Annotated in this window: 52 protein-coding genes and 3 rRNA genes (2 of these 55 only partly in view); 49 read left to right on the forward strand and 6 right to left on the reverse strand. The window is 41.0% G+C overall.

All coding sequences use genetic code 11. The features are described 5' to 3' along the window. The 13 genes from AWM74_RS05435 to AWM74_RS05495 all read left to right on the forward strand — a co-directional run. A protein-coding gene (locus AWM74_RS05435) for a YSIRK-type signal peptide-containing protein (protein WP_060774345.1) crosses the window boundary here: on the forward strand, positions 1-528 show its end. 3,588 nt of this gene lie to the left of the window's left edge; 528 of the gene's 4,116 nt are visible here — the last part of the coding sequence; its start codon lies off the left edge, out of view; its stop codon occupies positions 526-528. 416 nt (positions 529-944) lie between these two features. Next, entirely contained in the window at positions 945-1,652 is a 708-nt protein-coding gene (gene pyrF / locus AWM74_RS05440; RefSeq protein ID WP_026465860.1) for an orotidine-5'-phosphate decarboxylase, read from the forward strand. A 12-nt stretch (positions 1,653-1,664) separates the two neighbouring features. After that, positions 1,665-2,306: an orotate phosphoribosyltransferase gene (gene pyrE, locus AWM74_RS05445; RefSeq protein ID WP_026465859.1), complete on the forward strand. Its 642-nt coding sequence runs from the start codon at positions 1,665-1,667 to the stop codon at positions 2,304-2,306. A 130-nt stretch (positions 2,307-2,436) separates the two neighbouring features. Further along, complete coding sequence (locus AWM74_RS05450) at positions 2,437-3,747, forward strand: MFS transporter (RefSeq protein WP_026465858.1); 1,311 nt, start codon at positions 2,437-2,439, stop codon at positions 3,745-3,747. A 164-nt stretch (positions 3,748-3,911) separates the two neighbouring features. Next, positions 3,912-4,286 (forward strand): YbaN family protein, encoded by a 375-nt coding sequence (locus AWM74_RS05455; RefSeq protein WP_051218214.1) that lies wholly within the window; start codon positions 3,912-3,914, stop codon positions 4,284-4,286. A gap of 19 nt (positions 4,287-4,305) precedes the next feature. Next, positions 4,306-5,250 (forward strand): FAD:protein FMN transferase, encoded by a 945-nt coding sequence (locus tag AWM74_RS05460; protein WP_026465856.1) that lies wholly within the window; start codon positions 4,306-4,308, stop codon positions 5,248-5,250. Between the two features lie 36 nt (positions 5,251-5,286). Beyond that, the gene (locus AWM74_RS05465; RefSeq protein WP_016897842.1) at positions 5,287-5,892 is read left to right on the forward strand and encodes an NADPH-dependent FMN reductase; all 606 of its coding nucleotides are present in this window, start codon (positions 5,287-5,289) and stop codon (positions 5,890-5,892) included. Between the two features lie 19 nt (positions 5,893-5,911). Beyond that, positions 5,912-7,192, forward strand: coding sequence for an NAD(P)H-dependent oxidoreductase (locus AWM74_RS05470; protein ID WP_026465855.1), 1,281 nt, complete (start codon positions 5,912-5,914; stop codon positions 7,190-7,192). A gap of 248 nt (positions 7,193-7,440) precedes the next feature. Further along, positions 7,441-8,295: a class II fructose-1,6-bisphosphate aldolase gene (gene fba / locus AWM74_RS05475; protein ID WP_016897840.1), complete on the forward strand. Its 855-nt coding sequence runs from the start codon at positions 7,441-7,443 to the stop codon at positions 8,293-8,295. A 444-nt stretch (positions 8,296-8,739) separates the two neighbouring features. Further along, positions 8,740-10,020: a UDP-N-acetylglucosamine 1-carboxyvinyltransferase gene (locus AWM74_RS05480; protein ID WP_026465854.1), complete on the forward strand. Its 1,281-nt coding sequence runs from the start codon at positions 8,740-8,742 to the stop codon at positions 10,018-10,020. A gap of 216 nt (positions 10,021-10,236) precedes the next feature. After that, positions 10,237-11,526, forward strand: coding sequence for a transcription termination factor Rho (gene rho, locus AWM74_RS05485; RefSeq protein WP_026465853.1), 1,290 nt, complete (start codon positions 10,237-10,239; stop codon positions 11,524-11,526). Between the two features lie 476 nt (positions 11,527-12,002). Further along, complete coding sequence (locus tag AWM74_RS05490) at positions 12,003-12,266, forward strand: type B 50S ribosomal protein L31 (protein WP_026465852.1); 264 nt, start codon at positions 12,003-12,005, stop codon at positions 12,264-12,266. 220 nt (positions 12,267-12,486) lie between these two features. Then, positions 12,487-12,870 carry a RidA family protein gene (locus AWM74_RS05495; RefSeq protein ID WP_026465851.1) on the forward strand — a complete coding sequence of 128 codons (384 nt, stop codon included), beginning with the start codon at positions 12,487-12,489 and terminating at the stop codon, positions 12,868-12,870. Between the two features lie 184 nt (positions 12,871-13,054). On the opposite strand, the gene AWM74_RS05500 is transcribed toward AWM74_RS05495, so the two are convergent. Beyond that, the gene (locus tag AWM74_RS05500; protein ID WP_026465850.1) at positions 13,055-13,519 is read right to left on the reverse strand and encodes a GNAT family N-acetyltransferase; all 465 of its coding nucleotides are present in this window, start codon (positions 13,517-13,519) and stop codon (positions 13,055-13,057) included. Between the two features lie 277 nt (positions 13,520-13,796). Here AWM74_RS05500 and cysK point away from each other — a divergent pair, with 277 nt between their 5' ends. The 3 genes from cysK (at position 13,797) to AWM74_RS05515 (ending at position 16,527) form a co-directional block, all read left to right on the forward strand. After that, positions 13,797-14,717 carry a cysteine synthase A gene (gene cysK, locus AWM74_RS05505; protein ID WP_016897834.1) on the forward strand — a complete coding sequence of 307 codons (921 nt, stop codon included), beginning with the start codon at positions 13,797-13,799 and terminating at the stop codon, positions 14,715-14,717. Continuing rightward, on the forward strand, positions 14,707-15,270 hold the full coding sequence (gene epsC / locus AWM74_RS05510) for a serine O-acetyltransferase EpsC (RefSeq protein WP_034258123.1): 564 nt from the start codon (positions 14,707-14,709) through the stop codon (positions 15,268-15,270). The genes cysK and epsC overlap by 11 nt, the downstream gene beginning before the upstream one ends. Positions 15,271-15,822: 552 nt before the next feature. Beyond that, positions 15,823-16,527, forward strand: a complete 705-nt coding sequence (locus AWM74_RS05515) for a class A sortase (RefSeq protein WP_026465848.1) — start codon at positions 15,823-15,825, stop codon at positions 16,525-16,527. A 69-nt stretch (positions 16,528-16,596) separates the two neighbouring features. On the opposite strand, the gene AWM74_RS05520 is transcribed toward AWM74_RS05515, so the two are convergent. Next, positions 16,597-17,301 (reverse strand): SMI1/KNR4 family protein, encoded by a 705-nt coding sequence (locus AWM74_RS05520; RefSeq protein WP_026465847.1) that lies wholly within the window; start codon positions 17,299-17,301, stop codon positions 16,597-16,599. A 187-nt stretch (positions 17,302-17,488) separates the two neighbouring features. Between AWM74_RS05520 and AWM74_RS05525 the strand changes: the two genes are divergently transcribed. The 12 genes from AWM74_RS05525 to AWM74_RS05580 all read left to right on the forward strand — a co-directional run bounded on the left by AWM74_RS05525 (position 17,489) and on the right by AWM74_RS05580 (position 29,239). Then, positions 17,489-18,205: a hypothetical protein gene (locus tag AWM74_RS05525; RefSeq protein WP_236702861.1), complete on the forward strand. Its 717-nt coding sequence runs from the start codon at positions 17,489-17,491 to the stop codon at positions 18,203-18,205. A 46-nt stretch (positions 18,206-18,251) separates the two neighbouring features. Next, positions 18,252-19,304, forward strand: coding sequence for a D-alanine--D-alanine ligase (locus AWM74_RS05530; protein WP_026465845.1), 1,053 nt, complete (start codon positions 18,252-18,254; stop codon positions 19,302-19,304). A 126-nt stretch (positions 19,305-19,430) separates the two neighbouring features. Beyond that, on the forward strand, positions 19,431-20,834 hold the full coding sequence (locus AWM74_RS05535; RefSeq protein WP_026465844.1) for a UDP-N-acetylmuramoyl-tripeptide--D-alanyl-D-alanine ligase: 1,404 nt from the start codon (positions 19,431-19,433) through the stop codon (positions 20,832-20,834). A 257-nt stretch (positions 20,835-21,091) separates the two neighbouring features. Further along, positions 21,092-22,684 carry a degradosome RNA helicase CshA gene (gene cshA / locus AWM74_RS05540; protein WP_081665645.1) on the forward strand — a complete coding sequence of 531 codons (1,593 nt, stop codon included), beginning with the start codon at positions 21,092-21,094 and terminating at the stop codon, positions 22,682-22,684. 267 nt (positions 22,685-22,951) lie between these two features. Next, on the forward strand, positions 22,952-23,308 hold the full coding sequence (gene acpS, locus AWM74_RS05545) for a holo-ACP synthase (RefSeq protein WP_026465843.1): 357 nt from the start codon (positions 22,952-22,954) through the stop codon (positions 23,306-23,308). Positions 23,309-23,611: 303 nt separating this feature from the next. After that, positions 23,612-24,832 carry an ABC transporter ATP-binding protein gene (locus tag AWM74_RS05550; RefSeq protein WP_026465842.1) on the forward strand — a complete coding sequence of 407 codons (1,221 nt, stop codon included), beginning with the start codon at positions 23,612-23,614 and terminating at the stop codon, positions 24,830-24,832. Beyond that, positions 24,832-25,482, forward strand: a complete 651-nt coding sequence (locus AWM74_RS05555) for an ABC transporter permease (RefSeq protein ID WP_026465841.1) — start codon at positions 24,832-24,834, stop codon at positions 25,480-25,482. The genes AWM74_RS05550 and AWM74_RS05555 overlap by 1 nt, the downstream gene beginning before the upstream one ends. After that, positions 25,466-26,449 (forward strand): osmoprotectant ABC transporter substrate-binding protein, encoded by a 984-nt coding sequence (locus AWM74_RS05560; RefSeq protein WP_026465840.1) that lies wholly within the window; start codon positions 25,466-25,468, stop codon positions 26,447-26,449. Before AWM74_RS05555 ends, AWM74_RS05560 begins: the two co-directional genes overlap by 17 nt. Then, a complete protein-coding gene (locus AWM74_RS05565; RefSeq protein ID WP_026465839.1) occupies positions 26,449-27,114 on the forward strand; it encodes an ABC transporter permease in 666 nt (221 codons plus the stop codon). The genes AWM74_RS05560 and AWM74_RS05565 overlap by 1 nt, the downstream gene beginning before the upstream one ends. 27 nt (positions 27,115-27,141) lie before the next feature. Further along, positions 27,142-27,849, forward strand: a complete 708-nt coding sequence (locus tag AWM74_RS05570) for a DUF2179 domain-containing protein (protein WP_026465838.1) — start codon at positions 27,142-27,144, stop codon at positions 27,847-27,849. Between the two features lie 205 nt (positions 27,850-28,054). Continuing rightward, entirely contained in the window at positions 28,055-28,549 is a 495-nt protein-coding gene (locus AWM74_RS05575; RefSeq protein ID WP_016897820.1) for a QueT transporter family protein, read from the forward strand. A gap of 84 nt (positions 28,550-28,633) precedes the next feature. After that, a complete protein-coding gene (locus AWM74_RS05580) occupies positions 28,634-29,239 on the forward strand; it encodes an MBL fold metallo-hydrolase (RefSeq protein WP_026465837.1) in 606 nt (201 codons plus the stop codon). A 98-nt stretch (positions 29,240-29,337) separates the two neighbouring features. Here AWM74_RS05580 and cbpA read toward each other — a convergent pair whose 3' ends face one another. Continuing rightward, positions 29,338-29,985, reverse strand: a complete 648-nt coding sequence (gene cbpA, locus AWM74_RS05585) for a cyclic di-AMP binding protein CbpA (RefSeq protein WP_026465836.1) — start codon at positions 29,983-29,985, stop codon at positions 29,338-29,340. Positions 29,986-30,234: 249 nt separating this feature from the next. Between cbpA and AWM74_RS05590 the strand changes: the two genes are divergently transcribed. The 6 genes from AWM74_RS05590 to rrf all read left to right on the forward strand — a co-directional run bounded on the left by AWM74_RS05590 (position 30,235) and on the right by rrf (position 39,915). Next, entirely contained in the window at positions 30,235-32,052 is a 1,818-nt protein-coding gene (locus AWM74_RS05590) for a glycoside hydrolase family 3 protein (RefSeq protein WP_051218212.1), read from the forward strand. A gap of 290 nt (positions 32,053-32,342) precedes the next feature. After that, the gene (locus tag AWM74_RS05595; RefSeq protein ID WP_026465835.1) at positions 32,343-33,689 is read left to right on the forward strand and encodes a hemolysin family protein; all 1,347 of its coding nucleotides are present in this window, start codon (positions 32,343-32,345) and stop codon (positions 33,687-33,689) included. A 51-nt stretch (positions 33,690-33,740) separates the two neighbouring features. Next, on the forward strand, positions 33,741-34,484 hold the full coding sequence (locus tag AWM74_RS05600) for an O-methyltransferase (protein ID WP_026465834.1): 744 nt from the start codon (positions 33,741-33,743) through the stop codon (positions 34,482-34,484). Positions 34,485-35,031: 547 nt separating this feature from the next. After that, a 16S ribosomal RNA gene (locus tag AWM74_RS05605) occupies positions 35,032-36,581 on the forward strand. 235 nt (positions 36,582-36,816) lie between these two features. Continuing rightward, a 23S ribosomal RNA gene (locus AWM74_RS05610) occupies positions 36,817-39,720 on the forward strand. Between the two features lie 79 nt (positions 39,721-39,799). Further along, positions 39,800-39,915 (forward strand): 5S ribosomal RNA (gene rrf, locus AWM74_RS05615). Together the 16S, 23S and 5S rRNA genes form the textbook arrangement of a ribosomal RNA operon. Positions 39,916-39,979: 64 nt before the next feature. On the opposite strand, the gene AWM74_RS05620 is transcribed toward rrf, so the two are convergent. After that, positions 39,980-40,804 (reverse strand): metallophosphoesterase, encoded by an 825-nt coding sequence (locus AWM74_RS05620; RefSeq protein ID WP_026465833.1) that lies wholly within the window; start codon positions 40,802-40,804, stop codon positions 39,980-39,982. A 125-nt stretch (positions 40,805-40,929) separates the two neighbouring features. On the opposite strand from AWM74_RS05620, the gene AWM74_RS05625 reads away from it, so the two are divergent. Together AWM74_RS05625 and AWM74_RS05630 are read left to right on the forward strand one after the other, a co-directional pair. Then, a complete protein-coding gene (locus AWM74_RS05625) occupies positions 40,930-41,310 on the forward strand; it encodes a DUF6568 family protein (protein WP_026465832.1) in 381 nt (126 codons plus the stop codon). 130 nt (positions 41,311-41,440) lie between these two features. Then, positions 41,441-42,100, forward strand: coding sequence for a hypothetical protein (locus AWM74_RS05630; protein ID WP_026465831.1), 660 nt, complete (start codon positions 41,441-41,443; stop codon positions 42,098-42,100). An 83-nt stretch (positions 42,101-42,183) separates the two neighbouring features. Here the strand turns inward: AWM74_RS05630 and AWM74_RS05635 are convergent, their stop codons facing one another. After that, a complete protein-coding gene (locus tag AWM74_RS05635; RefSeq protein WP_026465830.1) occupies positions 42,184-43,647 on the reverse strand; it encodes a phosphate--AMP phosphotransferase in 1,464 nt (487 codons plus the stop codon). Positions 43,648-43,843: 196 nt separating this feature from the next. Here AWM74_RS05635 and AWM74_RS05640 point away from each other — a divergent pair, with 196 nt between their 5' ends. From AWM74_RS05640 to AWM74_RS09350, 9 genes are all read left to right on the forward strand, one after another. After that, positions 43,844-44,467 carry a carbonic anhydrase gene (locus AWM74_RS05640; protein ID WP_016896519.1) on the forward strand — a complete coding sequence of 208 codons (624 nt, stop codon included), beginning with the start codon at positions 43,844-43,846 and terminating at the stop codon, positions 44,465-44,467. Positions 44,468-44,542: 75 nt separating this feature from the next. Beyond that, entirely contained in the window at positions 44,543-45,121 is a 579-nt protein-coding gene (locus AWM74_RS05645) for a ribonuclease domain-containing protein (protein ID WP_060774346.1), read from the forward strand. A gap of 18 nt (positions 45,122-45,139) precedes the next feature. Further along, positions 45,140-45,409: a barstar family protein gene (locus AWM74_RS05650; protein WP_026465828.1), complete on the forward strand. Its 270-nt coding sequence runs from the start codon at positions 45,140-45,142 to the stop codon at positions 45,407-45,409. Between the two features lie 55 nt (positions 45,410-45,464). After that, positions 45,465-46,277 carry a hypothetical protein gene (locus tag AWM74_RS05655; RefSeq protein ID WP_026465827.1) on the forward strand — a complete coding sequence of 271 codons (813 nt, stop codon included), beginning with the start codon at positions 45,465-45,467 and terminating at the stop codon, positions 46,275-46,277. A gap of 306 nt (positions 46,278-46,583) precedes the next feature. Then, positions 46,584-47,333 carry a YwaF family protein gene (locus tag AWM74_RS05660; RefSeq protein WP_026465826.1) on the forward strand — a complete coding sequence of 250 codons (750 nt, stop codon included), beginning with the start codon at positions 46,584-46,586 and terminating at the stop codon, positions 47,331-47,333. A gap of 226 nt (positions 47,334-47,559) precedes the next feature. Next, the gene (locus AWM74_RS09410; RefSeq protein WP_148639033.1) at positions 47,560-47,754 is read left to right on the forward strand and encodes an alpha/beta hydrolase family protein; all 195 of its coding nucleotides are present in this window, start codon (positions 47,560-47,562) and stop codon (positions 47,752-47,754) included. Beyond that, on the forward strand, positions 47,729-48,196 hold the full coding sequence (locus AWM74_RS05665) for an alpha/beta hydrolase fold domain-containing protein (RefSeq protein ID WP_051218210.1): 468 nt from the start codon (positions 47,729-47,731) through the stop codon (positions 48,194-48,196). Before AWM74_RS09410 ends, AWM74_RS05665 begins: the two co-directional genes overlap by 26 nt. Before the next feature lie 206 nt (positions 48,197-48,402). Then, on the forward strand, positions 48,403-50,115 hold the full coding sequence (locus tag AWM74_RS05670; RefSeq protein WP_060774347.1) for a DUF975 family protein: 1,713 nt from the start codon (positions 48,403-48,405) through the stop codon (positions 50,113-50,115). 64 nt (positions 50,116-50,179) lie between these two features. After that, complete coding sequence (locus tag AWM74_RS09350) at positions 50,180-50,308, forward strand: YvrJ family protein (protein ID WP_003143129.1); 129 nt, start codon at positions 50,180-50,182, stop codon at positions 50,306-50,308. A 52-nt stretch (positions 50,309-50,360) separates the two neighbouring features. Here the strand turns inward: AWM74_RS09350 and uvrC are convergent, their stop codons facing one another. Then, positions 50,361-52,256: an excinuclease ABC subunit UvrC gene (gene uvrC / locus AWM74_RS05675; protein ID WP_026465824.1), complete on the reverse strand. Its 1,896-nt coding sequence runs from the start codon at positions 52,254-52,256 to the stop codon at positions 50,361-50,363. A 581-nt stretch (positions 52,257-52,837) separates the two neighbouring features. Between uvrC and AWM74_RS05680 the strand changes: the two genes are divergently transcribed. From AWM74_RS05680 to AWM74_RS05695, 4 genes are all read left to right on the forward strand, one after another. After that, the gene (locus AWM74_RS05680) at positions 52,838-54,202 is read left to right on the forward strand and encodes a metallophosphoesterase (protein WP_026465823.1); all 1,365 of its coding nucleotides are present in this window, start codon (positions 52,838-52,840) and stop codon (positions 54,200-54,202) included. Positions 54,203-54,303: 101 nt separating this feature from the next. Next, positions 54,304-55,665: a DEAD/DEAH box helicase gene (locus AWM74_RS05685; RefSeq protein WP_026465822.1), complete on the forward strand. Its 1,362-nt coding sequence runs from the start codon at positions 54,304-54,306 to the stop codon at positions 55,663-55,665. Between the two features lie 102 nt (positions 55,666-55,767). After that, on the forward strand, positions 55,768-57,147 hold the full coding sequence (gene glmU / locus AWM74_RS05690; RefSeq protein WP_016896532.1) for a bifunctional UDP-N-acetylglucosamine diphosphorylase/glucosamine-1-phosphate N-acetyltransferase GlmU: 1,380 nt from the start codon (positions 55,768-55,770) through the stop codon (positions 57,145-57,147). Positions 57,148-57,272: 125 nt separating this feature from the next. Next, positions 57,273-57,671: the 5' end (the start) of a ribose-phosphate diphosphokinase gene (locus tag AWM74_RS05695; protein WP_026465821.1), read on the forward strand. 597 nt of this gene lie beyond the right edge of the window; the window shows 399 of its 996 coding nt (coding positions 1-399); its start codon is at positions 57,273-57,275; the stop codon falls past the right edge of the window.

The following is a 57,671-nucleotide window of genomic DNA, read 5'->3' on the forward strand; positions in this document are numbered from 1 at the left end:
CCAGAGGTTGAAGAACCAGAGACTCCAGTAGAACCTGAACTACCAGAAGTAGAGGAACCAGAGACGCCGGTAGAACCAGAAGTTCCAGAAGTAGAAGAACCAGAAACACCGACTAATCCAGAAGTACCAGTTGTGGAAGAGCCAGAGACTCCAGCAGAACCAGAGACTCCGGTTGCGGAAGATCCAGAGACAGTCGTAGAATCAGAAGTTCCTACTAATGACGTAAAAGCACCTGTAGCGACATCTGAAGACGGTGTAGTGGTAGCTGAACCAATTCCTACTCCTGCACAAAGTGTAGCGACTGAAGGAGCGAAAGCTGAATCAGAAGTTGTTGTGGCAGAGACAGGTTCAAAAGTTGTAGAAACAGTTTTATCTGCAGAAGTGAAGGCTGAAGAAACGTCTACCACTGTTGATGAAAATGTTGCGACTTTACCAGCTGCAGGCGCTCAAACGATGAGTGCGTTAGCAACAGGGTTAGGTGTGATTACAACTGCTTTAGGTGCTATACTTGTCCGTAAGAAAAAATAATATTTGATGCTTATTTAAATTAATTAATAAGATAAAAATGCAAATTATCCGTTCTTTTTGTACGTTTCGTATAAAGGAGCGGATTTTTTATCGGTACGATAGTTGATATGACAGTCTTTAATAATAATTGTAAATATTTTATTAAAATATGTGTTGACTCTAACTTTCTAAGTCGGTACAATAGCCAACAGAGTAAAAACAGGGGAAACTGCACTAGCGTAAGGATGCCCTGCACATAAGAGCTGTTCGCTCACAAGAATAACCACTTTATTTTGTCAGTGAACAAATTTTAAAACCAGCATCCGCTAGTATATAATCAGCAACCTTGTTTCGTTGTTGGTTATTTTTTTTGCCCATTTTTAGATAAATGAGAAAAAAATGAAAAGATAACAGAAAAATATGAGAGGAAGTGCCACGTGGATCCGAAGAAACCAATTATTGCCTTAGATTTTCCTAATCAAGAAGAGGTATTTGCGTTCCTTGATCAGTTCCAAGGTCAACAACTAAATGTAAAAGTAGGTATGGAATTGTTTTATGCTGGTGGGACAGCTTTCCTAAAAGAGTTACAAGCAAAAGGCCACGACATTTTCTTAGACTTGAAATTACATGATATTCCAAATACTGTTGAGCGCGCAATGGCCATTTTAGCCAGTACTGGTGTTGCAATGGTCAATGTACATGCGGCAGGTGGGAAAGAGATGATGCAAGCAGCGCTTCGTGGTTTAGAGGCAGGTTCGACAGGTAAACGCCCTATGTTAATTAGTGTCACTCAATTAACGTCAACGTCAACCGAACAAATGAATGAAGAACAAGGTATTCCAGGTGAAGTATTGGATTCAGTATTGCGCTACGCTAAATTAACGAAAGCAGCGGGCCTTGATGGTGTGGTTTGTTCACCACTTGAAGCAGCAGCTATTAAAGAGGCTTGCGGGGAAGACTTCCAAACGATTACACCGGGTATCCGCCTAGCGACTTCTGTGGCAGACGACCAAAAACGAATCATGACGCCAAGCCAAGCAGCCAAAGGTGGTTCTGACTACATCGTGGTGGGACGACCAATTACACAAGCTGAAAATTCAAAAGAAACTTACGACCAAATCACAAATGATTGGTCTGGACAATAAGGAGGGTGCAAGATGACAGTAGAAAAAGCGGATTTAGTAGCACAAAAATTACTAGAGATTAAGGCAGTAAACTTTAGCCCTGAGGCACCATATACTTGGGCAAGCGGACTTAAAGCCCCGATTTATACAGATAACCGACTAATCATGTCATACCCGAGTGTGCGTTCAATAGTGGAAGATGCTTTGGCTGAATTAATCAAAGAAAACTTCCCTGACGTAGATGTGATTGCAGGGACAGCAACTGCTGGTATTCCTCATGCAGCCTTTGTAAGTGAACGCTTAGATTTACCAATGATTTATGTGCGTTCTTCTGCCAAAGATCACGGTAAACAAAATGCTATTGAAGGTGCTTTAGAAGTGGGCGCAAAAGTAGTGATCATTGAAGACTTGATTTCAACTGGTGGTAGCGTGATTACAGCAGCTGACAAGATTCAAGAAGCAGGCGGAGAAGTCATTGCAGCAGTAGCTATTTTTGACTATTTATTAGCAGCTTCAAAAGATGCTTTCGAACAAGCTGGCTATCCTTTAATGACCTTGACAAACTATGTGAAGATTTTGGATTACGCAGCGAAAGATCCTAAATTATCACCACATTATGACAAGTTGATGGAATGGTACAAAGACCCTAAAGCTTGGTCTGAAAAACACGGTTAAGTTGACCTAACCTACTATACAAATAACAGCTTTACCAGATTTATGTCCTTATTTTTTTTTGCCCATTTTTATTTTTATGGTGATTAAATGAGGGAATTACACCAGTTTTACCAAAAAAAGGAGCACAAAAATGGAAAAAACAATCGAAAAAAATACAAGAAGAGATGCACTACAGACGGAAGATCACAAGTTAAACAAATCGCAACGTAATGCCTTGATTGCTGCTATTGTTGCATCGGGAACAGATGATTTGAACGTGATGTTCTTATCATTCTCAATGTCTTCTATCATCAGCCAATTAGGGATTTCAAGTGTAGCGGCGGGTTGGATTGCCACTATTACCAACTTAGGGATGCTAGCTGGAGGTTTACTATTCGGTGTCTTAGCTGACCGTTGGGACAAGATGAAGGTTTTCTACTTAACCATTCTTACTTTCTCTATCGCAACAGCTTTAATTTTCTTCACACCAAATATTACCTACTTATACCTACTACGCTTTATTGCTGGTATCGGTGTAGGTGGCGAGTACGGAGTAGCGATTTCGATTATGGCCGGACTTGTGCCGGCTAAACAGTTAGGGAGAATTTCATCCTTAAATGGGATTGTTGGTCAAATTGGTTCCATCAGTTCGGCGCTTCTAGCAGGTTTTATTGTACCAACACTCGGTTGGAGAGGGTTATTCCTATTCGGTATTCTGCCAATTCTAGTGGTAGTATGGGCGAAATTAACTATTAAAGAAGATGAATTAGGGATTAATACAGATGAAGTTACAGAAGACCTAGTAGATATTAATGAAAGTGATAAACCTTCTATTAGCGAATTGTTTAAGACACCAGGGCAAACCTATCAAACAATCATCTTAATGGTGATGACAACTGTACAAATTGCTGGTTATTTTGGGATGATGAACTGGTTACCAACAATCATGCAAGAACAAGTTGGTGTGACGGTTTCTGGGTCATCTACTTGGATGGTAACGACGATCTTGGGTATGTGCCTAGGAATGCTGACATTTGGGCAAATTTTAGATAGATTAGGACCAAGATTGTCTTATGGTATGTATTTAATTGCATCAGCAGTTTCAGTGTATCTGTTCACTTTTGCCAATTCAGCATTAACCATCTTAATCGGAGGCGCTATTGTAGGTTTCTTCGTAAACGGCATGTTTGCTGGCTATGGTGCAATGATTTCTCGTTTGTATCCATTTAAAGTGAATGCCATCGCCAATAATACTATTTTGAATGTTGGACGTGCAGTGGGTGGTTTTTCATCAGTTATCATTGGTTTTATCTTAGATGCTTCAGGTGTAGGTATGGTAATGCTTTTCTTAGCAAGCCTTTATCTAGTCAGCTTTATCGCTATGATGAGTTTGCCACAACTAAAACAAGCGAACTATGAACAACATCAATTAAATATTCGTCATAAGGCGCTAGATAAGTAATACAATTTGGTTCAAGAATGATAATAAAATAAGACATATTTTAGAGGGTGTAACACAAATGTTGCACCCTCTTTTTAGTATTTGGATATTTCATTGACGGAATAAATATAATTTGGTAATTTGAGGTAGACCTATCATGTGAATGTTTTCTCAAGGAGTGAGTAATGGAAATGAGGACTATTAAAGAAAAGGGTTTTCTAATATTGGGCTTGCTAAGTGTGGTCCTAGGAAGTGTAGGTGTCATATTACCTGTTCTACCGACAACTCCCTTCTTGTTGCTTGCTGGCTGGTTTTTCACGCGAAGTTCACCGCAATTTAAAAACTGGTTAGAATCTACTCGTTTGTATGGACGGTATGTTGGCGAATTTAAGCGACAAGGTGGTATCAGCAAGCGCAAAAAAGTTCATATCCTAATGACAACTTATCTTGTGATGGGTTTATCAATGTTACTTATGCCATTAAGAGGTGTACAAATTTTTGTAGGCGTTTGCGGTTTAGTTTTTGGTTACTTTCTACTATTTAGGGTGGAAGAGGTTTAAGGAGTTGGAGGCTAGTGATTTGGACTTTGAACAACGGCATTCTATAAATTTGATGGGTACGACGATTGACCTAATGGTTGACCATCCAAATAGTAATTCTTTATTACTTGCTGCAGTCCAGCGTTTGTTTCAATTGGAAGCGCGTTTTTCAGCGAATGACCCATCTTCTGAATTAATGGCGGTTAATCAAATGGCAGGATTAAAGGCTATACGCGTTCATCCAGAGCTATTTCATCTCATTCAAATCGGTAAAAAAGAAAGTATTGCATCGGGACGAAAGTTAAATATAGCTATTGGGCCTTTAGTTAACTTGTGGCGGATTGGTTTTGCGGATTATCGTAAACCTAGCCAGCAAGAGATTGATGACCGGCTGACTTTAGTAGACCCGAATGAAATTCATCTGGATGAAAAAGGAAAAACAGTTTACCTTGCTAAGCCAGGGATGTCGATTGATCTAGGTGCGCTTGCAAAAGGGTATGCGGCAGATCAAATTATCGCTTATTTCAAAGATCAAGGCGTAACCAGGGCATCGATTAATCTTGGTGGTAACCTTAGATTCTATGGCCATCGCCCCAATCATACAGAAAGTACACAATGGCGTATAGGTATCCAAGATCCCGACCAAACGCGTGGTTATAACAAGGCCATTGTCGATTTAAGTAACCAATCAGTTGTAACGTCTGGGGATTACGTACGTGTATTCGAAGAGGATGGACATCTTTACCACCATATTTTAGATTCCACAAATGGTAAGCCCTTTCAAGCGGACGTTCGCAGTGTCACTGTGGTGAGTGAATCTTCGTTAGATGGTGAGATTTGGACTACTCGCTTGTTTCCCTTATCTAAGGAAGCAATTATCAATCAAGCAGAACAAATAGACCATATTGAAGTGTTGGTTGTTGACCGACAGGGACAAATCACCTATACATCTGGTTTAGAGGGCAAAGTTGAACTTATTTGTTAGCAGGTTATATTTCTACTATAGAAAGGACAGAAAATCATGAAGCATATTATCGGAATCGTAGGTACAAATTCTAAGAAATCTACTAATAGAAAACTTCTTAAATATATTCAGAAACATTTTGCAGATCAAGCGGAAATTGAATTATTGGAAATCCGTGATTATCCAATATTTACTAAACCAGAAGATAAGACACTTCCAAATATTGTTGAAGAGGACGCGAAAAAAATCGAGCAAGCAGATGCGGTCATTATTAGTGCTGCAGAATATAATCATTCCATTACTTCTTCACTAACTAATGCCTTACATTGGTTAAGCTATTATATTTATCCCTTAGCAGATAAACCAATTATGATTACTGGTGCTTCTAACGGTCGTTTAGGATCTTCTAGAGCACAAATGCACTTGCGCCAAATTCTAGACTCACCAGACATTAGAGCACGTGTGATACCAAATTCAGAATTTTTATTAGGAAATTCTTTACAAGCTTTTGATGATGATGGTGATTTAAGTGACCAAAAATCTGTTGAACAGTTAGAAGCTATTTTTAAAGAATTTATTCAATTTATTGATCATACACAAGAATTTACGCAGCTAAGAACTGATACAAAAGCAGCTGCTGAAAACTACGAGTGGACCAAGTAGAAAGGACTAGGGTGACAAAATGAAAATTGTTGGAATTGTTGGCTCAACTGCTGAAAAATCATATAACCGTTTATTGTTACAATATATTCAAAGAGAATTCACTGATTTATTTGATCTAGAGATTCTTGAAATTGACCAAATACCTTTATTCAACCAAGATAACCCGGAGTTAGCGACGGAGGGGCCTGTTCATACATTGAATAGGAAAATCCGCCAAGCAGATGGTGTGATTATTGCTACAGCGGAGCACAACCATACAACGCCAGGGCCATTGAAGAGTGCATTGGAATGGTTATCCTTCACAATTCATCCATTGAAAAATAAACCTGTAAAAATCATTGGTGCTTCTTATCTAGATCAAGGAACATCACGATCACAATTACACTTACGTCAAATTCTTGAGGCACCAGGAATTGATGCTTTAGTCATGCCAGGGCAAGAGTTCCTATTAGGAAATTGTAAAGAGGCAATCAATGCTAATGGTGATTTAGTTGAACCTAGCACTGTAAGTTTCTTGAAAGGTAGCTTAGAGAAGTTTATGAAATACGTTGAATCTGTTCAACCACTTAAAGATAACCCCGTATTCCCTGAGGAAGATTTAACTGCAACTAAGCATTGTGACACAACCATTGAGGGTGTAGACATGACCGCACCGGATTGGGTTGAGCAAGCTGCAGCAAAAGTGGGCGCTGTCGAAGGTGATACCTATGTGAAACTGGATAGAGGGTTGTTAACAGTAGACCAATTAAACTGGTTCCTAAAGACAATTCCTCTTGAATTGACTTATGCAGATGAGAATAACCAGTATATTTACTATAACCGAGTGAAACCTGGCCAAGACATGTTTGCTTCTCGTTACGAAAAAGATGTAGGTAGCCCACTTGGTGCTGTTCACCCACCACGCGCTGTGAAGAATGTTTCTTGGGTAATTTCTCAATTGCGGTCAGGAAACATGGAAGGTGTTCATGTACACGTACCAATCCATAAAGATAATTATGTTGTCCACAATTATGTAGCTATGCATGATGAAGAGGGTAAGTATCGTGGAATCAACGAGCATGTTTTAGACTTGCAACCTGTAATTGAGTGGTATCTAGAACAAACAGGACAAAAGTTAGTGAAAATTGAGGAAGATACAACTGATGCTTCAACTAGCGCTTCAATGAATGGTGCATGGAGTCACGATGACAAAAACGCTGTGGAAGCTGATGCTAAAAGTGGTGCAAGTGATGCAGAAGTAGCAGATACAACCACTGCAGCTATTGCTACTGATGAAGATTCGAGTGCTAGCCAGTCTTAGTCAGTGTAATAGCCCGGTTTAGGGAAAAATGATTATTTTCAGTCAAAAAAGCCTATAAACGATTAGGATTATTATTGCAAAAATTGTATGAACAGAATAATAAAAACGATGTATGCGTTTGCGAATTGTTATTTTATGGCATAAATTAATATTTATTTTTTTATGAGGCAAAACTCTTGTAAAATGCAATTGATAAGGGTTACAATAAGCACGAGCACATCAAAATTAAAAATCAGGGGGATCTATTTATGCCATTAGAAAACATGGTCGACATGCTGACAAAAGCGAAAGACGGTCAATATGCAGTAGCACAATTAAACATTAACAACTTGGAATGGACTCAAGCTGTTTTAGAAGCAGCCCAAGCAGAAAATTCACCAGTAATTTTAGGTGTTTCTGAGGGTGCTGGTAAATACATGGGTGGCCCAGAAGTTGTTGCCGCTATGGTTAAAGCTTTAATTGAAACAATGGAAATCACTGTTCCTGTTGCATTACATTTAGACCACGGTTCATCTTTTGAAACTGCTAAACGTGCAATCGACGCTGGATACTCTTCAGTAATGATCGATGGTTCTCATCACCCAATTGATGACAACATCGCTATGACTAAACAAGTTGTAGAATACGCACACGAACGTGGCGCTTCTGTTGAAGGTGAAATCGGTACTGTTGGTGGTACTGAAGACGGCGTTACTGCTGGTATCAACTACGCGGATAAAGAAGAATGTAAACGTATCGTTGACGAAGCTGGTATCGACGCATTAGCTGCAGCTTTAGGTTCAGTTCATGGTCCATACTCAGGCGAACCTGTTTTAGGTTTCGATGAAATGAAAGAAATTTCTGAATACACAAACACACCATTAGTATTACACGGTGGTTCAGGTATTCCAGAAGAGCAAGTTAAAAAAGCAATCGAACGCGGTCATGCGAAAATCAACGTAAATACTGAATTACAAATCGTATTTACTGCTGCAGTTCGCGAAAACTTAAACAACGATGACAAAGTATACGACCCACGTAAAGTTTTAGCACCAGGTAAAGCTGCGATCGTTAAAACAGCACGTGAAACATTACGTATGTTTGGTTCATCAAACAAAGCATAATTCATTTTAGCCAGTGAATTTCCGCTTTATATATCCTTTTTCGAGCAATGACCTTTTGGTTGTTGCTCTTTTTTTGTACTTGAAATCCTCAGATTTACATGAAATTGCCCTTTTTGCAAGATGTTTAAACCTTTCGAATGAATAAGGGTTGATTCATGGGTTATAATAAATTAAATGGCTCCCACAACTGATTGTATATATGTCAAATTTTACATAGAAGTTAAAAAAACCATTAAAATTGGTGGGGATGGTAGTTATATCATAGAGAATTAGGTATAATCAATCGTGCATTATCTATCATAAAATCGGAAAAGTATGCAAAAATAGCATGTGTGACGAATATAGGTAATTAATGAACAAACAAGAGCTAAACTATGAAATTAACAGAATGAAAAAATAGCGTAAATAAAACGAAAATGAAAACGATGAGTGAGGGGTTTTATAATGGAAAAATTTATCATCAAGGGTGGTAATCCGTTAAAGGGTGAGATTACAGTTTCTGGAGCGAAGAATAGTGCAGTAGCGCTAATTCCTGCAGCGATTATGGCGGATTCACCGGTGGTAATTGAGGGCGTACCGGAAATTGACGACGTGTTTGCTTTAATTGAAATTTTGAAAGACTTTAATGTAGACGTTGATTTCAATGAGCACGTGTTGCGTATTGACCCAACGAACATGGAAAATATCCCAATGCCTGATGGTAAGATCCAAAGCTTGCGCGCATCTTACTACTTCATGGGTGCCTTATTAGGTAAATACGGTGAGGGTGTTGTTGGTTTACCAGGTGGTTGTAACTTGGGTCCTCGTCCAATGGATTTACACTTAAAAGGTTTTGAAGCTTTAGGTGCTGAAGTAAGCAATGAATTAGGTGCTATGCATTTAACAACTAACGGTAACGGCCTAACAGGTACTGAAATTTACCTAGATGTTGTCAGCGTTGGTGCAACAATCAACATTATGTTGGCAGCTTCTCGCGCTAAAGGGACAACTGTCATTGAAAATGCAGCCCGCGAACCTGAAATCATTGATATTGCAATGCTTTTAAACAAAATGGGTGCTAAGATTAAAGGTGTGGGTACTTCTACTATCCGTATCGAAGGTGTGGACGAGATGCACGGTGCTTCTCACCAACAAATTCCTGACCGTATCGAAGCCGGTACTTATATTGCAGCTGCTGCGGCAGTTGGCCAAGGGGTTACTGTCAACAATGTAATTGCTGAACATATTGAAAGCTTCCTAGCGAAATTACGTGAGATGGGAGTCAAAATGGACATCAGCGATGATGCTATCTACATTCATCCAAATGACGGTCAATTAAAAGCTGTAGATATTAAAACAGCGCCATACCCAGGTTTTGCAACTGACTTACAACAACCTATTACGCCATTATTATTAACAGCGAATGGTAACGGTAAATTAGTGGATACTATTTATCCAAAACGTGTGAAACATGTACCTGAGTTAGTGCGTATGGGTGCAAATATTGAAGAACACAATGACCAGATTACTTACAATGGCCCTAACCGATTAACAGGTGCAACTGTGACGGCTTCAGACTTACGTGCTGGTGCTGGTCTAGTGATTGCTGCGTTAATGGCTGAAGGTGAAACTGAATTATATGGTGCCGGTAATATTTTACGTGGTTATGACCATATCGATGAAAAATTGTCAGCTTTAGGTGCTGATATTCAATTGGTACAATACGATTATTCTACAGTAAACTAATGTTGTCGCTGTAGTGATACATGTTAGGGCTGTGGCAAGGGTGTCGCAGTCCTTTGCATTTTTACCCAAACAACAACCAAGTCCTCTCTTAACACTTCTTAGACCCAAAGAGTTCCTGGCTTCATAATAGCTAACGACATCTTTTTGCACTCAGCTTCTAGGCGGTCGTCCTTTTCCAGAAAGTAACTAAGTATTGATAGAAATGAAGGTTTTTTTATGTCAGATAATGAGCAAGAACACGTGAAGTTGCATAGTTTGCAAGCTATGACTTTGAAGGAGATTTACCAATATGCGAAGGCGTATAAGGTCCCTTATTATAGTCAAATGAATAAGAAAGAGCTGATTATGGCTGTCTTGCGGGCGCAAGAGGTGAGTCAGGGCTTTATGAATGTCGAGGGTGTGCTTGATATTACAGGGTCTGATTTTGGTTTCTTGCGGTCGATTAATTATTCGCCTAGTCAGGAGGATATTTATATTTCGAATTCTCAGATTCGCCGGTTTGGTTTGCGGAATGGGGATTTAGTGTCGGGTACAGCTCGTCCGCCTAAGGCTTCTGAGCGGTATTTGGGTTTGATGCATGTGTATGCGGTGAATGGTAAGGACCCGGATGAGGCGAAGGAACGGGCGCATTTCCCAGCCTTGACACCTGTTTATCCGGATGAGCAATTACGGTTGGAGTCGACACCTGGACGTTTGTCTGCGCGGATGATTGATTTGATTTCGCCTGTTGGTTACGGTCAACGTGGTTTGATTGTGGCACCTCCTAAGGCTGGTAAGACGGTCTTGATGAAGGAAATCGCCAACGGGATTACAGCTAATAATCCGGAGGTTGAGTTGATTATGCTGTTAATTGATGAGCGTCCTGAAGAGGTGACGGATTTAGAGCGGTCGATTGATGGGGAAGTGGTTTCTTCTACTTTCGATCAACGACCTGAAAACCACGTCCGGATTGCGGAATTGGTTTTAGAACGCGCTCGCCGTTTGGTGGAAGATAAACGTGATGTCGTTATCTTGATGGATTCGATTACGCGTTTAGCCCGTGCTTACAACTTGGTTGAGAAGCCGAGTGGCCGGACGCTATCTGGTGGTATCGATCCAGCTGCATTCTATAAGCCAAAGAAATTCTTTGGATCAGCCCGTAATATAGAAGATGGGGGCTCCTTGACTATTTTAGCGACTGCTTTAGTAGATACGGGTTCTCGTATGGATGATATGATTTACGAGGAGTTCAAAGGGACTGGTAACGCTGAGATTCACTTATCTCGTGACTTGGCAGAGTCTCGTGTATTCCCAGCGATTGATATTCGTCGTTCGTCTACACGTAAGGAAGAGTTGTTGCATGATGAAGCAACCTTGAAAGTTTTATGGAAATTGCGCCAGACGATGAAGGGTGATATGTTGGTTTATACCAATGAAATGCTGAAGGAAATGAAGAAAACTGAAACTAATGACCAGTTCATTGACCGACTTGGTACCTTTTTAGATAAGGGGAAAAAAGGTAAATAGGCTGATTTCTAATAATCCTTAGAACTTAAATTCCAAGAAAAAGATATTAGAACTTCAGTCCTTAGACATAAGGCCTTCGGACTTCACTATTCCTATCGTTTCCTAAGAAATAGGATGCGAGACAAGGCGTTCAGGCAGGTAAAGCTATTGTGAAGCAGGACCTGTCTGCCTTGCAGAGCTCAACTTGCGATGGGACCGGTTAAGGTTGGTTATGATATCTGGCTCCAAAAGTCAGAAGTGACTGCGTTTCACAAAATGCTCCAATATTTGATAGATATTGGAGCATTTTGTTTCAACGTTCACCTCTGAACGACTTTTGCCGCACCTCAATAATGACCTTATCACTAGCTGGAATTTTAAGGGAAGTGATAAAATTCTACTTGAAAGTGATAGTGCATTATGATAGACTACTCGTGTTATGTTAAAAATAATCTCTGGGCTGCAGAAGTTCAGGGCGAAAAGGAGAGTATGTACAAATGAAACAAGAAATTCATCCAGATTACCATCCAGTAGTATTTATGGATACAAGTACAGGATACAAATTCTTATCTGGTTCAACAGTTAATTCTGCTGAAACAGTTGAGTGGGAAGATGGCAACACTTACCCATTAATCCGTGTTGAGACTTCATCAGACTCACATCCATTCTACACTGGACGTCAAAAATTCACACAAGCCGATGGACGTGTGGACCGTTTCAACAAAAAATACGGTCTCAAAGACGAAAACGCTGCAGAATAATAAAAAGACTGAATTTATCAGTTTTCAAGGGTATCCATGTTGGATATCCTTTTTTTTTATGTATTTAAATCTAGGGCTTCATATATCTAATGTTTATAATGATGATAACCCTAAAAGGTGGATAGGGAATGCTTTATGTTAATTTAACCATCGACAATTCCCCTAATTTAGTAAATAATAGATATAGAATATTAAAAAACAATTAGAGGAGATGTTATATATGACAAAAAAAGCGATTGCAACTGAAAAGGCACCAGCAGCTCTAGGGCCATATTCTCAAGCCATTAGTGTGAATGGTACTGTTTATGTGTCTGGACAATTACCAATTGATCCAGCAACGGGTGAATTTGCGACTACTGATATTCAAGGCCAAACCCGTCAATCATTAACCAATATTCAAGCTATTTTAGCGGAAGCGGGATTGGATATGTCTAATGTAGTAAAGACAACCGTTTTATTGGATAATATTGATGATTTTGCGGCTATGAATGAAGTCTATGCTGAATTCTTTACAGGTGTAACGCCTGCTCGTGCAGCTTTTGAAGTTGCGGCAGTTCCTAAAGGGGCACTAGTAGAAATTGAAGCAGTTGCTGTAGAAGGTTAATGACTGAAAAATAAAATATAAGATTTGAAAAGAGTAGCTTTCCAAGCGGAAGTATAAAAAAAGAAAATATTGAATAGCTTTTATGCGTGTTGGTGAACGATCTCATCAACGCGTTTTTTTTATTTTGTTAGTATTCTAATAGAAAACGACCTGCCTTTTTGAATAGACGGGTCGTGAATCTTGTTTATAAAATATCTTCGAGTGTTGTTTTAAAGGTTTGCATACCCATTTTTTCATAGAAGGATTTGGCTGACTCGTTGAAGGCCCAAACGTTTAAGGTAATACGGCGGCATCCGGTGTCAGCAGCTAGTTCCTTTGTGGCTTGGTAAAGTTTTTGGCCGACGTGTTTACCTCGGGCATCTTGGTCAATACAGATATCATCGATGTATAAAGATTTTTCAGCCACTAAAATATTGTCTTCTTCTGTTTCTTGGAAAACTCCAAACATATAGCCAAGTACACGGTTGTCTTCTACAGCGACTAGAATTGGTCGTTGTGGGTTTTCAATGATTGTTGCAACTTCATCATAGGTATACTTAGTGCCTTCTTTTAGAATGTCCGGCCGAGCTTGGTGGTGGATTAAGTTGACTTGTTCTAGTAAGTTTAAAATGTCTGTAATATCTTGGTTTTGTGCGAATCGAATGTCCATATATACCTCCAATGTATTTTGTAATTTTATCATACACTTTTTTGAGTTGTATTCAAAAAGAATATGCGTATTTTTGATAGGTAAAAACAATCAAAACCCTTCAATTATTCATCATCAAAAATTGAGCAAAGCAATTGCTTATGTGCAATGAAAAGGGTACTATTCGAGTAGATAGTTGACTTGTCTTTCAGTTAGAAAACTCTTGAGAAATTCAGAAAAGTATAGCGTGAAAGCAAGTAGTCAAAAAATGATGATAGCTTATATATGGAGGGATTTTATGTTATTTGAAAATATTGTAGACGCGATTGGTTATACACCTTTGGTCAAAATTAATGGTTTAGATGCAGATTCTGCGGATATCTATGTCAAATTAGAGAAAAATAATCCATCAGGTTCGGTAAAAGACCGTCCAGTAAAATACATTGTCCAAGACTTGTTGGATTCAGGTAAAGTAGCCGTTGGCGGAACGATTGTTGAGTCGACTTCTGGTAATACGGGTGTTGGGTTAGCTATGGTTGGTGCTGCCTTAGGCATCAATGTCGTGATCGTGATGCCAGAATCAATGAGTATCGAGCGTCGTCAATTGATCCAAGCTTACGGTGCGGAACTGATTTTGACAGATAAATCAGGTGGTATGTCATTGGCTGGTGAAACGGCTGAAAAGATTGCGGCTGAACGTAATGGTGTGGTATTTGGTCAATTTACAAACGGGGCCAATGTGACTGCCCACGAGGAAACAACTGCCAAAGAAATCTTAGCTGACTTACCGAATGTTGACGGCTTTGTGGCTGGTATCGGTACTGGTGGTACGGTTTCAGGTGCTGGTCATGTCTTAAAAGAGAAAAATCCAGCTACTGTTATTTGGGGTGGTGAGCCAAGTGATTCACCGCTATTAACTGAAGGTAAAGCAGGTCCTCATAAGATTCAAGGGTTAGGTGCCAACTTTATTCCTAAAGTCTTAGACCAATCTGTTTTAGACAAAGTAGCGATTGTTTCAAATGAAGATGCGATTGCGGCAGCCAAAGAATTGGCGACTTCTCAAGGGATTTTCGCTGGTTTCTCTTCAGGTGCCAACTACGTAGCGGCTAAAGAACTCGCTAAAGAATTAGGTAAAGGCAAGGTTGTTGTGACCGTATTCCCAGATTCAGGTGAACGTTACCTATCAACCGGTCAATTCGGTGATGGGCATGCTGAGTGATGAATTAAATGAAGCGCACCGTGACTTCGCCCAATATATCTATGACCATGATCCAGCGCCCCATTCCTTAGAAGAAGTCTTTCTATATCCAGGTTTCCAAGCAGTGGTCCGCCATATCGCAGAGCGAGAACTCTATTTACAAGAAGACTATTATGGCGCCCGGAAAATGGCAGAAGCGACCCGCAAGGATACAGGCATTGAAATCCATCCTGGGGCCCAAATTGGGAAAAATGTCTTTATCGACCACGGCATGGGTGTTGTCATTGGGGAAACGGCTATTGTTGGCGACCGAGTCAAGTTGTATCACGGGGTCACTTTAGGCGGGACTGGTAATGACAAGGGAGCAAAACGTCATCCGACTATCCAACATGACGCTGAAGTAGGGGCTAACGCTACCGTTTTAGGTAATGTCACAGTTGGCCACCATGCCAAAGTTGGGGCCAATGCTGTTGTGATTCATGATGTGCCACCCTATGCGACGGCCGTTGGGGTGCCTGCCCGCATTATTTTACATGACAAGAATTGGAACCGAATAGGTGAATATAGTATATAAGATAGAGGTGTGACAAAAGTCACTAAGAATTGAAGTGCTAGACCAAAAGCCGAACAATTATTGCAAGTAATCGGAGTATTTTTGGAAGTGTCGGATAATTCTGACTTCTGACTTTTGGCATCCGATATTACAGGTATGCTTGAAATGGGGATAAGTTTCATCATTCAGTGGATATGTGTGGCTAAAACCGCCTTCATCCACAGTAAAATAGGGAAAAGGACACTTTTTAAGGCAAAAGTGTCCTTTTTTGTCTTCGTTTTGTGTATGAGTCTGTGGATTTGTGGATAAGTATGTGGGTAAATGGGGGTATTCTTGTGTAAAATCTGTATAAATATCCGGATGCTTATCAACAGGTTGTGGGAAACTTGTGTAAAAACGGTTGAAAACTTGATAAATAAGGCTGTTATTTTTCAAATGGTGTGAATAAGTTGGTGGAAAGTCAAAAACTTGTCTGTGGATTGAATTTGTTACAAAGGTCTAGATAGCGGATGGTTGGAAAATGTGTCATAATGAGCCTTGAAAATAATGCGAATTGGAAGTAGGTGTCTAGTGATGAGAAGAGTGGGCTTTCGTCGGGTTTTAGGACTGATATTATTGGTAATTGGGATAGTCATTATGATCAACCAGGCTTGGCCAGTGGTACAGGTGTATTTAAACCAGCAAGATGTGGCGGTAGCAAATTATACGGCTGAAGAGCTACAAGAAAATGCGTCGGACCAGTCAAATGGCCAGTTTGATTTCAATGAGGTTCGCAATGTGTCGGCAACAGAAGTCAACCAAGTGCGGACGGACATTGAATCGGGCGAAGCAGACTTGGATGTCCTGGGGGCAGTAGCTATTCCGGATGCCAATTTAAATACCGCGGTCATTAAAGGCATGTCTGATGTAGCCATGGTGTCGGGTGCAGGGACTATGTTCCCAGACCAAGTCATGGGCCAAGGGAATTATACTTTAGCTAGCCACCATATCGGCTACGGGACAGATATCTTACTGAATAACATTTCGGATTCAGTGACGGTTGGGGATAAAATTTACCTGACAGATTTGACCAACGTTTACGTATATGAAACTTTCTTCGTTGAAGCAGTGAATCCTGATCAAGTGCAGTATATTTCGCAAGAATTGACGGGTAATCCTATTATTACCTTGATGACGTGTACAGCTGATTTGACCCAACGGTGGATTGCGCAAGGGAATTTAACCGAAACAGTGGCTTTCGGTGAGGCGCCTGCTGAAGTGCAAGCATTATTTCAGTAGTGTATTAAAATAATAGAGACAAGAAACGGCTAGCCCATTTGAAAGGGTTAGCCGTTTTTGAATAACATCCTATAAGGATAAAATTGATTTGTGGCCTTGGCTGTAAGTGTTCAAGGCTGCTTGGAATTGGTCGAAGGGTTTTGTATCGAAATGAGCCAGCAAGTCTTGCCAGTCATTTTGCCATTTTTGCCCTAAAAGTGGGCCGTAGTCCGCAAGTAGGTCAGCGATTTCTTGGAAAGAATTGGCTTGTAAGATGGCCACATTCACCCGGTGATAGGAGACTAATGTTGGTGCTGGTAGTCCTAAAAATCGGTGTTCGAATAGGTCTAAAAAGCTAGCAAAGTCGGGCGCTAAAATGCTGACTTGGCCTAAGCCAACATCCATATAGGCTACGGCTGGTTCGCCTTTATCGCTTACTTGACTAAAGTCGAAATAGGCGACGCGGTCGTGGTCTTCGTAAAAGATAATCCCTGTATCTGGAATGTTAGGTCGGTGGACGAAGTTCTTTTGCCTAGTGATGGACGGGATGTGGTAATCGGCGCCTGGTTTTTGTTCGTACATGCCGGCGATATAAGGGATGTAGACGGCGGTAAGAGCGTCTCGACTTGGGCGTTTGCTCGCCACGTAACTGTGTGAGGTATAACCACCATTTTGTTGGTTGACCAGATTATGATAAGAAATTGGTAAATCTGCGACAGAATACCGTTTATATATTGGTGATTTAGGTAAATAAGTGTAAAATTGTTTTTGCAATGGAGATGCAATCAAGTGCATGTTGAAAAGCCTCCTTAAAGATTTGACTATCAATCATTGGTATTTTAAAGCTTTTATCTAACGAAAGATAGTGTTTTGAAACGTAATTTGATAAAATATTTACTGGAATAAGAGGTGCACAGCTGTGACAAATGACTATATATACATTTTTACAAACCCTATCTCGAATCAGGTACAATCATTAGGAGTGGGTTTGAAATATTTTACAAGTGCGGTAAATAAAGTACCAAATAACTTGTTACTAATCAAGAATCCAAACCATTTAGGCCGTTTTGATGAATTTACCCGTTTCCACATAGTGAGCGGACACGAGGCTGTGAGAGAATTTATTGATGGCCAAGCTAACGAAGTCCAATCCCAAACCAAATGGATTGATTTTAAATATGAATCCCTATTCCAGCAGCTATCTGACCAGGAAATTGCGGAGCTTTTATTTTTAGGCCATACGGATGCACCGTTGAACCAGCCAACTTTCTATAAGTTGGGTAACCGATTTACCTTTTTCGGTTCAACCTATCCCAATTCATACCCAACAACTAAAATGTACTACCGTGACATTCACGACTTCTTCAGACAACTAGGCTACGTCTTAGCTGAAAAAGTGACTGAAGACTTACAGGAGCGAAAGCCCATGTTTTTATTCCGCAAGAAGACGGTAGTAAAAACAGTCAAGCCAGTCCCTATACCGGCCAAGCCAATTTTGGGTCATCTAGCACGGTTAAGTCACGACGGTATCGTCATTACCTTTGAAAGTGCTGAGCATGTCGGCGCCAACAAACGTGAATTTCGCGTATATCTCGCTGAAGATAACCCACGCTTTGTTGAAACAGACAAGGCTTCGCATTTATTATTCGGCCGACTCACCTATGATTTAACAAGCGAAACTTGGGACTTCCAAGCTTAAAAACTGATAGATTTTAATACGACAGACAATCGACGGAGGAATTTTCATGGAAATTATCGTTTTATTCGGTGGAAAAAGTGCGGAGCATGATATTTCTATCTTAACCGCAACTGCCATCATGCAAAAAATTCAATACGATCGCCATAGCGTAACACCGGTATATATTGACCGCCAAGGCCACTGGTTTAAAGGTGCGAACATGACCGAAAAACCAGATGCGCAAGCAAACTTCCAGCTAGACCAAGTGGGCCAAGCGATAGTGCCTACTGACGTTTTGCGAGAAGGGACTGACCAAATCGTTTTCCCAGCACTACACGGACCAAACGGGGAAGACGGGACCATTCAAGGTTTATTCGAAAGTTTAAATGTGGCTTACGTTGGTGCAGGCGTCTTAGCGTCGTCGGCTGGTATGGATAAGATTGTCTCAAAACACTTGTTCAACCAAGCGGGCTTACCGCAAGTGCCATTTGTGGCGCTAACTTCATATGATTGGGAGAAGGACCAGGAAGTGGCCATTGAAAAAGTAACCAATGAACTGGCCTACCCAGTATTTGTGAAACCAGCCAATATGGGGTCAAGTGTTGGGGTATCTGAAGCAATTGATGATGCTTCATTATTAGCAGCCTTAACCTTAGCCTTCCGATACGACCGCCGTGTTTTAGTTGAAACCAGCGTGCAAAATCCGCGTGAAGTAGAACTAGCAGTCTTGGGGAACGACGAAGTTTTCGTTTCATTACCTGGTGAATTGGCAAAAGGGCAAGGTTTCTACAACTATGAAGAGAAATACTTGAACAATACCACTGAGATGATCATTCCTGCAGCGATTGACGAGCCAACAGTGGCGAAATTGCAAGACTATGCACGTAAGGCTTACTTAGCCCTAGACGGTTCGGGTTTATCGCGAGCGGACTTTTTCCTAACTGAATCTGGGGAAATTTATATTAACGAGGTCAACACCTTACCAGGATTCACCCAATTTTCTATGTACCCAGCTTTATGGGAAGCGAGCGGCAAGTCATATGCTGATTTATTAGAAGAATTGATTCAATTAGGGTTAAGTCGCTATAATAAGAAGCAAAGTATTCAGCAGTCACTCTAGTCACTGTAGCAAGTCTGATAGGATACCTTAAATAAGTAGTCTAAATAGTCACTAAATCACAGAAGCGATTACAGCTAAGGCGCTAGATGCAAGAATGAGCGACCTTTAGTAGTTAGAGAGGCAAGTATGAAACCCACACAAATTAAAGATATCGTAAAAGCCGTTGAGGCAATTGATTTCACATCAACAGCTCGGTTTACAGAAATCGATTCAGTCGAATTCGATTCACGATTAATTACCCCAGGTGCTTTGTTTGTACCATTGAAAGGTGCGACAGATGGCCATTCTTATATTGATAAAGCCATTGAAAACGGGGCTGTTGCGGCCCTATGGTCCAACGACCCCAATGAAGCGCCTGTTGGTTTTCCAATTATTCAAGTAGAAGATACCCTGGTTGCCATGCAGGCGCTTGCCAAGGCTTACCTAGGATGGATCAAGCCAAAAGTGGTTGGCATTACCGGTTCTTCTGGGAAAACAACCACCAAAGATATGACAGCAGCAGCCCTATCGACGGCTCTAAAAGTCCACAAGACAAACGGTAACTACAACAATGATATTGGTTTACCTAAAACCATCCTAGATATGCCAGAAGATACAGACGTCATTGTCCTAGAAATGGGAATGTCAGGTGCTGGTGAGATTTCCTTCTTGAGTAAATTGGCGGAGCCGGATGTTGTGGTCATTACCATGATTGGGGAAAACCACATCGAATTCCTAGGGTCACGGGAAAATATCGCCAAGGCTAAGTTGGAAATTTTAGATGGCTTGAAAGAAGAAGGGACCTTTATTTACCCGGGGGATGAGCCTTTAATTGTCGACCAAATGCCAACCGATTTACCGCAATCGACTTTAACAATTGGCTTAAATGATGATCAAGATATCTTCGCCTTTGACGTGATGATGGACCAATTCCAATCGACCTTCTATACCAATTTGTCACCTGAATTAAAAATGGAAATTCCTTTATCAGGTGGCTATAACGTACAGAACGCCTTATATGCCTTAGGGGTTGCCTACTCATTTGGTTTATCAATGGAGCAAGTCCGTCCTAATTTAGCTGAGTTTTCAATTACGGCTGATCGTGGTTCATGGGAACGTGGAATTTTAGATACGCAAATCTTGAATGATACGTACAATGCCAGCCCTTCAGCTATGAAAGCTGTCATCCGAAACTTCTCAGCCATTGCTTCAAAAGGTATGTCTCAAAAGATTTTAGTCTTAGGAGACATGTTAGAGTTGGGTGCTTTCTCTGATGAATTGCATAGAGAGATTGCTACTGTTATTGGTTTGAATACCTTCAAGCATGTCTTTTTATATGGACCGCGCATCCAACCACTAGTAGATGCTTTGGTTGAAAAGGGGATGCATCCAGATTTAATTACCTATATTGAGTCAGACAAAGAAGCCTTGATTGAAGAAGTTAAAGCCATTTTGCAACCAGAGGACAAGGTCTTAGTGAAGGCAAGTAATGGGATGGGCTTAATTGAGGTAGTGGAAGCGTTAAGAATCGCTTCACCGGAAGCATCCTAGGCCTTAAACCCCGTCACTACTAACATTAAACTCTAGTGAGATTTGTGCTTTTCATTTGTACCTCGCCTTTATATGTGCTATATTAACCTAGCTTGAGTATGTTTAGAGGAGTAGCGGAGATTCTGCTACCAAAGTAATCAATATCAGTTGGAAATAGTCGAGCCTGATGCATTTGGCATACTCGGCTATTTTTGTTACGTGGAAAAGCTTTTTCACAGAGATAAATAGTTCACTCAAGTAGAAAAAGGAGAGACTAGATGAAATTTAATGAAATGAATCTATCAAAGCCACTGCTTCGCGCAGTCGAAGAAATGGGTTTTGAGGAAGCAACACCTATCCAATCCCAAACGATTCCGATGGCACTTGGGGGACAAGACATCTTTGGACAAGCTCAAACAGGTACTGGTAAAACAGCTGCTTTTGGTTTGCCATTATTAGAAAAAGTTCATGAAACTGGTGGCGTACAAGCCCTAATTATTGAACCAACTCGTGAATTAGCTGTGCAAACAGGTGAAGAATTATACCGCCTAGGTAAATTTAAAGGAATCCACACAACAACTGTATACGGTGGTGCGTCAATCGGACACCAAATCAAATTATTGAAGAAAAATCCACCAGTTGTAATAGGTACACCGGGTCGTATCTTAGACCTTATCAAACGTGGTGTGTTGAAATTAAACAATGTGGAAACATTGGTATTAGATGAAGCAGACGAAATGTTGAAAATGGGCTTTGTTGAAGATATCGAATCAATTATTCGTGAGTTACCAACAGAACGCCAAACGCTACTTTTCTCTGCAACAGTACCGCAAGAAATCAAACGTATTGCGGATAACTTCATGAAAGACCCAGCAACTGTTCATGTCAAAACAAAACAAATGACTGCGGACTTAATTGATCAATATTATTCACGTTGTAAAGACTACGAAAAATTCGACTTATTAACACGTTTTATGGATGTACAAAATCCTGAATTGTCAATCGTTTTCGCCCGTACAAAACGTCGCGTTGACGAAGTGGCACGTGGGTTAATTGAACGTGGCTATTCAGCTGAAGGTATCCACGGTGATTTAAGTCAAGATAAACGTTTAGGGGTTTTACGTAACTTCAAAAACGGTAAATTAGATATCTTAGTAGCGACAGACGTTGCTGCACGTGGTTTGGATATTTCAGGTGTAACACACGTTTACAACTTCGATATTCCACAAGACCCAGAATCATACGTTCACCGTATTGGTCGTACAGGTCGTGCCGGTAAAGAAGGTATGTCAGTTACATTTGTTACTAGTAACGAAATGTCTTACTTACGTACGATTGAAGATTTAACCAAGAAACAAATGTCTGCCCTACGTCCACCTACGACACAAGAAGCATTAAGTGGTCAATTGTCTAACGTAGTTAAAGTCGTTAAAGAGTTAATTGAAGTAGAAGATACAGGTATGTATCAAGAGGCAATTACTTACTTATCAGAAAACTATACTGAAGACGAAATTGCCTTAGCATTAGTTCGTTCATTAGTGAAAGATCCTTCTTCTGTAAAAGTAGAAATCACACCGGAACGTCCATTGCCTAACCGAAACAAACGTAACTTCCACCGTAATTCATCAAATCGCAAAAACAATGGTGGTGGAAACCGTGACCGTAACGGCAAAGGTGGCGGCTACAAAGGCGACCGTAAAGGTGGTTACAAAGGTAATGCTAAAGACAAAAACCGTAACAACTACGACCGTAAAAAATCAAACGGTGGTAACAAACAATCTAATGGTAAATCAGCAGAATTTAAAATTACGTTAGTAAGGTGTGACAAAAGTCGTTTAGACTTGTATCGCGCTGGAACAAAAGCCGAATAAACACTCTAAGTGTTGAAAGTATTTTGTGAAGTGTCGGCCAAGTCTGACTTTTAATGCCCTATTATAGTGCAAAGTTTAAGAGTTTATAGTGCAAAGTTTTAATGACTAGCATCCAAACCCTAATAGACTTTCGACCCAATCAAACAGGTAAGTGAGGTTAAATAACTTCATTTGCCTGTTTTTTGCTTATTACAAAGGTGCAGTTTTGAAGTAAATACGTTAAAATATATATAAATAATATCGTAATTGATGATAGGAAGAGGCGCCATGATTATTGGTTTAGGAACAGATTTAGTTGAAACAGCGCGTATTAAGGAGGCGATTGCCAACAATTCTCGTTTTGTGGGGAAATTACTAACGGAAAACGAGTTGAGTACATACACAGATATTCTCAATGAGAAACGGCGAGTAGAATTTGTAGCAGGTCGGTGGGCGGCAAAAGAAGCGTTCGCCAAGGCATATGGTACTGGTATTTCGAGCCAGCTGCATTTTCAAGATATTGAAATTGTGAATAATGACCAGCGTAAACCCCTCGTTATTTGTGACAAAGTAGATACGCCGGTACATATTACCATCAGTCACACTGACCATTATGCTACTGCAACGGTTATTATTGAGGACTAGTAGTTTAATTAAGAGTAACTAGTCTAGTTTTGATAATATAAATCTTGTAGCTATCAGTTTTCACAGTTTTACATTTAAGTTGTACAATTATTGTATCTTCAAAAATTTAAATTTTAGCCATAAAAAAAGGCGACCAACTCCTTATAACTTATACAATGTTAATTGCTAAGTTAATTTCTTTAAAAATCGGATTTGTCGCCTTTTTAGCTAAATGAACCGTTATAAATTTGGTCATTTTTTCAAATTTTGATAGAGTTATAAGAGACTTTTTCTATAAAAGGCAAAAATTAGGAGGATTAAGTAATGATAGAGTTCAAGAATGTCGAAAAGGTATATCCAGGGGGCACAACCGCTGTTAAAGACGCCTCTTTGACAATTGATGATGGTGAGTTTGTATGTTTCATTGGGACTTCAGGTTCTGGTAAAACAACAGCGCTACGGATGATTAACCGTATGCACGATCCATCTGGTGGGGAAATTCTGATCGACGGCGAAGCAACAACTTCAAAAGATCCAGTAGAATTACGCCGCGGAATTGGTTATGTAATCCAACAAACAGGATTAATGCCACATATGACTGTATACGACAACATCGTAACAGTACCTCGCTTACTAAAATGGGATGAGAAGAAAAACAGAGATGTCGCAGAACGTTTAATGAACCGGGTTGAATTACCTGTAGAATACTTAGACCGCTATCCAAGCGAGTTATCAGGTGGACAACAACAACGTATCGGGGTTATCCGTGCTTTAGCAGCCAATCCAAAAATCGTTTTAATGGATGAGCCTTTTGGTGCCTTAGACCCAATTACCCGTGATGCTTTACAAGAATTAGTAAAAGAACTACAAGTTGAATTTGGTTCAACATTTGTGTTTGTAACGCACGATATGGATGAAGCTTTAAACTTAGCTGACCGTATTGCAGTATGGCATGAGGGTGACTTAATCCAATATGATACACCAGATGAAATTTTACGTAATCCAGCTAACGAACACGTACGTGGTTTCTTGGGTGAAGAACGCTTAATGCAAGCACAAACTGATTTCATTACAGTAAAAGAAATCATGTTAACCACACCATTAACTGCCACCTTAGGGATGTCTTTAGCTAAGGCAATTACAATCATGCGTGACAACCATGTCGATTCACTATTTGTAATCGATGATGACCATCATCTAAAAGGTATATTGACCTTAAATGATTTGGCTTCACGTACAGCGAACTCAAGTTTATCTGTTGCAGACGTCATGCACACAAGAATTCGCCCAGTATTTGAGGATGCTTTAGTACAAGACACCACTACACAAATCCTAAAAGGTCGTATACCTAACATGCCAGTGGTTGACCGTGAAGGCCGTTTAACTGGTCTGGTTACACGTTCAGCATTAGTAAACCTTGTTTACAACTCAATTTGGGGTGACGAGGAAGAAATTGACAAGTTAACTGATGAACCCGTATTTGAAAATGCAGAAACAACAGCAGTTCACCCAATTGATGCGACTACTGAAGGAGCTGATAAATAATGCAAGAGTTTATTGCCAGTCAAGGTAGTGAAGTCATTCGCCTACTTTGGGAGCATATTTACATGTCATTGATTTCCTTAGGTCTAGGTGTTATTGTGGCTGTACCTTTAGGTATCTTCCTTTCACAAGTACCAAAAGTAGCCAATGTAGTGATTTCTATTGTGTCAGTTTTACAAACAATTCCAACGCTAGCACTTTTAGCTTTAATGATTCCCTTCCTAGGTGTTGGTAAGGTGCCGGCAATTGTCGCCTTATTTATCTACTCGCTATTACCGATTCTACGTAATACTTACTTAGGGATGTCAAACGTAAACCCAGATTTACTTGATGCTGCTAAGGGGATGGGGTTGAAACGGATGCAAATTATTCGCCAAGTACAACTACCACTTGCGGTACCAGTTATTATGGCGGGTATTCGTCTTTCGACAGTCTATGTAATAGCCTGGACAACACTTGCCTCATATATCGGTGGAGGCGGCCTAGGGGATATGATCTTTAACGGATTGAACCTATTTAGACCAGACTTAATTTTAGGTGGTACGATCCCTGTAACCATCCTTGCGGTCATTGTTGACTTAGTGATGGCGCGTATAGAGGAATGGGTTACACCAACAACCTCTTCTAAGAAAGGAGATGAATCACTTGCGTAAAATGAAATATCTTAAGACATCGATTATTGCTGTCTTATCGACAATTATTTTAACAGCTTGTTCATTACCTGGATTAGGGGGTTCATCTGAAAATGGTATTTCCATTGTTTCCGGATCCACAACTGAACGACTAATCTTAGGGCATATTGTTGAAGGTATGGTCAATCACTATACGGATGCCCCAACAAACATTATTCCAAACTTGGGTTCATCATCCATGAACCACCAAGCCTTAGAAACAGGGGATGCCAACGTATCAGCAGTAAACTATACCGGGACTTCACTAACAGGTGAGTTGGGTATGGAAGCTGAAACGGATCCTGAGGTTGCCTTAGAAACAGTTATTTCAGAATTTGATTCGCAATATGATATGCATTGGTACACTCCAGGTTATGGCTTTGCAAATACCTATGCCTTCATGGTTCGCCGTGAAGATGCAGAAAAATATGGTTTAGAAACAGTATCTGACTTAGAAGAATACGCTGACGAATTTTCAGTTGGTGTAGATAATACTTGGTTAAACCGTGAAGGTGATGGATATGAAGCTTTCAAAGAAATCTATGGTTTTGATTTCCCAGAATTATACCCAATGACAATCGGGTTGGTTTATTCAGCCGTATCATCTGGTGAAGTAGATGTTGTACTAGGTTACTCAACTGATGGACGTATCATTTCTGAGGACTTGGTTGTACTTGAAGATGATAAACGACTTTTCCCTCCTTATGATGGGGCTGCAGTTGTTACAAATGAAGCACGCGAACAGTACCCTGAATTGGATGGCATTTTTGCTAAATTAGCTAGTACAATTTCTGACGAAACCATGCAAGAATTAAACTTCCAAAGTGACCAATACTTACTGGAACCACAAGTTGTTGCAGAACGCTTTTTAGAAGAAAATAACTATTTCGAAGATGCAGAACCCTTTATTGAACCAGTGTCGCAAGATAATTTAGGAGGTGAAGAATAATGGTTGACGTTACACAATTGAATTTACTTGAACAGATTGGGTATTATTTCCAGCAAAATGGGATGTACCTATTATCACAATTCTTCCGCCAACTATTGATGACCTCTTACGGGGTAGTCTTTGCGATTATTGTGGCCGTACCCTTAGGTTTCTTTATTGCACACAAGCGTAAAACATCTAGCTTTATCTTAGGTTTAGCCAACATTATTCAAACCATACCAAACCTTGCGTTACTATCAGTAGTAATGTTAGTGATGGGACTAGGCCCCAACTTGGTTGTCTTTACCATTTTCCTATATTCGATCTTACCAATTCTACGAAATACTTATACCGGTGTTATCAGTGTAGATGATACAATGGTAGATGTTGGTAAGGGGATGGGGATGACCCCTTGGCAGGTGATTTATAAAGTGGAATTACCACTAGCACTTTCAGTGATCATGGGTGGTATTCGTAATGCCTTTATTACAGGTATTGGGATTTCCACAATCGGTACTTTCGTTGGTGCTGGTGGACTTGGTGACGTATTGCAACGTGGTGTAAATGCTTCAAATGGTACTTCTATTATCATCGCAGCTGTTATCCCAATTTCACTCATGTCAATCCTAGCTGACTGGTTGTTAGGACTAATTGAAAAACGACTAGACCCTTCATCAACCAAATAATCTAGCAACAAATGAAAGGATGAGTTAATGGATTGGAGTTTATTACTGCAAATCTTTCTCATCAACTTGATATATATCATGTTGAATACCATACGAACCCTATTAGCCATACGCGGTTACCAAAGAATTGCACCGGTAATAGCTGTTGTAGAGGTGACGATTTATACTCTAGGGCTATCTATGGTAATGCAATATTTATCTAATCCGATTTACCTAATTGCCTATGCCTTAGGTTTCGGAGTTGGGATTTATTGTGGGATGATAATTGAAAACAAACTCGCTTTGGGTTACTCAGTTGTCGAAGTTTATGTGCAAAATGACGATCATACCTTAGCTAACGCTTTACGTGAACGCGGTTATGGTGTCACCATTCAAGTGGGTTATGGTCGTGATGGTGACCGGTTGATCTTAACGATTCTAACGCCAAGATCAAATGAAGTATACTTGCACCGGACAATCGATGAAATTGATCCCAAAGCATTCTACCTATCTTATGATGCCAAATATATCCATGGTGGTTTCTGGTCTAAACGTGTGAACCCACGCCTAATTAAACGATCAAAAGTTAAAGACCAACAAACCGATAATATTGTGGTTGAAGAAGTAGAATCAAGAGAAGAGTATGTGGAAGAAACAGGTTATTTATTCGAAGAAGAGGTCAACCAAGAAACACAAGACACTTCATTTGAACAAGAGTTAAATCAAGAATCAGATAAAAACTCAGATAAAGAATAAGTAGCGTATCAAAAAAGCAGCGACTGACCAAAAATCAGTCACTGCTTTTTTTGATACCTAAACTAATGTCTTCAGTAGGGTGTGATAAAACTGTAACGATAGGCGTAAATACCTGCTATCTTAGCTTGTATTATTGTCAAAGTTACTGTATTTTTATAACTGTTGTTCGCAACCATCCAACAGAAAAAAACTAGGAGGCATTTTTATGAAAACAAGAAAATTGGTGAACTCAGCTATGATCACCGCGATTTACATCGTTTTAATGTATTTCGTCCAACCTGTAGGATTCGGCGCCATACAATTCCGCGTATCAGAGGGATTGAACCACCTAGCCGTTTTCCACAAAGACTACAAATGGGGCGTGGTGCTGGGGGTATTCCTATCTAACCTGATGTTCTCAGCATCTCTAGGTATTTACGATATCGTATTTGGGACACTACATACATTGCTATCATTCTTAGTGGCCGAGTACCTATTCAGATTCGCTAAAGACATCAAACAACGCATGATTATCATCAGTCTGGTATTCTCAGTCATGATATTCATCATCGCGCTAGAATTATTCTGGGTCATCCAACTCCCATTCTGGTTGACTTACTTTACTACATTCTTAAGTGAACTCATCATCATGGGAATCACCGCACCACTATTCTACTACTTAGACAAACGCCTAAACTTCCGCAAATTGATGGAAGGTTAATTGCTTGTCCTTTAGATGGTTGATTGCTAAAATATGTGAGAAAAGACACATTATAACCGTCTAGTAAAGGTGGAGGGATAACGCATGCATGTATATCAATTAACAGTAGGGCCTGTCCAAGAACATCCTTACTTTATCGTCAAAGACAACAAGGACACGCTGATTATTGATCCTGGTGACCAAGTAGAAACAATTGAACAACTAATCGCAGAAAACCAGTTAAATCCAGTAGCGATTCTCTTGACCCACGCCCATTTCGACCACATCGGTGCCGTAGAAGACATCCGTGAGCGCTACAACATCGACGTTTGGCAGCACATTATTGAAGCCGACTGGTTGAAAGACAAGCAAACCAGAGTTCCTAAAACTCGTACCCATTATTGGGATAAAATGGGGCAACACTCCGTGGCTGGCTTCACTTTTAAAACCGCACACGTACCAGGGCATTCCCCAGGATCCGTTGTATATATTTTTGAGGAAGACGGCTTTGTCGTTGCGGGCGATACCTTATTCAAAGGAACCATTGGTCGAACCGACTTAGACCACGGGGACCAAGATACATTAATTACTGGTATCAAGCGTCATTTATTGACCCTGCCGGATGAAACCCAAGTTTTACCAGGGCATGGTGGCATTACAACGATTGGTCAGGAAAAGGCGAATAATCCATTTTTACAAGACAATCTTTAAAATAGAAATAATCATTATATAAGCAAAGAGAAAACCTAGTCCAATGACGCCATTACGGTAGTCAAAGGGCTAGGTTTTCTTGTGTCTAAATGTACACCTTAGCTTAAGGCGATTGATTTGGTATTACCAACAGAAAGAATCTTATAATTCTTCCGTTCAATTCTTGAGATAATTTTCTCAAGTGACTGATGTGAACAGTCACCTTTTAATGAAATGATGATATTGGATAGATCGGTTTTAGGATCAACGGTTGTGACAACCGTGTTGATAGATGCAAAACGACCGATAATTCGTGATATCACTGCTAGTGCACCTTGATCTTCCTGGTTTGCTTGAATAGTTAAAACAAAACCATCTTCATCTAGCGACCATGCCTTGAATAAACCACGTTCAAACGCACGGTGGGTTAGGATGCCATAGAAGGTATGGTCTTCATTCAAGACACTGATATAAGGTAAATCTCGAATAGCAAAAATTGTTTGGAAAAGGGTTGAATTGTTATAGATGTATTTTGTCGCATTTTTTAGGTGATGGGTAACCGATACATCTAAAGACTCACCATTTAATAGCCGTTTATAAATGTGTTGTCGGTAAATGTTTCCGCGATACATCGTTCCGGACTGACTTAAGATGGGTAAGGACCGGAAATTATTTTCTTTCATAATGTCTAAGGCTTCTTGTAAAGTATTGGCCTCGGTGACATATTTAACGTCCTCACGCTTAATACTTAACTCGCGGATGTTCATATGTATGACCTCGCTCTTTCATTGTATTCATAACTCATTATATCATAAAAATGGCAAAATCATGCTAAAGATTATAGCAGGGTTAGAATATTGCAAAAAATGCGCAAAAACCAAAATAAAGTGAAAAAAATCTTTTAAAGGGGTTACATTTATTGAAATTCTTGTTATAATGATTTTGTTAATACACATCTGTAGACGTTTATAAGTATTAAGTAAGCGTTTACTCATCTTGAAAGGGGAACATTTCACATGGCTAAAGTTGATTTAACTAAACAACCCTATAATTTAGACGCAGAAGGTGTCAAATGGGTTGAAGATACAATCGCAAATATGACAATTGACGAAAAAATTGGTCAATTATTCTTTAATATGGGTGCAAGTACTGAACCTGAATACTTAAAAGATGTATTAGATACTTATCACATCTCAGGTGTACGTTACAACAAATCTAAAGCAGATGTTGTTTATGAACAAAATAAAGTATTACAAGGCCACTCTAAATACCCAGTATTAATCGCTGCGAACACTGAAGCTGGTGGTGACGGTGCTGCTAACGACGGTACTTATATCGGTCACGAAGTGAAAATTGCTGCTACTAACGACTCTAAATACGCTTATGAAATGGGCCGTATTGCTGGTGTTGAAGCTGCTGCAATCGGATGTAACATGTCATTTGCACCAATCGTAGATATTACTGAAAACTGGAGAAACCCAATTATCTCAGTACGTACTTGGTCAAACGACACAGAAAAAGTTTTAGAAAACTCATTAGCATACTTAAAAGGTATCTCAGAAGAAGGTATCCTTGCGACTGCTAAACACTTCCCAGGTGATGGTAACGACGAACGTGACCACCATTTTTCATTTGCGACTAACCACTCAACATTAGAAGAATGGTTTGAATCATTTGGTAAAGTTTACAAAGGATTAATCGACGCAGGTTTACCAGCAATCATGGCTGGACACATTGGTTTACCTTCATATGTAGAAAAAGTAAACCCATCTGCTTCATTATCTGAGAAAAACTTACCAGCTACATTATCACGTGAGTTATTAACTGACTTATTAAAAGGTGAGTTAGGCTTTAACGGTGCGGTAATTACAGATGCTTCACACATGGTTGCATTTACAAGTGCATTAAAACGTGAAGATGCACTACCAACTTCTATCGCTGCTGGTTGTGACATGTTCTTATTCTTCAACGATCCAGATGAAGACTTTGCATGGATGAAAGCTGGTTACGAAAACGGTACGATCACTGACGAACGTCTAAACGATGCGATTTCTCGTACTTTAGGTTTACGTGCTAAACTAGGTTTACACAAAGTTGACCGTACTCAAATCTTAGCGCCTAAAGAAGAAGCGTTAGCTAAGATTGCTACTGACGAACATAAAGAAATGGCTCGCGAAGTTGCTGACCAAGCGATTACTTTAGTTAAAAATGAACAACCAGATGTGTTCCCTGTAACACCTGAACGCTACAAGTCTGTATTATTAGTACTTAACGAAGGTGTTAAAGGTGGATTCGGTGCGATGATTGCTTCTAAAGAATCTCCAGTAGACATTATGAAAGCTAAAATGGAAGAACGTGGCTTTAACGTAACTGTTTGGGAATCAACAGAAGAACGTATCATGAAGTTACCAGAAGCTGAACGTGCAGCAGCGATTGCTAACGTTTATGCTCAAAAACAACCAATTGCTAAATTAACAAACCAATATGATTTAGTAATTAACTTAGCTAAGATTGCTGCAGGTACAGTACAACGTGTTGCATGGCCAGCATCTAAAGGTACACCGGATATTCCATTCTACGTAAACGAAATTCCTACAATTTACGTATCAGTGAACCATCCATTTGCATTGGCAGATGTGCCTCAAGTACAAACTTACATCAATGCTTACGATGATAAAGAATTCAACTTAGAAATCTTGTTAGACAAATTGATGGAAGGTCCTGAAGCATTCAAGGGTGTTGACCCAGTGGATTCTTACACAGGATTTGACGATACACGTTACTCAGCTGCAGATGTATACGCAAACCGTATCAACCCAGCTAAAACTAAATAATAATCATACAAATCTTTAAAATGTTTAAGGCCTGCCTGCGTGTGGGGCCTTTTTTGATTAAACAGAATTAGAATCTGTAAAAAGTGAGGGGATGTTTCTTTTCTATACACTTCTTTGGTTTGTTGGGTTTGGTCTTTTTGCAAAAGAGTTAGTCCAAAAGTTTGAAAACAGGATGAGGTCGGCAATCTATACCCATACTTATAAGTTGAATCTTGCCTTTTAAACCTAAGGGTTGTATACTAAAATCAGATTATTGTACATACATATAACAAAGGAGAGAATTCGACATTATGGGAGATCCTGGGGCCTCAAACGTAGGTGGACAGATATTACTAATTATTATTTTAACATTGGTGAATGCCTTCCTGGCAGGGGCTGAAATGGCCTTTGTATCGGTGAACCATTCAAAACTAGAAACCATGGCAGAAGAAGGAGACGTAAAATCCCAAAAAGTATTGAAACTTCTTGAAAACTCTGATGATTTCTTATCAACGATTCAAGTAGGGATTACTTTTGCTGGTTTCTTCTCGTCTGCAGCGGCGTCTACTACCTTCGTTTCTTATTTAGAACCGTATCTATCTGGTGTTCCAGCAGGTGAGACAATTGCTACAGCAGCTGTAACCATAATCTTGTCATACTTTACATTGGTATTAGGTGAGTTATATCCAAAACAATTAGCTTTACAAGTACCTGAATCGTATGCACGACAATCAGCTGGCATTATTTCTGTGTTAAAAACATTCTTCAAACCTTTCGTATGGTTGCTAACAGCATCAACAAATGTATTGAAGAAAATCACTCCACTCGAGTTTTCTGAAGACAGCCAACAATTTACTCGTGAAGAAATTCAAGGGATTATTAATTCCTCACGTCGTGAAGGTGTGATTGATAGTGACGAGTTCCAAATGATGCAAGGTGTATTATCTTTGGATACTAAATTGGCTAGAGAGGTAATGACACCTCGTACAGACACCTTTATGGTAGACATCGAAGATGACAGCCAAGAAATCGTAAACGAAATTTTAAGCTCACAATATTCTCGTGTGCCAGTCTTTAAAGATGATAAAGATGACATTGTTGGGATTATCCATACAAAAGATATTTTACGTGAAGCGCGTAAAGTAGGTTTTGAAAACATCGAAATCACCAACGTTGTTAAACCAGCTTTCTTTGCACCGGAAACAAGCTTTATTGATGATTTATTATTCGACTTTAAGAAAAACCACCAACATCTAGCCATCATCAAAGATGAATATAATGGTGTAGTTGGCTTAGTTACCCTAGAAGACTTAATCGAAGAAATCGTCGGTGACATTGAAGATGAGTATGATGAAATTTCACATCTTTACAAACGTATCAATGAAACTACTTACATCATCAACGGGATTATGCCAATCGATAAGTTCAACCAATTATTTAAAACAAGCGTAGAATCCGATGAGTCAGATACCATTGCAGGTTACATGATTGAAATTCTAGGTTACTTCCCTGAAGACCGAGCAGAAGAAGTGATCCGAATCGAAAATTATAAGCTAATGACCACTGCAGTTGAAAACGGGCGTATCCGTGGTATCCAAGTTAAGAAGTTGGATATCGATGAATTAGCTGAAGAAGAAGTAGAAGAAGAAAATAAATAGCATTAAAAAGTTCGGAATCTTTCCGGACTTTTTTCAACTAAAGGAGTAAATATGACTGAATCAAACGAAGTAAATGAGACTAAAGAAAAAGTATTACAAAATGAAATGATGGACCGCCCAGTAGTAGAAGCAGGCGTATTGAACTTCATGCGTACTGAACAGAACGACTTTCCAGCACCATTAAAAGAATTAGAAGATTACGCCCATGAAAACCGCGTACCAGTAATTCCTCATGAAACAGCAGTTTTCTTAGACTTTCTATTAAGTATTAAACAACCAAAGAAAATTCTAGAAATCGGTATGGCCATCGGATTCTCTGGATCACTAATGGTTTATGGCCATCCTGAAAGAAGCTTAGATACCATTGATCGTTATGACAAAATGATTGGTGCTGCTAAAATCAATTTTGAAAAATTAGGTGTATCAGACCAAGTGACTATCCATGAAGGTGACGCCAAAGATATATTGCCAACTCTAGAAGCTAAATATGACTTTGCCTTATTAGATTCAGCGAAAGCAAAATACTTCGACTTTTTCCCGTTAATCATGGACCGACTAGAAGTTGGCGGCATTTTGATGATTGACGATATTTTCCAAGGCGGTACAGTCTTTAATGAATTGGATACCATTCCAAAACGTGTGCGGAAAATCCATAAAAAATTAAATCTACTTTTAGAAGAAGTGGTGGGTCATCCAAACTTAAAAACCTCTGTCCTACCTCTAGGTGATGGAGTCTTACTTGTAGAGAAAATTGATGATACAGATTTCTCCTACTTGTTAGAGAAAAACTTCTAGGGAAAATATAGATAGAAAACAAGTCGTGGAGGGAACTTCACGGCTTTTCTCTTAACTTGAATTTTGAGAAGGAAAAATAAGTTAAATATTTTTAATCCGAAACCATTGACTTTGATAGAATAGGGTGATAATATAAATATCCAATAGCGGAGACGACATCGTGCGTTAAATACTATTGGGGAATAATTATTGACTTGGTTCTAAACTTGAGTTAATATACATAAGTTGCTTGTTGAGGGCGACAAGATGAAAAAAGAAATTTTAAATTCTTGTTGACAATAACTCAAGTCAAGTGATATGATATTCAAGTCGTCAAAACAAGATTGTTTGTATAAAGCAACAAAAAACTTTTTGTTGACAAACGTCGTATGAAGATGATATGATATATGAGTTGCTAATAAAGCAACGAGATAGACCTTTGAAAACTGAACAAAGAAGACAAACCAAAAATTGTGTATGGAATCATTTGATTCCAACAATTAAAAGTAGTGAGAACTACTATAAATAAGTCAGCAAACTTTAATGAGCAATCAAGCTCATGAAAATCTTTCATGAGAGTTTGATCCTGGCTCAGGACGAACGCTGGCGGCATGCCTAATACATGCAAGTCGAGCGAACAGATGAAGTGCTTGCACTTCTGACGTTAGCGGCGAACGGGTGAGTAACACGTAAGGAATCTACCTATAAGCGGGGGATAACATTCGGAAACGGGTGCTAATACCGCATAATATCTTCTTCCGCATGGAAGGAGATTGAAAGACGGCTCTGCTGTCACTTATAGATGACCTTGCGGTGCATTAGTTAGTTGGTGGGGTAATGGCCTACCAAGACGATGATGCATAGCCGACCTGAGAGGGTGATCGGCCACATTGGGACTGAGACACGGCCCAAACTCCTACGGGAGGCAGCAGTAGGGAATCTTCCGCAATGGGCGAAAGCCTGACGGAGCAATGCCGCGTGAGTGAAGAAGGCCTTCGGGTCGTAAAACTCTGTTATAAGAGAAGAACAAATTGTAGAGTAACTGCTACAGTCTTGACGGTATCTTATCAGAAAGCCACGGCTAACTACGTGCCAGCAGCCGCGGTAATACGTAGGTGGCAAGCGTTGTCCGGATTTATTGGGCGTAAAGGGAGCGCAGGTGGTTTCTTAAGTCTGATGTGAAAGCCCACGGCTTAACCGTGGAGGGTCATTGGAAACTGGGAAACTTGAGTACAGAAGAGGAATGTGGAACTCCATGTGTAGCGGTGGAATGCGTAGATATATGGAAGAACACCAGTGGCGAAGGCGACATTCTGGTCTGTTACTGACACTGAGGCTCGAAAGCGTGGGGAGCAAACAGGATTAGATACCCTGGTAGTCCACGCCGTAAACGATGAGTGCTAGGTGTTGGAGGGTTTCCGCCCTTCAGTGCCGCAGTTAACGCATTAAGCACTCCGCCTGGGGAGTACGACCGCAAGGTTGAAACTCAAAGGAATTGACGGGGACCCGCACAAGCGGTGGAGCATGTGGTTTAATTCGAAGCAACGCGAAGAACCTTACCAAGTCTTGACATCCTTTGACCACCCTAGAGATAGGGCTTTCCCTTCGGGGACAAAGTGACAGGTGGTGCATGGTTGTCGTCAGCTCGTGTCGTGAGATGTTGGGTTAAGTCCCGCAACGAGCGCAACCCCTATTATTAGTTGCCAGCATTTAGTTGGGCACTCTAATGAGACTGCCGGTGACAAACCGGAGGAAGGTGGGGATGACGTCAAATCAGCATGCCCCTTATGACTTGGGCTACACACGTGCTACAATGGATGGTACAACGAGTCGCAAACCCGCGAGGGCAAGCAAATCTCTTAAAGCCATTCTCAGTTCGGATTGCAGGCTGCAACTCGCCTGCATGAAGCCGGAATCGCTAGTAATCGTGGATCAGCACGCCACGGTGAATACGTTCCCGGGTCTTGTACACACCGCCCGTCACACCACGAGAGTTTGTAACACCCGAAGTCGGTGAGGTAACCTTTATGGAGCCAGCCGCCGAAGGTGGGACAGATGATTGGGGTGAAGTCGTAACAAGGTAGCCGTATCGGAAGGTGCGGCTGGATCACCTCCTTTCTAAGGAATATAACGGAAACACAATGTGTTTGACTCTTCTTTGTTTAGTTTTGAGAGATTTATCTCTCTTGTATATATTTTGTTCTTTGAAAACTGAATACTGTAAGTAATAAACCTCTTATTTAATTATTTTCTACCAGGAGATAATTAATATAAGAAATTCCAATTTTACCAAGAGTAAAAAACCAATAAAAGTAAGCAAATTACTTTTCGCGAATCATACAACTTAACCAATGGTTAAGTGAATAAGGGCGCACGGTGGATGCCTTGGCACTAGGAGCCGATGAAGGACGGGACTAACACCGATATGCTTCGGGGAGCTGTAAGTAAGCTTTGATCCGGAGATTTCCGAATGGGGAAACCCAATTGCTTTGATAGGCAATTACTCAACTACGAATACATAGTAGTTTGAGAGGAAGACGCAGGGAACTGAAACATCTCATTACCTGTAGGAAGAGAAAGAAAATTCGATTTCCTGAGTAGCGGCGAGCGAAACGGAAAGAGCCCAAACCAAAGAGCTTGCTCTTTGGGGTTGTAGGACAGACGATATGTAGTTAAAGATTTAGTCGAATGGCATGGGAAGGCCAATCACAGAGGGTGACAATCCCGTAGACGAAAGATCAATAACGCTAGTCTGTATCCTGAGTACGGCGGAACACGTGTAATTCCGTCGGAATCCGGGAGGACCATCTCCCAAGGCTAAATACTCCCTAGTGACCGATAGTGAACCAGTACCGTGAGGGAAAGGTGAAAAGCACCCCGGAAGGGGAGTGAAATAGTACCTGAAACCGTGCGCTTACAAGCAGTCAGAGCCCGTTAATGGGTGATGGCGTACTTTTTGTAGAACGGACCGGCGAGTTACGATTGCATGCAAGGTTAAGTTGAAGAAACGGAGCCATAGCGAAAGCGAGTCTGAATAGGGCGTCGAGTATGTAGTCGTATACCCGAAACCAAGTGACCTACCCATGTGCAGGGTGAAGGTGCGGTAAAACGCACTGGAGGCCCGAACCCACGTCTGTTGAAAAAGGCGGGGATGACGTGTGGGTAGCGGAGAAATTCCAATCGAACTTGGAGATAGCTGGTTCTCTCCGAAATAGCTTTAGGGCTAGCCTCGGATGATGAATATTGGAGGTAGAGCACTGTTTGATCTAGGGGTCCATCTAGGATTACCGAAATCTGATAAACTCCGAATGCCAAATATTTTAATCCGGGAGTCAAACTGCGAGTGATAAGATCCGTAGTTGAAAGGGAAACAGCCCAGACCACCAGCTAAGGTCCCAAAGTTTCAGTTAAGTGGAAAAGGATGTGGGGTTGCTTAGACAACTAGGATGTTGGCTCAGAAGCAGCCATCATTTAAAGAGTGCGTAATAGCTCACTAGTCGAGTGACCCTGCGCCGAAAATGTACCGGGGCTAAACTGAACACCGAAGCTGTGGATATCCGCATGGATATGGTAGGAGAGCGTTCTAAGGGCAGAGAAGCAAGATCGAGAGGACTTGTGGAGCGCTTAGAAGTGAGAATGCCGGTATGAGTAGCGAAAGACGGGTGAGAATCCCGTCCACCGTATGACTAAGGTTTCCTGGGGAAGGCTCGTCCTCCCAGGGTTAGTCGGGACCTAAGCCGAGACCGAAAGGTGTAGGCGATGGACAACAGGTTGAGATTCCTGTACTTGTTTGTATTGTTTGACCAAAGGAAGGACGCAGGAGGCTAAGCAGAGCACGTTATTGGATTCGTGTTCAAGCAGTGAGTCTGACACAGAGTGAAATGCTTCGTGTTAAAGACAAGCTGTGATGAGGAGGGAAATATAGTACCGAAGCTGCTGACGTCACACTGCCAAGAAAAGTTTCTAGTTAGATACAAACAACCCGTACCGCAAACCGACACAGGTAGTCGAGGAGAGCATCCTAAGGTGAGCGAGCGAACTCTCGTTAAGGAACTCGGCAAAATAACCCCGTAACTTCGGGAGAAGGGGTGCTGACCATTTGGTCAGCCGCAGTGAATAGGCCCAAGCGACTGTTTATCAAAAACACAGGTCTCTGCTAAATCGAAAGATGACGTATAGGGGCTGACGCCTGCCCGGTGCTGGAAGGTTAAGAGGAGTGCTTAGCATTAGCGAAGGTACGAATTGAAGCCCCAGTAAACGGCGGCCGTAACTATAACGGTCCTAAGGTAGCGAAATTCCTTGTCAGGTAAGTTCTGACCCGCACGAAAGGCGTAACGATTTGGGCACTGTCTCAACGAGAGACTCGGTGAAATTGTAGTACCAGTGAAGATGCTGGTTACCCGCGACAGGACGGAAAGACCCCATGGAGCTTTACTGCAGGTTGATATTGAGTGTCTGTGTGACATGTACAGGATAGGTAGGAGCCATTGAAGCCGGAACGCTAGTTTCGGTGGAGGCGCTGGTGGGATACTACCCTTGTGACATGGCCACTCTAACCCGCGACCGTAATCCGGTCGGGAGACAGTGTCAGTCGGGCAGTTTGACTGGGGCGGTCGCCTCCTAAAATGTAACGGAGGCGCCCAAAGGTTCCCTCAGAATGGTTGGAAATCATTCGTAGAGTGTAAAGGCAGAAGGGAGCTTGACTGCGAGACCTACAAGTCGAGCAGGGACGAAAGTCGGGCTTAGTGATCCGGTGGTTCCGCATGGAAGGGCCATCGCTCAACGGATAAAAGCTACCCTGGGGATAACAGGCTTATCTCCCCCAAGAGTTCACATCGACGGGGAGGTTTGGCACCTCGATGTCGGCTCATCGCATCCTGGGGCTGAAGTCGGTCCCAAGGGTTGGGCTGTTCGCCCATTAAAGCGGTACGCGAGCTGGGTTCAGAACGTCGTGAGACAGTTCGGTCCCTATCCGTCGCGGGCGTTGGAAATTTGAGAGGAGCTGTCCTTAGTACGAGAGGACCGGGATGGACACACCGCTGGTGTACCAGTTGTTCTGCCAAGAGCATCGCTGGGTAGCTATGTGTGGATGGGATAAACGCTGAAAGCATCTAAGCGTGAAGCCCTCCTCAAGATGAGATTTCCCATATCTTTAAGATAGTAAGACCCCTGAGAGACGATCAGGTAGATAGGCTAGAAGTGGAAGTGCAGCGATGTATGGAGCGGACTAGTACTAATCGGTCGAGGACTTATCCAATGGATATAAGATTGTATGATGGAATGGTAGACGACTTACAGATTCAGTTTTGAGCGAACAAAAGCTCATATAAATATTGTGTGGTAATGATGGCAAGAAGGACACACCTGTTCCCATCTCGAACACAGAAGTTAAGCTTCTTAGCGCCGAATGTAGTTGGGGGTTTCCCCCTGTGAGACTAGGACGTTGCCATGCAAGATGAAAAAACCAGTAGCTTTGGCTGCTGGTTTTTTTGTGGTTGTTTTCAAAAAAGGAAGGTTTAAACGTACTTTATAAACATGGCGTGGTCGATTTCTAGGTAGAGGTTGTTATGACGCCATTCGCGTTCATAGCCGAGACTATTACTGATAAAATGTTGATTGCCTTGCTTTATTTGGTGTCTGATGTGAACGTGTCCCATGATTGATTGCTTGATTGGGTAATCTTGATAGAAGGGTAAGTAGTCGTCGGTTGCGATATAAGCATTGAAGAAGTCGAACACCCGGTGTGGCATGGGAATAGTAAACTCAGGAATGGTGATGACATGGGTCAGAAGAATGATGTTTTTGGGTTGATGGTCTGCCATGACTTGATCTAAGGTTTCTTTGGTTTCCTGAGCGAATTGCTTAGAGACTTCTTTGTCAGTTGCTTGCCAATCTAGCCGGACTTTGTCTTGCCAGGTGACGAGTTTGTGACGGCCGGTCTCTAACTTTTCTTTTGTAAAGGCTGGATCATGGTAGGCATGGTTGTACCAACCTGTATGACCGACAACCGCAGTATCGTTGCCCACTATCAATGCTTTGTTTAACATACTTTGTGGGTGACTTTTAAAGGTATCGTGGATAGTCAATGTATGTTTTTTGGCCGACTTTGCTTCCCAGTAATCATGGTTACCTGGTATAAAATAAATCTTAGCGCCGGATTGAGCTTGTAATTTTTCCACAAATGCAATGGTCTTCTCGTAATGGTTAGAGATGTCACCGCCGATAAAGACTTCGTCTAGTGCTTGGTCGTTGATGTAGGCGGATAGGGTATGAAGAAAGTCTGTTTCTTGTAGGGTCTTACTGCGGTCGATATGTATATCTGATATAAATCCTAGTTTCATTTGTTTCACCCTTATTCTTGGAATCAACTCTATTCTACCATATGGCTTGAGAATGCATATTAATTGAATTTCTGCGGTCGAAAGCATACCATGAGTTTATAGACAAAAACTAGGAGGTATTATATATGGTAGACAATATTCAACCATTCACACAAGATGAATTTGAGAAAGAGATTAAGGATTTTCAAGAGATTACAGCAAATGTGGCGAAAGGGTTCTTAGAAGAAGACGAGGCTAAATTGGTATTTATTGGTCGTCCTACTTGTCCTTTCTGTCGTAAATATTTACCAAAATTAATCCAAGCCTTAGGCGATGATGTAAGCAGTACATACTATTTAAATTCTGAAGAAATAGCAACTGATGATGCTTTATCTGACTTCCGTTTTGAAGTGGGCGCTAAAACTGTACCTTCATTAGTTTACGTTGGTGGAGACGGTAAATTTAAAAACTTAAATGCGGATTCTTCAAATTCTGTAGCGGAAATTACGCAAGCTATTAAAGGGTAATGCCAGGTTAAAGGCAAGTTTAGTAAATATATCTTTGCTAAACCCTTAAGAAAGGTTTAAAGCGCATGAAATCGTTTGAATATATCTATATTTTTCTTTAGACTTATAGGTATAGAAAGGTGTGATTTTAATGAAAACGCCAAAAGTAGTGATGGGATTCCTAGCCGCCGGAGTATTAGCAGCTGGATATACTATTACACAAGTTCAAGCGGATGAAAATGCACAAGGTTTATATACAAGTAATGTGGCATCATCTCAAGTTGAATCAGCTACGACAAGTAGTGAATCAACTAGTCAATCGGAAGAAGCAAGCACAAGTACTGAGGAAATAGCCATTAGTGAGAGTGAGTTAGCTTCAGATACGTCTGAAACTTCAGCTACTAGTGAGGCAACATACACTACTGCAACAGATACTGAGGAAGCAAGTAGTCCTGTAGCGGAAACCACTACAAGTGAAGAACTGACAGATCAAACTGACACAGATACACCAGCTGCGGAGCCTGCAGTTGCTGAAGAAACAGCAGTGGAAGAAGCTGAATCAGCTGATCAAGTAGCAACAGAAGTTGCACCAGCAGCTAGTGAAGAAGCTGCTAGTGTGCCTGACCAAACTGAAAACCGTCAAATTATTATTGATCGTGTAGGTTTAGCAAGTGATGCACTAGATGGTTATAGTGATGAGCAAATTGCACAATCACGTGTAGAAGCAGAAAACTTAGGTTCTGACCCAGGTTACTCTTACTCATGGTTACTGCAACAAACGCCAGCTAACGCTGCAACACAATCAATGTAACAAATAAAATTAAAGAACCACTTCCCTTAAATCCATTGAAGATTTAGGAAGTGGTTCTTTTTATCATTCATTCGATACTTCTTTTAGTCATCTAAGAAAGCTTCCATCCGTTTGATGAAGTCTTTTAATACAGTAATACGCGCGTGACGTTTGTCGACCCCAGAAATGACTTTCCATGGGGCTTCTTTAGTAGAAGTTGCAGCAACCATTTCATTCATGGCGGTGTTATAGATATCAAATTTATCCCGGTTTCGCCAGTCTTCATCAGTGATTTTGTATTGCTTGTCAGGGTCTTTTTCCCGGCCCATAAACCGGTTATATTGGGTGTCTTTATCAATGATAATCAGGTATTTCAATAGGAGATAGTCCTGGTCAGTGATGTTGTGTTCCATCTGGTTAATTTCTTCGTAAGCTTCTTGCCACCGGTAAACTGGCGTCAGGTTTTCGATTCGTTCAACTAAGACACGGCCATACCATGTGCGGTCAAAAATCGTCATCCTTCCCAAACTTGGGAAGTCTCGGTAAAATCGCCATAGGTAATGGTGATTCAACTCTTCATCATTTGGGGCAGCGACGGTAGCCACGTCATACCCACGAGGGTCCATCAACCGGGTTAAGCGTTGGTAATTCCCACCTTTACCGGCAGCATCTGACCCCTCGTAGGCTACAATAACCCCTTTGTTTTCTTGGTAAGCCCTAAACAATAAGTTGGCAGCCTGTTCTTGCAAGTCTTCCTTGATGTCATCATAATCTTTTTTTGAAATTATTGGTGAATGATCAACTTGCCCCACGATATCTGGACTATTACCAATAAAGTCTAAGTCTAATTGCGGACGTGTCAAATCTCTAGACAGCCAATCTTCTAAGCAATCGATACAAGTTTTGAGGGCCAAACGGGATTGATCCTTTTGGTCATCCACATGTAGGATATGCCATGGCGTTTCCTCAAAGTTTGTTTTCTCCAAAATCTCCGTAAAGTGTTTACGGTAAGCCTTGTAGTTTTTCAACTGGTCCTTATCTTGCTTGGTGACTAAGACTTTTCGGTAATGATCTTCTTTCAAAGCCTCAATCCGGTCCGCCATTTCGTCCTTACTATGGTGGATAAAGAACTTAACCACTATGGTATCATCGTGGGCGAGGGCTTTTTCAACAAAGGAGATATCGTCTAAAACATGATTAAGTGTTTTCTCCTTCATATCCAGTTGGTGGAAGAGGTCATAGTAGAACGACCGGTCGAAGAAGACGATTTGACCGCGCTTAGGCGACCGCATGAAGAATCGGCGCAAATACGGGCGCTGTTCATCTTCCAAAGTACTTTCATCAAATACGGCCACCTCATAATGTTTAGGGTCCAGTTCACGCGTCAAATCCTTGAGCAAGAATCCTTTACCAGAAGCCTCCCAACCATCCACAATCACCAGCATACTTTTCTTGGTTTCTTGTAGTTGGCGGTGCAATTCAGCAAATTTATCACCTAATTCTGACCGTTTCATATCCTGTAATTCGACTGGAATACTTGTTCTATGAGTATTTTTGTTGGGTAACATCCGCGACACTTCTTTCTTTTTGGCAAAATGGCAATTAATATTTAAGGTCATTTTCTTGTACATATATTATAAAGCATAAATGCAATAATGCATAAGGATTGTGCTATTTTCGGTAAAACAGTAGGTATTTTTAAAGGAATCCAAGAGTTTTATGATAAAATAATTAGGAAGTTCTATATGAAAGAAGGAAAACTGAATGAGAGATTTTAAACCAGCGGTCGATCACTTCCATGAAACGGCCTATAAAGACAAACAAGACATCTACGAAGCATTAGCGCGCACCCATTCGCCACACACCTTAGTGATTACCTGTGGTGATTCACGTATTAATGTTGAGAGCTTGTTACAAGCCGGCCCCGGCGAAGTTTTCCAAATCCGAAATATCGCAAATATCGTACCAGAATACAACGACCCAGACCCAGTATTATCCTTACAAGCAGGTTTAGACTTCACTGTAACCTCATTAAAAGTCAATAATATTATCTTACTTGGCCATATTAACTGCGGGGGGTGTAACACTTGCCTAAACCCACCAGAAAATTTTGACGAAATGCCTTACTTAAAAGAATGGATTGGCAAGTTAAATCCAGTCAAGGAATCTATCGAAGACCAATTAGCTGAGTTAGACGATCCAGTTGCTAAGAGTGACTTGATGGAAAAAACGAATATCATTACCCAATACAACCACTTAATGGAATACCCAATCATCGCTGACCGTGTTGCAGCCGGAAACCTAAAAGTAGAAGGTTGGCATTTCCATACGGATGAAGGTTTTGTTGAAGTTTATCAGCCAGAAACAAAGACATTCAAGCGACTTTAAGTTAAAATAGATATAATTGAAGCGTCCTTAAATCAAAAGGACGTTTTTCTTTTCGATTTGAAGGAGGGACGAGAGATGAGGAATCCACAGAAAAATCAGTTAGAAGCGATCCAGCAGCTAATCAAAAATCCGAAGTCGGTTATAGGGATAATCTTAGCGGCGTTAGCAGTCTATGCCTCGCAAGAACCGTGGAATACGGACGACCAGAACAACAATCAAAGTGACCAAGCACAAGTAGCTGACAACGAATCAGATTCTTCAACGACTAGCGAATCTGCAACAGAATCCGCTCAAGCAACAGACGGGGACACAGTCCAAGTGGCTGAAGAAGGAACTTACACAAGTCCTGAAGAAGTAGCTGCCTACATCGATCAATATGACACACTGCCAGAAAACTACATCACCAAATCCGAAGCCGAAGATTTAGGTTGGGAATCTAGCGACGGCAACTTGTGGGAAGTAGCAGAAGGCATGTCAATTGGTGGCGATTATTTTGGAAACTACGAAGGCCTACTGCCAGAAGAAGACGACCACCGAGAAGCAGACGTTAATTATGATGGCGGTTTCCGCGGCGCTGAACGCATTATCTATTCAGACGACGGCGATATTTACTACACGGACGACCACTACGAATCCTTCCAACAACTCTATTAATCTTAAGGAGTGACAGGCATGCAAACACTTATCATTGATGGACAAGACCTTTATGGGCAAAAGGACTTGCACGATTACCTAGCAAAAGCCCTAGATTTCCCTAGCTATTACGGTGCCAATCTAGATGCCCTTCACGACATGCTAACTTCATGGCAAACACCCATCATCATTTACTTAGTCAACCTAGATGCCTTGTCAGACCACCTAGGCGCGACTTACAGCAAAAAGTTCCTCAAATTATTGTTGGATGTTGAAGAAAAGAATGCATTCTTGACGATTCTTAGGTAAGATGAAGACAAAGCATTTCTAGACGAAGCAATAAAACGAGCGAAGGAGGGAAGAAATGGGCGTAATGTTAACGTTAGCCTACGAGGTTGCGATTAAAGACCAACAAGTGGCCCTTGAAATTATCAATCAGGCCCACACCATGATTCAAAGCAAATTCCAACCAGCCTTAATGTCTGACAATATCCAATTAGACCATGCCATTCATAAGCAATCTATCCTATTTGTCGATGGTATGTCAGCATTCTTATACTACCGCCTTTTACAACAGGCCATTTACCCCATTCAAATCAATGGGGGGCTAGGTTTATCTGAGGATATTGCCCAGTCATTAACCTATTCAGAACAAGTATTAAAAGAAGCACAGAGAATGGGCGAAGGCTACATTTTATACAATGCGAACTTTTTTGAAGACGGCTTATTAAACATGCAATTGATTAACTGGCAAAAAATCATCCAAGAACAAACGCCAGTTGCCAGGGTATTGTCATTCCTCTATGAAATCCAAGCCCCTGTCTATGTTGACGGATCTATGTTGACCCAAGATTTCTTAGGGGAAGACTTGATTGCGCTAGACCAAGCCAAACAAGCCCTATATGCAGACGATGAAAAATTATTATCTATGACAGATATCAACTTTTCAGCCCGTAAAACCAGCAAGTGGTTGGAGGTCTTTGACCAAGTCGATAAAAACAAGTATTTTATCACCGGTTTATTTAAAAAAGGCTATGCCACAGCCGTTGCCAATATGACTTACATGACCCGGCAAAATATTGATTATCATTTCCGCAGTGGCCGGTTCGCGTTTGAGCGAGACATGCTTGCGACAATTGTCTTACAAATGGACCGCGAGATTGCCACACTAGGTTAGGCAAAGCAAATAAGTAGATCAGTAGACCAGTGGAAAAAGAATACATGAGGAAAAGGTTTGAGAATCACCATTTACTGAGGGATTTTCAGGCCTTTTTCTTTGAGATGGATTGTAAACAATAAGTAAAGATTGTGTTTACAAAAACGAAACGTTTCCAAAGGGTCTTCTACTTGAGCAAGGGCGAAAGCCTTTGGTAATATGAAGAAGGAAAGCGTTCGGAAGAACCGAACTAAACTGAACTCTAAAGGAAGCATTATTGGGATGATGTTATTTGTATGGGAATGAAAGGAAAATGGTGAACGTTTCATGGAATCATGGGATAAACAAGAAAGTCGACGCAAAGCCAAGCTACAAGGGCTAAAAGAAAAGATTTACTTGAACTGTGTCAATATTGATGCACCCTTTATTAAGGCATTTTCTCTGGCGCATATCTTATATTTAGCTGCCTTCTTTATGATTTTACTTGCCATGTTTATTTTTAGAGACTTTATCAACATCCACCAGGTAGTTATTGGTCGTGTCATGTTTACCATTTCCATTTTACAACAAATACTCTTATACTCTTGGTATTATTTCGAAACCAAATTCGACTTAAAACAAGCCTTACCACTGCACATTTGTCGCCTATCAACTATAACGGGACTGATTTACCTACTAACAGGTAACCAAATGGTCATGCAAGTATTATTCTATTTCGGACTTTACGCTTACTTCTCATTTTTTATGCCAAGCCGTATCAACAAAATTTACCACGTATCAGGCCTAAGCTACTTTTTAAACCATGTTATTACGATTTTGATTCCATTCTTCGCTTACTTCACCACAGGATGGACACCCTCAATCCGCGGTTTAATCGTGTCACTAGGTGTTTTTGCAGTTTACTGGTTTGTCGCATTAATGGTCAACCAATCAACTGGCGGTAACTATTTCTACATGAAATATCGCCCAGTACCAGCCTTAGATAAAGTCAACTTCAAAACCTATGCAGTAGGAAACTTTATCTTTACAGTAGGGCTATTCTTGATTGGCTACAGCATCTTCAATTTCTTTGTCTAAATATTTTGCTAAAAGAACATACGCACGCTGAGTTGAGCGCTAGCTCTACTTGGGGTGCTTTTTTCAATGATGGGCCACACGGAATACGCTAATAGTGGGATTTTTATAAGTTGGCGGCCAATTGGAGGAGCGCTTGCTTGGATGAATTAAAATTCACCGGGACCCGACGCCAATGATTCAATACCTCAACGACATTATCGAGAAATAATAAAACTCCTTCCTATTCATGTATCGACGGGTAGTGGGGACGACTTTAAACCGGGATATTTCAAACGGGCAAGTGACTATTCGCGAGTATGACTGCCCCATTGAAGAACGGTTTACGCATGCCCGGCTCTTTTATCCGGATGAAGTGCAACAAGCCATTGAGCTAGCACCTGTAATCCTTTACCTCCATGGTGGGGGCTTCATCGGGCGCTAATATTGCTGCAGCCATGAATATCTATGACATCGAATCGGGTAACCAGTGGATTAAACAGCAAATTCTCCTTTACCCCGTCGTTAATATGGCACTTAAGGAAACGCCGGGTTATGAGTGGTCCTTGGACGAGTATGATATCCATGACAACGACGAAATCATTACCTTTATCGTCAAGTCACTTGGAATCGGTGTTCATTATATTAACAAGTTATATGCTAAAAATGTGGACCTCAAAGATCCGCTGGTGTCGCCACTATTCGCTTCAGATAAAACCATTCAACAAATGCCACCGACCATTATTGTGACGGCGGAATACGATTTCTTGCGGATTGAGTCAGAGGCCTATGGCAAGCGCCTGCTGATAAATGGTGTCCAAACGTCCTTCTTCCGTTACCTGGGTTTAGACCATGGTTTTGTCTATAAAATAGGGATTTCCCCCTAATCAGAAGATGCCTTAAGTGAGATTGGTATCCGCTTTAGAGAGACCTTTGGCTTGGGGAAAATGACTGAATCTGAAAGTGTGTGACCTTTTCCTTCAATATCTAAATGGGTTTCATGTATAATAAGGTATATAGTATTTTTCACATACAGAAGAAAAAATGTAAGTGATCAATTTTAAAAGGATTAACAAAAAAGGGAGTGTGTAAAATGTCTTATAAAATTTCACGAAAAGCTTCGGAGATAAACAAAGAAGCGAGTGCCATCCAGCAGGGGAATACCCTAGCGATTTTTGGTGCGACTTTAGTTACCGGAATTATTACAGGCTTGATTACTTGGGCAATTGAAATGATTACCGGCACAACCGATACGACAACCGCAACAGATTCTATGTTGACGATTGCGGGTATGGCATCGTTGATTATTTCGATCTTTATTTCTTTCCCGTTAAGCTTAGGGATTGACTGGTCGGTTTTACGATTGGTGGATGAGGATCGTTTCCATATTGGGAATATTTTCGAACCGTTCCAACGTCGTTATTTCCGTAATATCTGGAACCAAATTATCTATACTATCGTCATCTTTTTATGGACAATCTTGTTTGCCGTAGTTCTTGGTGGTATTGGTGTTGGAATCTTCTACCTAACAGGTCAATCTTTAACACCGCCAACTGACTTAACAGCAGGTGATTATTCAGGATTAGCAGGTCTTGCAGTAGGGTTAGTGCTTCTTTTTATCATCTTGTATAGTATCTTGATGACAATCGTTACCTTGCGTTTAGCGATGAACAGCTACCTACTATTTGACAATGACCGTATTGGTGGCCGTAAGCCATTGAAAGTGTCTAAAGTCATGATGAAAGGGAACAAGTGGACCTTATTCTGGATTGGTTTCCAAAATGCCCTTTACCCAGTCTTACTAGGTATTGTGATTTTTGGTGGTTTAGGACTATTAGGTGCGTTTCTAAATAACGGTGGTATCTTAATTGCTATCTTAGCGATTATCGCGACTGTAGCCATCATGATCTTCTCGATTAAATATACAATCCGTCAAATGGTTGCGACAGCTTTACTATACCGTTTAATTACTGACGAGCACGGTGATGACTTAGACCTTCGTTTTAAAGAATTAGACCTAACACCAGACGCACCAGTAAACAACTACCACACTGAGCAACGTCCAGCCTTTACGGAAAATGCAGCAGCCATTCATCCAGCTGATGATGTCGCAACAGGTACTGCCGCTAACCAATCGATTAGTGAAACTGAAGCAGAAAAAGAAACAAAAGCCGCTGACCAAGCTGACAACCATGTTGGTGAAACAGCCGCTACAGCAGCAGGCGCTGCCGCGGTATTCTCCTTAGCTGATGAAGAAAAAGCTGGCCAAGATGATGAAGTGAGCGAATCTAACGAATATAAAGCAGAGACAGTAACTGACAATAATGTAGGTGGATCTTCAGCCTTACGTGGTTCATACCAAGTAGGTCAAGATGCAGATGTACGTCAACCTTACCAAGCAACTTATACAGCAAGTGAAGGTCCTATCTCAGCCATCCGTAACCACTTTACGGTAGAAACGTCTGATTACAACGCAGAAAGACCAGTACAAGAAAAGCCAAGCTTTGACTTGAATGCAGGTCCAGCATCAGAATCAGCAGCTGTACGTCGCTCATACGTAGTGGGCGGCCAAGCAAGCTCAGATGATGCAACAAACAATGAGGACCAAACGCCGGGAAAGAAACCTTATAACATTATGGGCTACAACACACCAGACCGTACCGATTTTGGTAAAGTTGAAAATGCCAAGGATGTTATTCTAGCAGCTGACAAGGCTGACTCAGGTGAGGACGGTATGTTAAACCCTAGTGATTTCGATAAAGACGTGGATTATGAATCAGAAATCAATCCAAATCACCAAAACTAATTGAATACTTGTCAAAAAACAAACCACCACCGTTCCTTTATATAAGGAGGTGGTGTTTTTGGATATGTTGGATGTTTCTATGCAACTGATTGGCAATGTCGGCTTTCCCATATTTGTGTCGATTTACTTGATGACGCGAACAGAGAAAAAGCTGGATGACCTAATCGCAGCCGTCGAAAAACTAGCACAATAGATAAAGACGCCTAGCCCATTCAATTTCGAATGAGGCTAGGCGTCTTTTTTGTTTATTCACTTAAACCTTGATCAATGTTTAACAGGATTTCGTCAACTTCATTTGTTTCTTCACCATCAACCGCTCCGATACTATCAACAAGGCCTTCATTTGCATAAGGAGAGTCTTTTTGCCCGTCCCAAGCAGCCTTATGAATTTCAACAGCCACTTTTTCTGGAATGGCTAATGCTTGAATGTCCGCAATCGCAGCTTCACGAACGGCTTTCATGGTCTTAAAGTGACGCAAGACTTTAGTCCGCGTCTTAGGACCTACCCCGTCAATGCCGTCCAGTTTAGAAGTAAAGGATTGTTTACTTCTAGTCTTACGGTGGAAGGTAATGGCAAATCTGTGGACTTCATCTTGAATCCGTTGCAAGAGATGGAAGGCCTGGGACCGAGGATCAAGCGGGATAATGGTTAGAGGATCACCAAAAATCAGGTTGGCCGTCCTATGCTTATCATCCTTGACCATACCAGCCACTGGAATGTCTAAACCAAGCTCATCTTCCAAGACTTCCTTGGCAGCATTCACTTCAATTGCACCACCATCCATCAAGATTAAATCAGGAAAATGCCCATTCTCTTTCAGGAGGCGTCCATAACGACGCCGGATAACCTCTTGGGTTGTCGCAAACTCATTGGATCCATCAACCGTCTTGATCTTGTACTTGCGGTACATAGATTTATTCGGACGCCCGTCCTCGTAAGCCACCATCGCCGATACCGGGTTTGTCCCTTGGATATTTGAATGGTCAAAGCTTTCAATGACTTTCAAGTAGGGCAAGTTCAAGGCTTCAGACAATTGGTCAATAGCACCAGTTGTTTTTTGTTCTTTCATAGCCAACAATCTAAATTTGTCTAGATGGGCAATCTTGGCATTTCGTTGTGCCATCTGCAGCATCTTGTGCTTGTCGCCTCGTTTAGGTGTCGATACCTTCACTTCAACCGTATCCGCAATCAATTCATTGTCCAAGTTACCCGGCACCAAAATTTCTTTAGGCTTAGTATGATTGGCTTCTTGGTAGAATTGGACGATGTAGGAAGTCAACTCCTCTTCAGGGTCAGAATACACTGGGAAAAGGGCCGAGTCCCGCTTAATAATAGAAAACTGCCGTAACAAGAATACCTGGATGGAAATCCAACCTTTATCAAAGTAAAAAGCGAAGACATCACGGTCATTGTATTGCTTGGACATGATATTTTGCGGTTCAACCGTTTGTTCAATATAGTTGATTTGATCACGGTACTCAGCAGCTCGTTCAAACTGCAAGTCTTCAGAAGCAGCAGCCATTTTCTCCTTCAAATCATCCTTAATATTCTTCACGTCACCATTTAGGAAACGGCGAATCCGTGCTTTCTGCGCCTCATATTCTGCAACCGGCACCTCATGGTCACAAGGGCCAATACATTGTCCGAGATGGTAATAGAAACAAGCCCGCTTTTCATTCTTCCCGCACTTACGCAAAGGATAAGTCTTCTGTAGCAAATCAAGCGTACCGGATGCAGCATAAATATTCGGATAGGGACCAAAGTACTCGCCATCATCATCCTCCACCACAGACGTAATAATCATCTGCGGATCGCGCTCCTTGGTAATCTTGATATAAGGATACATAGTCCCATGCTTCAAGCGAATATTGTAGTGAGGCTGGTGTTTCTTAATCAGATTAATCTCCAGCAACAAACTCTCTTTATCCGTTTGTGTGACAATATAGTCAAAATGGTCAATTTCACTCACAAGCTGAGCCGTCTTCCCGGTATGGGTCGACTTGAAATAAGAACGGACACGATTTCTTAAATTCTTCGCCTTACCAATATAAATGATTTGGTCATCCGCATTCTTCATAATGTAGCAACCAGGCAAAGCTGGTACAAGGGTCAACAAATTCTCAATTAACTCACTAGCCATCCTTGGCCTCCTTTCATCAATAATAGGGGCCCTAGCATCAGGCCTCCAAATTTAAAAGAATCATTTCATAAAGATAGGTTGTCGCTTATATCGCAATTACTATTTGTTATGCTAGTGAACTTTCTAAGAAAAGTAACACTTATATTGAAATATGGCTAATCTTGATTATCCGAACTGTAATCAAATTATCGCCGCGTTAGTTGGTGATTCTTAAAAGCATATGCTAGCAACTAGCACGGTCTAACTTAGCCACTAATGCCATATCAAAATAGTGCGATATCTTTCTATAACTACCTTACGTGTTTCTTATTTTAGGATAAGTATTTTTTCCTATTCAATCCAAAATTATACCACGCAGAGGTGGTTTTGGGCAGTAATTTGAATGCGTGGGTGAAATAGTAGCTTAGAATTGGTATATTTCGTCTTTGTGTTATAAGGATTGGGCTGGATATGGTAAAATATACAACAAAGCTAGCAAGTACAGGGTGGTCCTTTTTCAAGAGGGCTACATGTAGATAAAGCAAATTTCCTAGGCTGAGTGAGATTTGAGTTTGGGAAATAAAAACCAAGGAGGAATTGTTATGGCAAAAAAATCAGCTTTCAACACTTTATTAGGCTTGGGCACCTTAGCTTTAGGTGCTGCTTATGTTAGGTGGCAAAACTATACTGTTGGAACGACAGATTACTTTGTCGAGAATCCTCAATTTAAGGACAGTTTAAATGGTTTTACCATTGCTCACCTATCTGATTTACACTTACCTGACCAAAATGTAAATTTGAATGATATTTTAGACCATGTCTATAAAATACAGCCAAATATTATCGCCATTACCGGGGATATTGTGCAAACTGATGCTACTAATTTAGATGAAGCGACCTTGTTTACATTCTTTAAAGCTTTGACTGACATTGCACCAACATTTGCCACTTTTGGTAATCATGATGCAGCGTCATTGCAACATAACCTTTTAGTCCGCACCATGGGAGCAGCAGGTATTGTTCATTTGAATGACCGGGCCATTACCTATACTTATAAGGGTCAACCGCTGACCTTGATGGGCTTAGATGATAAAATGAATAAATATTTCTTAGTTGGAGATGCACTGAGAACAGTTGATTTAACAGCTGAACAAATGGCTCAACCAAAGATTTTATTAGCTCATCACCCAGAAGCATTCTTACGGTATCATGAAAATATCAATAAATCACCTGATTTGGTTTTATCAGGTCATGCCCATGGTGGCCAAATTCGTGTACCAGGTATTGGTGGTTTATTTGCACCTAACCAAGGAAAATTACCAAAATATACTTCAGGTGTATTCTATTTGCCAGGTAACCCTGACAAGCAAATGGTGGTTTCGCGAGGGATTGGGGCGTCAAGCTTCCCAATTCGCTTAAACAACCGACCTGAAGTGATTGCAGTCCATTTAACAACGGATATTGACCGGGCTGTTGATGGGTTAACCAAGTCAATTGATTACATCACTGAACAAGAAGGCGGGGTAACCTTTCAGCAAGTAGAAAATCAATACCTAGCCCGCAAACAAGAACGTGCGCAAGCGCAAGGCTACTTTTCAGTAACACCGGATGCCACAAGTAGCCACGAAATTATCGATGCCATTGATAAAGAAGCAAATGTTGATGCCTATACATTGGTGCCGAATGAGGAGGAAACGGATATGACAGATCCAAGAGAAAATCCTTTTGTAGACAATAATGACTATGATGATGATGTAGTAGACCGTTCGACGATCGAAGCCCCTAAATATGAGGCTGATGATGAGGAGAAAGTACCGCATAACCCAAGTATTAAGTCGTCTTATATCTTGTTGGACCCAGAAACAAATGAAAAAACAGTCGTAGATGAAAACGTAAATGCAGAGAAAATTTTCTCTGATAATTTAAATGAAGATGTATTTATTGTGAAGGACCCTAAGAAAAAATAGGGGTTAATGACTTAAAGGAGAGGGCCTAACCATGGCCCTTATCTTTTATAGGGATAAGAACCCAAAAGCAGTAAATTAGAAAAAAGAAATAGAGGACTAAAATGACGGAAAATGATACACAAACAACTGGTTTTGTAAGCCAATTACCTACTGGCCTTCAAGAAAAATGGCAGTCAGCTGGCTTTGGCCAAGCAACTGACATTCAAACGGAGACCTTCCAACCCATGTATGATGCTCAAAGTGTGATCGCATCAGCACCAACAGGTTCAGGGAAAACCTTGGCTTATTTACTACCGGTTTTAAGCCGAATGGTGGCTGAACGAGAAGCGTCCCAAGGTCAATACAATGGGGGCTTGAAATTGATTGTTTTGGTGCCTTCACAAGAATTGGCTTCCCAAGTTGGGGATGTGGTCCAAGCGTGGGCACGAGCTGTTGACTTCAAAGCCATGAAAATTATTGGTGGCGCCAATGTGAAGCGGCAAATTGAGAAAATTAGAGAAAGACCGGATATTGTAGTCGGAACTTCAGGCCGGATGATTGAACTGATTGACCAACGTAAGTTGAAGGTTCATGAAGTGGATACCATCATTATTGATGAGGCGGATGCTTTGTTAGATGAGGAACATATTGGCCAAACCAAGCAATTCGTTAAAAAATTACCGGGTAGAGCGCAAGTAGCTTTATTCTCAGCAACAGTACCAGATACTTTGGCTGGCTTAGCTAGTGACTTATTGGCTGAACCTGTGGTTGAATTGGCAGCTGAAAAAATAGGAACGGCCTTTGAAAAACAACGACAAGATGGCTATATTAACGTTCCTGTTCGTAAGCGTGACGATATGTTGCGTCGACTTGCTCAAGTTGAGGGGATGCAGGCCTTAGTCTTTGTCCGTACGGTAGCTGAAATTGAACAGTTGCAACAAAAATTGCAGTTCAACCATATTCAAACGGCTTACCTACATTCGAAGATGGCGGCGCAAAACCGCCAGCAAGCCATTGCTAAGTTCACGAAGGGTGAATATACTTACCTATTTACAACGGATGTGGCGGCACGTGGTTTGGATATTGAAGACCTACCTTTGGTTATTCAGTATGATTTACCAGCGACCCCTGAACAATATACTCATCGGGCTGGGCGAACTGGCCGTATGGGGAAAGAGGGGATTGTCCTGACTTTCGTTAACGACCGTTCGCTTAGAGATTTGAAGAAGCAGGTTGGTGATGATATTCAACTGACAGCATTCTATACTTATGGGGGGCAACTGACGGACCAGGTACCGAGTGCGAGCCAGAACGACGAAGACCAACCCCTTTTACAGGAAGAAAAAGAGGGGCCGGCTGTCAAAGCAAAAGTACGGGTGAAAAAGCCGAAACAAGCGAATAAAGCGGCGGCACCGGCGAAGGCGCGCAAGAAGAACCGGAAGCGAGATAATAAGAATAAAGGGGCTAGACGGCACAAGGATTAATCTAGACTGGTCGAGCAACTTGGAATTCGATACAATGAAGTAGTAATAATCGGTTATATAATGAATGATGGATAAATGATTTTAGAGGAGTGAATGTACATAATGAGCAACCGTTATGCAGTAATTCTAGCAGCAGGTAAAGGGACTCGTATGAAGTCTAAATTGTATAAGGTGTTACACCCAGTTGCGGGTAAACCTATGGTAGACCACGTTTTGACTAGTGTGAATGACGCTGGGATTGATGAAGTGGTGACGATTGTTGGACATGGTGCGGAAGCGGTCCAAGAGTTATTGGGCGACCGTACAGCTTATACGACACAAACCGAACAATTGGGTACGGGTCATGCGGTGCAACAAGCGGCGAGTGAATTGGCTGATAAAGAAGGTACTACTTTAGTTATTTGTGGTGACACGCCTTTATTTACAGCGGATACGATTGCGCGTTTGTTAGATGTGCATGAAGAGGCTGGCTTTAAAGCAACGATTTTAACTGCGCCTGCTGATGATCCGACTGGTTACGGTCGTATTGTCCGTGATAAAGAGGGCCAAGTGGTGAAAATTGTTGAGCAAAAGGATGCTAATGATGCTGAAAAATTAATTGCTGAAATTAACACAGGGACTTATGTCTTTGATAATGCTTTGTTATTCGACGCTTTAAATAAAGTCGGTAATGACAATGCGCAAGGTGAGTACTACTTGCCAGATGTGATTGAAATCTTGAAGGAAGCTGGCGAGGCTGTTGGGGCCTTCCAAATGGATAACCTAGATGAGTCACTTGGGGTAAATGACCGTGTGGCTTTAGCGCAAGCTAACCAAACCATGTTTAAACGAATCAATGAGTTCCATATGCGTAATGGGGTAACGATTGTCGACCCGGATGCGGTTTACATTGAAGCTGGCGTTGAAATTGGTGCGGACACGGTGATTGAACCAAATGTATATCTTAAAGGGGATACTGTGATTGGTGAAGACTGCCATATTCACGCAGGGACAACAATCCGCGATTCTAAGATTGGTGACCGTGTGAAAGTCCGTGCTTCTGAAATTGAAGAAAGTCAAGTGAACGATGGCGTGGATATTGGACCAAATGCCCACTTACGCCCGGCATCTGTTATTGATGAAAATGCCCATATCGGAAACTTTGTGGAAATTAAAAAAGCGCATATTGGTGCGGGCACTAAGGTTGGTCATTTAACTTATATTGGTGATGCAACTTTAGGCAAAAATATCAATGTTTCTTGCGGTGTGATTTTTGCAAACTACGACGGTGTGAACAAACACCATTCAACAATCGGTGACAACTCATTTATCGGGTCTGACGTGACTATCATTTCACCTGTAAATGTTGAAGCTAATGCCTTCTTAGCAGCTGGTTCAACTATTACCAAAGATGTCCCAAGCAAGGCTTTGGGGATTGCCCGTTCACGTCAAGAAAATAAAGATGGTTTTTGGGATAGGTTACCAATTGGTAAAAAAGACTAAGACTGCAAATATTTTAACTAAATTCACATTTTTCGATTCGCTATTTAGCTAACAATCGTCGTTTTTCTATGGTAGAATAGGTACGATAAGAGTGTCTGAGCATTCAGTATTGTGGAGGGAAAAAAATGTCAGAATCTATAGTCGATCATGGACTAAAAATCTTTTCATTGAGTTCAAACAAAGAACTTTCTGAAAAAATTGCAACTTCAATGGGCGTAGAGTTAGGTCATATTTCAGTGTCACATTTCAGTGACGGTGAAATTAAAATTGCGATTGAGGAATCTATTCGTGGGGACAATGTTTATATCATCCAATCAACATCTGACCCAGTAAATGATAACTTGATGGAATTATTAATCATGATTGATGCTTGTCGTCGTGCAAGTGCCGAAACGATTAATGTTGTGATTCCTTACTTTGGCTACGCACGTCAAGACCGTAAGGCACAACCGCGTGAACCAATCACAGCGAAATTAGTGGCGCGTATGATGGAAAATGCTGGTGCAACCCGTATTCTTGCGTTA

Source organism: Aerococcus urinaeequi (assembly GCF_001543205.1).
GTDB lineage: Bacteria > Bacillota > Bacilli > Lactobacillales > Aerococcaceae > Aerococcus > Aerococcus urinaeequi.

Bases quoted from the DNA above. Each gene is read 5' to 3' on its own strand.
- AWM74_RS05660 (WP_026465826.1), top strand. From the start codon at position 46,584: ATGGAATCATGGGATAAACAAGAAAGTCGACGCAAAGCCAAGCTACAA.
- AWM74_RS05570 (WP_026465838.1), top strand. From the start codon at position 27,142: ATGGATTGGAGTTTATTACTGCAAATCTTTCTCATCAACTTGATATAT.
- AWM74_RS05490 (WP_026465852.1), top strand. From the start codon at position 12,003: ATGAAACAAGAAATTCATCCAGATTACCATCCAGTAGTATTTATGGAT.
- AWM74_RS05480 (WP_026465854.1), top strand. From the start codon at position 8,740: ATGGAAAAATTTATCATCAAGGGTGGTAATCCGTTAAAGGGTGAGATT.
- AWM74_RS05650 (WP_026465828.1), top strand. From the start codon at position 45,140: ATGCAAACACTTATCATTGATGGACAAGACCTTTATGGGCAAAAGGAC.
- AWM74_RS05635 (WP_026465830.1), bottom strand. From the start codon at position 43,647: ATGTTACCCAACAAAAATACTCATAGAACAAGTATTCCAGTCGAATTA.
- AWM74_RS09410 (WP_148639033.1), top strand. From the start codon at position 47,560: ATGTATCGACGGGTAGTGGGGACGACTTTAAACCGGGATATTTCAAAC.
- AWM74_RS05470 (WP_026465855.1), top strand. From the start codon at position 5,912: ATGAAAATTGTTGGAATTGTTGGCTCAACTGCTGAAAAATCATATAAC.
- AWM74_RS05465 (WP_016897842.1), top strand. From the start codon at position 5,287: ATGAAGCATATTATCGGAATCGTAGGTACAAATTCTAAGAAATCTACT.
- AWM74_RS05620 (WP_026465833.1), bottom strand. From the start codon at position 40,804: ATGAAACTAGGATTTATATCAGATATACATATCGACCGCAGTAAGACC.
- AWM74_RS05680 (WP_026465823.1), top strand. From the start codon at position 52,838: ATGGCAAAAAAATCAGCTTTCAACACTTTATTAGGCTTGGGCACCTTA.
- AWM74_RS05580 (WP_026465837.1), top strand. From the start codon at position 28,634: ATGCATGTATATCAATTAACAGTAGGGCCTGTCCAAGAACATCCTTAC.
- AWM74_RS05550 (WP_026465842.1), top strand. From the start codon at position 23,612: ATGATAGAGTTCAAGAATGTCGAAAAGGTATATCCAGGGGGCACAACC.
- glmU (WP_016896532.1), top strand. From the start codon at position 55,768: ATGAGCAACCGTTATGCAGTAATTCTAGCAGCAGGTAAAGGGACTCGT.
- AWM74_RS05665 (WP_051218210.1), top strand. From the start codon at position 47,729: ATGGTGGGGGCTTCATCGGGCGCTAATATTGCTGCAGCCATGAATATC.
- AWM74_RS05535 (WP_026465844.1), top strand. From the start codon at position 19,431: ATGAAACCCACACAAATTAAAGATATCGTAAAAGCCGTTGAGGCAATT.
- cshA (WP_081665645.1), top strand. From the start codon at position 21,092: ATGAAATTTAATGAAATGAATCTATCAAAGCCACTGCTTCGCGCAGTC.
- AWM74_RS05590 (WP_051218212.1), top strand. From the start codon at position 30,235: ATGGCTAAAGTTGATTTAACTAAACAACCCTATAATTTAGACGCAGAA.
- cysK (WP_016897834.1), top strand. From the start codon at position 13,797: ATGTTATTTGAAAATATTGTAGACGCGATTGGTTATACACCTTTGGTC.
- AWM74_RS05655 (WP_026465827.1), top strand. From the start codon at position 45,465: ATGGGCGTAATGTTAACGTTAGCCTACGAGGTTGCGATTAAAGACCAA.
- AWM74_RS09350 (WP_003143129.1), top strand. From the start codon at position 50,180: ATGTTGGATGTTTCTATGCAACTGATTGGCAATGTCGGCTTTCCCATA.
- AWM74_RS05630 (WP_026465831.1), top strand. From the start codon at position 41,441: ATGAAAACGCCAAAAGTAGTGATGGGATTCCTAGCCGCCGGAGTATTA.
- AWM74_RS05645 (WP_060774346.1), top strand. From the start codon at position 44,543: ATGAGGAATCCACAGAAAAATCAGTTAGAAGCGATCCAGCAGCTAATC.
- uvrC (WP_026465824.1), bottom strand. From the start codon at position 52,256: ATGGCTAGTGAGTTAATTGAGAATTTGTTGACCCTTGTACCAGCTTTG.
- AWM74_RS05495 (WP_026465851.1), top strand. From the start codon at position 12,487: ATGACAAAAAAAGCGATTGCAACTGAAAAGGCACCAGCAGCTCTAGGG.
- cbpA (WP_026465836.1), bottom strand. From the start codon at position 29,985: ATGAACATCCGCGAGTTAAGTATTAAGCGTGAGGACGTTAAATATGTC.
- epsC (WP_034258123.1), top strand. From the start codon at position 14,707: ATGCTGAGTGATGAATTAAATGAAGCGCACCGTGACTTCGCCCAATAT.
- AWM74_RS05670 (WP_060774347.1), top strand. From the start codon at position 48,403: ATGTCTTATAAAATTTCACGAAAAGCTTCGGAGATAAACAAAGAAGCG.
- AWM74_RS05640 (WP_016896519.1), top strand. From the start codon at position 43,844: ATGAGAGATTTTAAACCAGCGGTCGATCACTTCCATGAAACGGCCTAT.
- AWM74_RS05520 (WP_026465847.1), bottom strand. From the start codon at position 17,301: ATGCACTTGATTGCATCTCCATTGCAAAAACAATTTTACACTTATTTA.
- AWM74_RS05515 (WP_026465848.1), top strand. From the start codon at position 15,823: ATGAGAAGAGTGGGCTTTCGTCGGGTTTTAGGACTGATATTATTGGTA.
- AWM74_RS05450 (WP_026465858.1), top strand. From the start codon at position 2,437: ATGGAAAAAACAATCGAAAAAAATACAAGAAGAGATGCACTACAGACG.
- AWM74_RS05455 (WP_051218214.1), top strand. From the start codon at position 3,912: ATGGAAATGAGGACTATTAAAGAAAAGGGTTTTCTAATATTGGGCTTG.
- fba (WP_016897840.1), top strand. From the start codon at position 7,441: ATGCCATTAGAAAACATGGTCGACATGCTGACAAAAGCGAAAGACGGT.
- AWM74_RS05560 (WP_026465840.1), top strand. From the start codon at position 25,466: ATGAATCACTTGCGTAAAATGAAATATCTTAAGACATCGATTATTGCT.
- rho (WP_026465853.1), top strand. From the start codon at position 10,237: ATGTCAGATAATGAGCAAGAACACGTGAAGTTGCATAGTTTGCAAGCT.
- AWM74_RS05685 (WP_026465822.1), top strand. From the start codon at position 54,304: ATGACGGAAAATGATACACAAACAACTGGTTTTGTAAGCCAATTACCT.
- pyrE (WP_026465859.1), top strand. From the start codon at position 1,665: ATGACAGTAGAAAAAGCGGATTTAGTAGCACAAAAATTACTAGAGATT.
- AWM74_RS05575 (WP_016897820.1), top strand. From the start codon at position 28,055: ATGAAAACAAGAAAATTGGTGAACTCAGCTATGATCACCGCGATTTAC.
- AWM74_RS05600 (WP_026465834.1), top strand. From the start codon at position 33,741: ATGACTGAATCAAACGAAGTAAATGAGACTAAAGAAAAAGTATTACAA.
- AWM74_RS05625 (WP_026465832.1), top strand. From the start codon at position 40,930: ATGGTAGACAATATTCAACCATTCACACAAGATGAATTTGAGAAAGAG.
- AWM74_RS05565 (WP_026465839.1), top strand. From the start codon at position 26,449: ATGGTTGACGTTACACAATTGAATTTACTTGAACAGATTGGGTATTAT.
- acpS (WP_026465843.1), top strand. From the start codon at position 22,952: ATGATTATTGGTTTAGGAACAGATTTAGTTGAAACAGCGCGTATTAAG.
- AWM74_RS05595 (WP_026465835.1), top strand. From the start codon at position 32,343: ATGGGAGATCCTGGGGCCTCAAACGTAGGTGGACAGATATTACTAATT.
- AWM74_RS05530 (WP_026465845.1), top strand. From the start codon at position 18,252: ATGGAAATTATCGTTTTATTCGGTGGAAAAAGTGCGGAGCATGATATT.
- AWM74_RS05555 (WP_026465841.1), top strand. From the start codon at position 24,832: ATGCAAGAGTTTATTGCCAGTCAAGGTAGTGAAGTCATTCGCCTACTT.
- AWM74_RS05500 (WP_026465850.1), bottom strand. From the start codon at position 13,519: ATGGACATTCGATTCGCACAAAACCAAGATATTACAGACATTTTAAAC.